The 45,008-nt window shown below is 56.2% G+C and carries 38 protein-coding genes, 1 tRNA gene, 1 other RNA gene and 1 pseudogene; 24 read left to right on the forward strand and 17 right to left on the reverse strand.

Translation table 11 applies throughout. The features are described from left to right. The coding region (locus RT613_RS18270) for a flagellin (RefSeq protein WP_313617670.1) at nucleotides 1–827 on the reverse strand (827 nt) is incomplete at its 3' end. A gap of 316 nt (nucleotides 828–1,143) precedes the next feature. Between RT613_RS18270 and RT613_RS18275 the strand changes: the two genes are divergently transcribed. Next, nucleotides 1,144–3,072, forward strand: a complete 1,929-nt coding sequence (locus tag RT613_RS18275; protein ID WP_313617671.1) for a glycosyl transferase — start codon at nucleotides 1,144–1,146, stop codon at nucleotides 3,070–3,072. 130 nt (nucleotides 3,073–3,202) lie between these two features. On the opposite strand, the gene glf is transcribed toward RT613_RS18275, so the two are convergent. The 4 genes from glf to RT613_RS18295 all read right to left on the reverse strand — a co-directional run bounded on the left by glf (nucleotide 3,203) and on the right by RT613_RS18295 (nucleotide 14,978). Next, nucleotides 3,203–4,387, reverse strand: coding sequence for a UDP-galactopyranose mutase (glf, locus tag RT613_RS18280; RefSeq protein WP_313617673.1), 1,185 nt, complete (start codon nucleotides 4,385–4,387; stop codon nucleotides 3,203–3,205). A gap of 191 nt (nucleotides 4,388–4,578) precedes the next feature. Then, nucleotides 4,579–11,124, reverse strand: coding sequence for a hypothetical protein (locus RT613_RS18285; protein WP_313617675.1), 6,546 nt, complete (start codon nucleotides 11,122–11,124; stop codon nucleotides 4,579–4,581). Nucleotides 11,125–11,457: 333 nt separating this feature from the next. Then, nucleotides 11,458–13,506: a glycosyl transferase gene (locus tag RT613_RS18290; RefSeq protein ID WP_313617677.1), complete on the reverse strand. Its 2,049-nt coding sequence runs from the start codon at nucleotides 13,504–13,506 to the stop codon at nucleotides 11,458–11,460. A gap of 197 nt (nucleotides 13,507–13,703) precedes the next feature. Further along, nucleotides 13,704–14,978, reverse strand: coding sequence for an MFS transporter (locus tag RT613_RS18295; protein ID WP_313617679.1), 1,275 nt, complete (start codon nucleotides 14,976–14,978; stop codon nucleotides 13,704–13,706). A gap of 96 nt (nucleotides 14,979–15,074) precedes the next feature. On the opposite strand from RT613_RS18295, the gene RT613_RS18300 reads away from it, so the two are divergent. After that, complete coding sequence (locus tag RT613_RS18300) at nucleotides 15,075–15,971, forward strand: LysR family transcriptional regulator (RefSeq protein WP_313617681.1); 897 nt, start codon at nucleotides 15,075–15,077, stop codon at nucleotides 15,969–15,971. A 16-nt stretch (nucleotides 15,972–15,987) separates the two neighbouring features. On the opposite strand, the gene RT613_RS18305 is transcribed toward RT613_RS18300, so the two are convergent. Further along, nucleotides 15,988–16,539: a helix-turn-helix domain-containing protein gene (locus tag RT613_RS18305; RefSeq protein WP_313617683.1), complete on the reverse strand. Its 552-nt coding sequence runs from the start codon at nucleotides 16,537–16,539 to the stop codon at nucleotides 15,988–15,990. 102 nt (nucleotides 16,540–16,641) lie between these two features. Between RT613_RS18305 and RT613_RS18310 the strand changes: the two genes are divergently transcribed. Beyond that, complete coding sequence (locus RT613_RS18310) at nucleotides 16,642–17,430, forward strand: SDR family oxidoreductase (protein WP_313617685.1); 789 nt, start codon at nucleotides 16,642–16,644, stop codon at nucleotides 17,428–17,430. Between the two features lie 72 nt (nucleotides 17,431–17,502). Here RT613_RS18310 and RT613_RS18315 read toward each other — a convergent pair whose 3' ends face one another. Next, on the reverse strand, nucleotides 17,503–18,111 hold the full coding sequence (locus tag RT613_RS18315) for a TetR/AcrR family transcriptional regulator (RefSeq protein ID WP_313617687.1): 609 nt from the start codon (nucleotides 18,109–18,111) through the stop codon (nucleotides 17,503–17,505). Between the two features lie 193 nt (nucleotides 18,112–18,304). On the opposite strand from RT613_RS18315, the gene RT613_RS18320 reads away from it, so the two are divergent. After that, nucleotides 18,305–19,048, forward strand: a complete 744-nt coding sequence (locus RT613_RS18320) for an SDR family oxidoreductase (protein ID WP_313617689.1) — start codon at nucleotides 18,305–18,307, stop codon at nucleotides 19,046–19,048. 77 nt (nucleotides 19,049–19,125) lie between these two features. On the opposite strand, the gene RT613_RS18325 is transcribed toward RT613_RS18320, so the two are convergent. Continuing rightward, a tRNA-Ser gene (locus tag RT613_RS18325) sits at nucleotides 19,126–19,215 on the reverse strand. Nucleotides 19,216–19,430: 215 nt separating this feature from the next. Between RT613_RS18325 and RT613_RS18330 the strand changes: the two genes are divergently transcribed. The 10 genes from RT613_RS18330 (at nucleotide 19,431) to deoA (ending at nucleotide 28,617) form a co-directional block, all read left to right on the forward strand. After that, a complete protein-coding gene (locus RT613_RS18330) occupies nucleotides 19,431–19,745 on the forward strand; it encodes a hypothetical protein (protein ID WP_313617691.1) in 315 nt (104 codons plus the stop codon). Between the two features lie 68 nt (nucleotides 19,746–19,813). Then, nucleotides 19,814–20,464, forward strand: coding sequence for a peptide-methionine (S)-S-oxide reductase MsrA (gene msrA / locus RT613_RS18335; protein WP_313617693.1), 651 nt, complete (start codon nucleotides 19,814–19,816; stop codon nucleotides 20,462–20,464). 209 nt (nucleotides 20,465–20,673) lie between these two features. Next, a complete protein-coding gene (locus RT613_RS18340; RefSeq protein ID WP_313617695.1) occupies nucleotides 20,674–21,666 on the forward strand; it encodes a BMP family ABC transporter substrate-binding protein in 993 nt (330 codons plus the stop codon). A gap of 70 nt (nucleotides 21,667–21,736) precedes the next feature. Then, entirely contained in the window at nucleotides 21,737–23,248 is a 1,512-nt protein-coding gene (locus RT613_RS18345; protein ID WP_313617697.1) for an ABC transporter ATP-binding protein, read from the forward strand. 7 nt (nucleotides 23,249–23,255) lie between these two features. Further along, the gene (locus tag RT613_RS18350) at nucleotides 23,256–24,359 is read left to right on the forward strand and encodes an ABC transporter permease (protein WP_313617699.1); all 1,104 of its coding nucleotides are present in this window, start codon (nucleotides 23,256–23,258) and stop codon (nucleotides 24,357–24,359) included. Between the two features lie 6 nt (nucleotides 24,360–24,365). Next, on the forward strand, nucleotides 24,366–25,337 hold the full coding sequence (locus tag RT613_RS18355; protein WP_313617701.1) for an ABC transporter permease: 972 nt from the start codon (nucleotides 24,366–24,368) through the stop codon (nucleotides 25,335–25,337). 2 nt (nucleotides 25,338–25,339) lie between these two features. Beyond that, nucleotides 25,340–25,729 (forward strand): cytidine deaminase, encoded by a 390-nt coding sequence (locus tag RT613_RS18360; protein WP_313617703.1) that lies wholly within the window; start codon nucleotides 25,340–25,342, stop codon nucleotides 25,727–25,729. Next, on the forward strand, nucleotides 25,729–26,529 hold the full coding sequence (locus RT613_RS18365) for a purine-nucleoside phosphorylase (protein ID WP_313617705.1): 801 nt from the start codon (nucleotides 25,729–25,731) through the stop codon (nucleotides 26,527–26,529). Before RT613_RS18360 ends, RT613_RS18365 begins: the two co-directional genes overlap by 1 nt. Nucleotide 26,530: 1 nt before the next feature. After that, nucleotides 26,531–27,304, forward strand: a complete 774-nt coding sequence (gene deoC / locus RT613_RS18370; protein ID WP_313617707.1) for a deoxyribose-phosphate aldolase — start codon at nucleotides 26,531–26,533, stop codon at nucleotides 27,302–27,304. Further along, on the forward strand, nucleotides 27,301–28,617 hold the full coding sequence (deoA, locus tag RT613_RS18375) for a thymidine phosphorylase (protein WP_313617709.1): 1,317 nt from the start codon (nucleotides 27,301–27,303) through the stop codon (nucleotides 28,615–28,617). Before deoC ends, deoA begins: the two co-directional genes overlap by 4 nt. Here the strand turns inward: deoA and RT613_RS18380 are convergent. The 4 genes from RT613_RS18380 to RT613_RS18395 form a co-directional block, all read right to left on the reverse strand. Further along, nucleotides 28,610–29,119 carry a TIGR02281 family clan AA aspartic protease gene (locus RT613_RS18380; RefSeq protein WP_313617710.1) on the reverse strand — a complete coding sequence of 170 codons (510 nt, stop codon included), beginning with the start codon at nucleotides 29,117–29,119 and terminating at the stop codon, nucleotides 28,610–28,612. The two genes, deoA and RT613_RS18380, sit on opposite strands and share 8 nt — an antisense overlap. A gap of 150 nt (nucleotides 29,120–29,269) precedes the next feature. Beyond that, complete coding sequence (gene upp, locus RT613_RS18385; protein ID WP_313617712.1) at nucleotides 29,270–29,899, reverse strand: uracil phosphoribosyltransferase; 630 nt, start codon at nucleotides 29,897–29,899, stop codon at nucleotides 29,270–29,272. Nucleotides 29,900–29,999: 100 nt separating this feature from the next. Continuing rightward, nucleotides 30,000–30,983, reverse strand: coding sequence for an adenosine deaminase (locus RT613_RS18390; protein WP_313617714.1), 984 nt, complete (start codon nucleotides 30,981–30,983; stop codon nucleotides 30,000–30,002). Then, nucleotides 30,980–32,200 carry a phosphopentomutase gene (locus tag RT613_RS18395; RefSeq protein ID WP_313617716.1) on the reverse strand — a complete coding sequence of 407 codons (1,221 nt, stop codon included), beginning with the start codon at nucleotides 32,198–32,200 and terminating at the stop codon, nucleotides 30,980–30,982. The genes RT613_RS18390 and RT613_RS18395 overlap by 4 nt, the downstream gene beginning before the upstream one ends. A gap of 259 nt (nucleotides 32,201–32,459) precedes the next feature. Between RT613_RS18395 and recF the strand changes: the two genes are divergently transcribed. Genes recF through RT613_RS18410 form a run of 3 tightly spaced genes read left to right on the forward strand, consistent with a single transcriptional unit; the run spans nucleotide 32,460 to nucleotide 34,857 of the window. Continuing rightward, entirely contained in the window at nucleotides 32,460–33,587 is a 1,128-nt protein-coding gene (gene recF / locus RT613_RS18400) for a DNA replication/repair protein RecF (protein ID WP_313617719.1), read from the forward strand. A gap of 30 nt (nucleotides 33,588–33,617) precedes the next feature. Then, entirely contained in the window at nucleotides 33,618–34,379 is a 762-nt protein-coding gene (locus tag RT613_RS18405; RefSeq protein ID WP_313617721.1) for a molybdopterin-synthase adenylyltransferase MoeB, read from the forward strand. 4 nt (nucleotides 34,380–34,383) lie between these two features. Further along, complete coding sequence (locus RT613_RS18410) at nucleotides 34,384–34,857, forward strand: GNAT family N-acetyltransferase (RefSeq protein ID WP_313617723.1); 474 nt, start codon at nucleotides 34,384–34,386, stop codon at nucleotides 34,855–34,857. A gap of 9 nt (nucleotides 34,858–34,866) precedes the next feature. Here the strand turns inward: RT613_RS18410 and RT613_RS18415 are convergent, their stop codons facing one another. Then, nucleotides 34,867–35,871, reverse strand: coding sequence for a D-glycerate dehydrogenase (locus RT613_RS18415; protein WP_313617725.1), 1,005 nt, complete (start codon nucleotides 35,869–35,871; stop codon nucleotides 34,867–34,869). Nucleotides 35,872–36,102: 231 nt separating this feature from the next. On the opposite strand from RT613_RS18415, the gene RT613_RS18420 reads away from it, so the two are divergent. Next, nucleotides 36,103–36,639 carry an SH3 domain-containing protein gene (locus tag RT613_RS18420; RefSeq protein WP_313617727.1) on the forward strand — a complete coding sequence of 179 codons (537 nt, stop codon included), beginning with the start codon at nucleotides 36,103–36,105 and terminating at the stop codon, nucleotides 36,637–36,639. Here the strand turns inward: RT613_RS18420 and RT613_RS18425 are convergent. Continuing rightward, entirely contained in the window at nucleotides 36,632–37,624 is a 993-nt protein-coding gene (locus tag RT613_RS18425) for an adenosine kinase (RefSeq protein WP_313617729.1), read from the reverse strand. The two genes, RT613_RS18420 and RT613_RS18425, sit on opposite strands and share 8 nt — an antisense overlap. Before the next feature lie 409 nt (nucleotides 37,625–38,033). Between RT613_RS18425 and RT613_RS18430 the strand changes: the two genes are divergently transcribed. Then, the gene (locus RT613_RS18430) at nucleotides 38,034–38,978 is read left to right on the forward strand and encodes an AEC family transporter (RefSeq protein ID WP_313617731.1); all 945 of its coding nucleotides are present in this window, start codon (nucleotides 38,034–38,036) and stop codon (nucleotides 38,976–38,978) included. 77 nt (nucleotides 38,979–39,055) lie between these two features. Here the strand turns inward: RT613_RS18430 and RT613_RS18435 are convergent, their stop codons facing one another. Next, complete coding sequence (locus RT613_RS18435) at nucleotides 39,056–39,625, reverse strand: cytochrome c family protein (protein ID WP_313617733.1); 570 nt, start codon at nucleotides 39,623–39,625, stop codon at nucleotides 39,056–39,058. Nucleotides 39,626–39,778: 153 nt separating this feature from the next. On the opposite strand from RT613_RS18435, the gene RT613_RS18440 reads away from it, so the two are divergent. Both RT613_RS18440 and RT613_RS18445 read left to right on the forward strand, forming a co-directional pair. Then, on the forward strand, nucleotides 39,779–40,534 hold the full coding sequence (locus RT613_RS18440) for a 3-deoxy-manno-octulosonate cytidylyltransferase (protein ID WP_313617734.1): 756 nt from the start codon (nucleotides 39,779–39,781) through the stop codon (nucleotides 40,532–40,534). A gap of 11 nt (nucleotides 40,535–40,545) precedes the next feature. After that, complete coding sequence (locus RT613_RS18445) at nucleotides 40,546–41,415, forward strand: prephenate dehydratase (RefSeq protein ID WP_313617736.1); 870 nt, start codon at nucleotides 40,546–40,548, stop codon at nucleotides 41,413–41,415. On the opposite strand, the gene nudC is transcribed toward RT613_RS18445, so the two are convergent. Further along, on the reverse strand, nucleotides 41,406–42,383 hold the full coding sequence (nudC, locus tag RT613_RS18450; RefSeq protein ID WP_409558850.1) for an NAD(+) diphosphatase: 978 nt from the start codon (nucleotides 42,381–42,383) through the stop codon (nucleotides 41,406–41,408). The genes RT613_RS18445 and nudC overlap by 10 nt on opposite strands. Further along, on the reverse strand, nucleotides 42,383–42,847 hold the full coding sequence (locus RT613_RS18455) for an HIT domain-containing protein (RefSeq protein ID WP_409558851.1): 465 nt from the start codon (nucleotides 42,845–42,847) through the stop codon (nucleotides 42,383–42,385). The genes nudC and RT613_RS18455 overlap by 1 nt, the downstream gene beginning before the upstream one ends. Nucleotides 42,848–42,878: 31 nt before the next feature. Here RT613_RS18455 and ffs point away from each other — a divergent pair. The 3 genes and pseudogenes from ffs to RT613_RS18470 form a co-directional block, all read left to right on the forward strand. Further along, an RNA gene (gene ffs, locus RT613_RS18460) (signal recognition particle sRNA small type) lies at nucleotides 42,879–42,975 on the forward strand. A 77-nt stretch (nucleotides 42,976–43,052) separates the two neighbouring features. After that, entirely contained in the window at nucleotides 43,053–44,921 is a 1,869-nt protein-coding gene (locus tag RT613_RS18465) for a DNA polymerase III subunit gamma/tau (RefSeq protein ID WP_313617740.1), read from the forward strand. 26 nt (nucleotides 44,922–44,947) lie between these two features. Then, nucleotides 44,948–45,008, forward strand: a pseudogene (locus RT613_RS18470) (YbaB/EbfC family nucleoid-associated protein); the annotation flags it as partial.

The following is a 45,008-nucleotide window of genomic DNA, read 5'->3' on the forward strand; positions in this document are numbered from 1 at the left end:
TTGAGGCGGGTGGACTCTTCGTTCATGTCGGCGTCAACCAGACGGCCGATACCGCTTTCGAGGGAGTCGCTCAGCTTGGAGATGAAGTCTTCCTGCAGATCGATACGCATGGAGATCGAACCGAGTTCAGCACCGGCGCTTGTCATTGATGTCAGAGCGTTTTCAACCATCGTCAGAGCGTCCGACAGATAGTTTGCCGAAGTGTTCGTGACGTCGAGTGTGATAACGGATGCCGTGCCACTGCCAACAGTACCGCTGTTGCCGAGAATACCGGATGTCGTAACCAAAGCGCCGGAAGTGTTGGTGCCGAACAGAACGTTGGCGTCTGTGCCAGTGCTCATTACGTATTCGGTCTTCTTGACAGATACGCCGCCATTGCTGTCACGAACGAAGCCGGAAACAACCGACTCGGTGCCAGAACCAGCAATCAGGTTCTTGCCGGAGAAGGAAGCAGATTCAGCAATCGACTTCAGCTGTTCCTGCAGCTGGGTGATTTCTTCCTGAACCTTTTTGCTGTCTACGGAGCCTTCTTGGGCCGTAACGAGCTTCTTCTTGATTTCCTTGACGACTTCGATAGCGGATTCCATACCGGAATAAGCTGTGTCGACCTTCGCGGCGCCAAGACCGATAGCATCTTCAACAGCGGAAAGTGCACCATTGTCAGAACGCATGGTTGTTGCGATCGACCAGTAAGCAGCGTTGTCAGAAGCCTGAGAAACGCGCTGGCCTGTAGAAATGTTGTTCTGGGTGTTTTCGAGGTTGCTGTTGATAGAACGCAGAGTCTGCAGAGCGGACATCGCGGAAACGTTGGTCAGAATGCTAGCCATAATAGAATTGTCCCTTGTTACAAAATACAGATTGGGGACATACCGGACTTAAATACTTACCGGTCCACAGCAGTTATACATCATGCTACTCGGTTTTTCTATTTACTCAGAAGAACCAAACCTGCTGTGTGTGGAAGTAATTTGGCAGCCAAATCTTGCCGAGTTATTAAAATTTGAACTAAATGCAGCCCACGCATTCTTTATGGTTATCAATTGGTAAACAGTTAATCACACCCGCCACAGGCAAGCTTCATGGTGGAAACTAGAGGGAATCGCCCGTCTATTTAAGAAGCATCGCTTCATCGGAGTCCTGAACGTGAATATCAATTCAAGTTTCCTCACCGCAAACCAAGAGTACCAGAAAGGCAACTATATCGGTGCCTTGCATGTGTTGAATGGATTGTTGGACACGCGGCAGGATACACGGACTTATGCGCTGCTGGGACGGACATTCCTCAAGCTGGATATGAAGGAAGAAGCGGCTTCCGCTTTTGCACTTGCCGGCAATGCCGGTGGCACGGATGCCGAGAGATATCTGCACAATGCGATGATGCTGCATTTCGAATGCGGCAATGAAGATGACGCTCTCGTGCTTGCCAAGAAATTCCTGAACAAGGCGCACAAGGATGCCGATGTTGCCTTTGTCATGGCATCCATTTTCATCAAGCGTGGCCAGAAGGACATTCTGGGTGCTTTGAGAAAGCCGCTGATTGAAAGCGGAAAGCCCGACCATCTGGCGCTGGCACTGCACCTGCTGGTCGATGCCCCGCATGATGAAGACAACTTCAAGACAATCCGCCGTACGCTCAAGCTGTTCCCGGACAATCAGGGTGTGCGTCTGCTGCATCTCATTCATTCGCGTGAATTTTGCGAATTTGAATCGATGCGCAAACACCAGCCGATCCTGGACGCCGAGATTGCCGGCGGCAACCTCGAGATCATCAAGGCAGGCAGCCCGTTCTACAGCCTGATGTGGTGTGGTGATGAAAAGCTGAACCAGATCGCAGCCATGGCAACCCGTGCCTATGCGCCCGGCACGCCGGAGCGTCGCCGTGCAAGACCGCACGCCTGGTCGAATGAAAAAATCCGTGTTGGTTATCTGTCCTACGATCTGTGGGATGCGCATGCGACCATGAAGCTTTTGCGCAACGTGCTTGAGCGTCATGACCGCGAGCGTTTCGAAATCACCCTGTTCTGCTACACGCCGGAAGACCATCTCGGTTACAATCAGACGGATCGTAGCGCCTGGGGCAACGTCGTACGTATCGTTGATATGAACGATCAGGAAGCCGCCGAAACCATTCGTGCGCACAACATCGACGTTCTGGTTGACCTCAAGGGCCACACCAAGGGCAACCGCACCCAGATCATGAACCAGGAAACCGCGCCGGTTCATGTGTCATGGCTCGGCTTCCCCGGCACATCGATCAATCTGGATATCGACTATATTATCGGCGACCGCTTCGTGCTGCCGGAATATTCCAAGCCGTATTTCTACGAAAAATTCTGCCGGCTGCCAGACACCTACCAGCCGAACGATCCGGTGCATCGCCCAGCACCACGTGGCGCAACACGCAAGGACTTCGGCCTGCCGGAAGATGCCTTCATCTTCGCGTCGTTCAACGCCAACCGTAAGATCACCGCGGAATATATCGAAATCTGGGGCAGCATTCTCGAGCGCTGCAAAAACAGCCTGCTGTGGATCATGGTCGACAATGACCGCGCCCGCACCAATATCCTAAAGGAAATGGACAGACGCGGCATTTCTGCCAAGCGCGTGCTGTTCTCGCCGAAGGTCAGCTATGAGGAGCACCTCAACCGTCTGAATCTGGCGGATGTCGGTCTTGATACGTTCCCGGTTAACGGTCACACCACCACCTCGGAACAGCTGTGGGCTGGTCTGCCGGTTCTGACCCGCGTTGGTACCAACTTCGCATCGCGCGTCAGTGAAAGCCTGCTTCACGCGATCGGTCTTCCGGAACTGGTGGCTGAGGACGATGCCGACTATCTGGAAAAGGCCGTCGAGCTTTATGAAAACCGTCAGAAGGCTGCGGAGTTCAAGCAGCGTCTGGACGACAATCGTTTTGTTGCCCCGCTGTTTGATGCCGAGCGTTTCTGCCTGCATCTGGAACGTGCCTATGAAATGATGGTGGAAGAGGCCAAGGCTGGCCGTACACCCGATCACTTCGACGTTCCGGCACTGCCAGCACGCGAAGGCAATTTCGCGCCTCAGCCAAAAGACTGAGGCGGTCAGTCAGAAACAAAAAACTGCCGGGGAGACCCGGCAGTTTTTTATGTCCGTTATCAAATGAAATGTCTGAAGGGACGGCGAGGTGGGCGGTCGCGCTACACTTGGCAATTCACCGCCTTACCGATCATACCTCCGGCGTGGCTGCCTCGAAGGGATTGCCGGACGCGAAGTATGGCACAACCACGCTATCAAAGGCTTTCAGTGCGGCACCGATTGCCTGATGCATGTCGAGATAACGATAGGTGCCGAGACGCCCTCCGAAATGAATGTTCTTTTCCAGCGCCGCCCGTTGTTTGTAGCGCAGGAACAGTTCCTTGTCGTTTCGGGTGTCGATCGGGTAATAGGGCTCGTCCTGGCGCTGCGCAAAACGTGAATATTCCCGCACGATCACGGTCTTTTCGCTCTGGTACTGCCGTTCCGGATTGAAATGACGAAACTCCAGAATACGGGTGTAAGGAATGTCCTCATCGGCATAATTCATTACCGCCGTGCCTTGGAAGTCACCGATGTTGAGCGTTTCCTGTTCGAAATCGATGGTGCGCCATCCCAGTTCGCCTTCGCTGTAATCGAAATATCGGTCGATCGGGCCGGTATAGATGATCGGCACGCCAGCGGGCAGTGAACCCTTCACTGCAAAGAAATCGGTATTCAAAAGCAACTGTATACGCGGATTGTCGAGCATGCGCTGGAAGATCGCCGTGTAACCATCGGTCGGCAAACCTTCATAGGGATCGTTGAAATAACGGTTGTCGAAATTGTAGCGCACGGGCAGGCGGGTAATGATGCTGGCCGGCAGGTCACGCGGGCTGGTTTGCCACTGCTTGGCGGTATATCCCTTGATGAAGGCATCGTAGAGTGGACGGCCAATCAGCGATATAGCCTTTTCCTCGAGGTTTTCCGGCTGACGATCACCCAACTCTGCTGCCTGCGCGCTAACAAGCGCCCTTGCTTCGGCAGGCGACATGCGTTTGCCAAAAAACTGGCAGATGGTGCCAAGATTGATCGGCATCGCATAAACCTGATCCTGATAGGTCGAATAAACGCGGTGTCGGTAGTCGGTAAATGATGTGAAGCGGTTGAGATAATTCCACACGTTCGCATTCGGCGTGTGGAAAAGATGTGCGCCGTATTTATGCACTTCAATGCCAGTTTCCTGGTCAAACTCGCTATAGGCGTTGCCACCGATGTGGCTGCGCCGGTCGATGATCAGAACATTCTTGCCAAATTCGTTGCTAGCCCGCTCGGCAATTGTGGCACCGTAAAATCCGGCGCCGACAATGATGAGGTCGACATTCTGAAAATCATGCATGGTATCTGCTTGCCTGTGTCAAAAGGTCATTCAGCCGTCGATAACCGTCAACACTGCGGTGTCTGGCAGTTTACCCGTGGCATGTCGAGCTTTTGTCAGGCTTGCGACGGGCATTTGTCGCGCCAAACAAAAGCCCCGCCCACCCGGTGATGGGTGAACGGGGCTTGTCTTTGATTGGTCAGCGATGCGGATCAGGCTTTGAAGCCGTACTGGATCGCGTGATAGGCAGACACAACCGCTGCCACCTGTCCGGCATCCAGCGCATCGATCTGCGTTGTGGTGATTGCCTGCAATTGGGCGGTCGACAGGCTGGAAATATCGCCAGTCGACAGGCCGGCAATGGCCGCCGTGCTGATCGCCGCAATATCGGCTGTCGAGAAGGTGGCGATGTCAGTTGTTTTCAGCGCTGCAATCTGTGCCGAGCTGAGACCAGCCACCTGTTGTGGTGTCAGCGCCTCAACCTGTGCCGTGTTGAGCGTGCCGATCTGCGCCGTTGTCAGGCCGATAATCGCCTTCGGGCTGATCGCCATGATCTGTTCGGTCGAGAACTGCGCGATGTTTGCCGTACCAAGGGCTGCCACCTGAATGGCGTTCAGGGCGGCGATCTGGTCGGTTTTCAGCGCACCGATCTGCGCCGATGTCACGGACGAAAGCTGCAGATAGGTCAGCACCGACATCTGTTCGGTGGTCAGGGCGGCGACATGTTCATTCGACAGTGAAGCAATTGTCGCTGTTGACAGGCCCGAAATCGCAGCCGAACTGATGGCGGCGATATCGCCCGTCGACAGAACCGAGATGCTTGCGCTGGAGAGCGCCGCAACCTGCGAAGCGGTCAGCGCGGCGATCTGGGTCGAAGACAAGGCGTCGATCTGTCCGGTAGACATCGCAACGATCTGAGATGCGGTCAGGCCGGAAATCGCAGCCGCACTCAACGACGCGACCTGTTCATTGGTCAGCGCAGCAATGGTGGAGGTGGACAGACCGGCAATCGCACCAGCGCTGATCGCGCCCATATCCGCCGTCGAGAATGTCGCGAGCTTTTCTTTCGAAATGGCACCCATCTGCGATGCCGTCAATGCGCTGATCTGTGTCGAAGACAGAGCCGCAACCTGATCGGAGGACAGAGCCGCGATATTGGCAGAGGTCAGGCCGGGTATGGCATTGGAGCTGATGGCTGCAATATCCGCCGTCGAAAACGCTGCCAGATGGTCGCTCGACAGGGCTTTGACCTGCGTCGAAGTCAGCGCATTGATCTGCGTCGAGGACAGGGCATCAATCTGTTCGGTGGTCAGGGTCGAGACCTGTGCCGAGCTCAGGGATGCAATCTGTGCCGTTGTCAGAGCGGCGATCTGATCATTTTTCAGCTTCGCGGTATTGGCGGTGGAAAGACCCGGTATGGCAGTTGAGCTGATGGCGGCAATATCTTCAGTCGAGAAGGTCGCCAGAGTATCGCTGGACAAGGCGCCGATTTGTGTCGATCCCATCGCTGCGATCTGCGTTGGTGTCAAGGCCTCGGCCTGCGCGGTGGAAAGCGCTGCAATCTGCGCCGTTGTCAGGCCCGGAATGGCACCCGTTCCCAGCGCAACAACCTGATCTGTGGAGAGAACCGCGATATTGGCGGTCGAAAGTGCCTTGATCTGCGTCGAGCTGAGCGCTGCCAGCTGACCGGAGGACAGCGTGCTGACCTGACTGCTGGTCAAGGCCGCGATCTGCGATGAATTCAATGCTGCAATCTGTGCCGATGTCAGTGCTGCAATTTGTTCGCTTGAAAGCACAGCCACGTTGCCAGTCGACAGACCGGGGATGGCTGTCGTGCTGATCGAGGCGATGTCGGCCGTTGAGAACGTCGCGATATCGTCTGGTGACAGTGAGTTGATCTGTGCCGAACTCATCACCGCAACGACGGTCGATGTCAGGGCCTCGGCCTGTGCGGTTGATAGCGAGGCAATCTGCGTCGTGGTCAGGCCCGGAATGGCAGATGAACTCAAGGCGGCAATCTGCGCAGGCGAAAGAACGGAGATGCCGTCCGTCGAAAGTGCCTTGATCTGCGTTGAGGTCAGCGCCCCGATCTGTGACGAAGACAGCGTTGTTAGCTGGCTGGTCGTCAGTGCGCCAACCTGCGTGGAGGTCATGGCCGCTACCTGCGCCGTCAGCAGCGCTTCAATCTGTTCGTTTGACAGTGAAGCGACATTGCCTGTCGAGAGACCTGCAATGGCCGAGGCATTGATCGCTGCAATGTCATCGGTTGAGAAAACCGCCAGCTTTTCTTTCGACAGAGCCGCAATCTGGCTGGAAGCAAGCGCTGCCACCTGCGTCGAGCTCAGTGCTTCGGCCTGAACGATTGAGAGCGCTGCAATCTGTGTTGTTGTCAGGCCTGGAATAGCCTTGGTGTTCAGCGAGGCGATCTGGTCCGCGGAGAGGCCCGCCAGCGTGTCGCTGGACAGCACCTTTACCTGCGCGGAGCCAAGTGCGTTGATCTGGGCGGTTGAAAGCGCCGACACCTGTGCAGCGGACAGGGCATTGATCTGCGTCGAACTGAGGGCTGCGACCTGAGCCGTTGTCAGTGCTGCCAATTGTTCGCTGTTCAGCTGGGCAACATGCGATGTTGACAGGCCGGCAATGGCGCTGGAGTTGATGGCCGCAATGTCTTCGGTTGAGAAAGTCGCGAGCTTCTCCGTGGTAAGAGCCGCCAGCTGCGCCGATCCGAGTGCAGCCACCTGCGCGGCCACCAGTGCTTCAGCCTGCTCGTTCGACAAGGCCGAAATCTGCCCGGTTGAAAGGCCCGGAATGGCCTTGGCGTTGAATGCCGCAATCTGGTCCGGGGTCAGCGACGAGATGCTGTCATTGGCGAGGGCTTTGACCTGCGTGGAGTTCAGCGCATTGATCTGCGCCGTGCTCAAGGCAGCCAGCTGGCGTGTCGACAGGGCCGCAACCTGTGTCGAACCGAGGGCCGCGATCTGGGCACTGGTCAAAGCCGACACATGTTCATCGGTCAGCGATGCCATGTTCGATGTCGTGATGCCGGTGATGGCGCCGGTATTGATGGCGGCAATATCCTCAGTCGAGAATGTGGCCAGTTTTTCCTTTGAAAGGGCTGCCAGCTGGTTCGAGCTGAGCGCGGCCACCTGTGCGGAGGTCAGGGCCTCGGCCTGGCCAGTTGAAAGAGCGGCAATCTGGGCCGTGGTGAGGCCTGCAATCGCCTTGGTGTTGAGCGCCTCGACCTGCGATGGCGTCAGGGACGCGATCCGGTCGGTCGACAACACAGCGACCTGGGCGGAGGTCAGCGCCGACAACTGGCTTGTCGAGAGCGAGCCGAATTGCGACGGGGTCAGCGCGGTTATCTGTGTCGTTTTCAGCGCCGCAATCTGTGTGCTGCTCAGCACGGAAACCTGTTCCGCGCTCAGCGCTGCAAGATTGCCGGTGGAAAGACCGGCCAGTGCCGTCGAACTGATCGAGGCAATATCGGCCGTTGAGAATGTTGCCAGATCTTCGGTGGATAGAACTGCAATTTGCGCCGAGCTGAGAGCCGCAACCTGAAGAGATGTCAACGCTTCAACCTGGACTGTCGAAAGCGTATCGACCTGAGCTGTCGAAAGGCCGGCAACCGTCTTGGTGTTCAACGCCGCGATCTGATCGGTGGAGAGCGCCGAAATCATGCTGTTCGACCAGCTCGCGATCTGGGTCGAGCTGAGCGCGCTGACCTGGGATGTCGATAGAGCCGCGATCTGATCCGTCGAAAGGGCTGTAATCTGCGCGGAAGTGAGCGCCGCAATCTGCGTTGTCTTGAGCGACGAAATCTGTTCCGAGCTCAAGGCTGCCATGTTGGCCGATGACAGGCCAGCCAAACCGGAGGTGCTGATGGCGGCAATATCTGCGGTCGAGAATGTTGCGAGATCCTCGGCAGACAGGGCTGCAATCTGCGCGGATGTCATGCTGCCGACCAGTGCCGATGTCAAAGCCTCAGCCTGAGCGGTTGAAAGCGATGCGATCTGCGTCGAGCTGAAGCCTGAAATGGCCTTGGTGTTCAGGGCGGCAATCTGGTCGGTCGACAAGGCACTGATTTTGTCAGTGGCCAGTGCCGCAAGCTGTGCAGAACCCAGCGCATTGATCTGTGCCGTGCCAAGCGCGAAAAGCTGGTCGGAGGACAGAGCCGCCATCTGGCTTGAGCTGAGGCCCGGCAGCGCCTTGGTAGTCAGTGCTGCGACCTGGTCTGTGCCAAGCGTGGTGATGGCTTCGGTTGACAGTGCCTTGATCTGTGTCGAGCTGAAGGACGCCACCTGAGAGGATGACAGGGCGGCAAGCTGACCTGTCGTCAACGCGGCCATCTGTTTTGTATTGAGTGCGGCAACCTGGCTGGTCTTCAGAGCAGCAATCTGCTCGGAACTCAGCGCGGTAATGCTGTCGGTGGAGAGGCCTGTAACCGCAGATGTGCTCAGCGCAGCAATTTCCGCTGTCGTGAATTTTGTCAGATATTCGCCCGGCAACACCGCAACCTGCACCGATGTCAGGTTTGCAATTTGTGCGGAATTGAGTGCCTCGGCCTGAGCCGCAGACAGGGCGACAATCTGTGCAGTTGTCAGACCCGAAATGGCCTTGGAATTAAGCGCTGTAACCTGGTCAGCCGTCAGAGCGGCAATGCTGTCGGTCGACAGCGCCTTGGTCTGCGCAGAGGTGAGTGCCGCGATCTGAGCGGTTGAAAGCGCTTCAACCTGATCGGAACCGAGTGCCGCGACCTGCGTCGATGTCAGTGCCGCGACCTGCGTTGTTTTCAACGCGGCAAGATGCTCAGAGCTGAGACTTGCAACGGCAGATGTCGACAGGCCTGAAATAGCTGATGTGCTGAGGGCGGCGATTTCCGCCGTGGTGAAGGTTGCCAGATATTCGCCGGTGAAAGCTGCGGCCTGTGCCGCGGTCAGCGCTGCAATCTGGGTGGATGTCAAGGCGGCGGCCTGCGCCGTCGACAGGGCCTGAATCTGGGTGCTTGTCAGGCCCGTCACGGATTTTGCGGCCAATGCCGTAACTTGGTCAGTGCCCAGCGCGGCAATGTTTTCTGTTGTCAGGGCCTTGAGCTGGGCAGAACTCAAGGCTGCAATCTGGGCGGTGGACAGTGCCTCGATCTGTTGCGCGGTCAGCGCTGCAATCTGTGTTGTTTTCAACACCGCAATCTGTGTCGTCTTCAGGGCTGCGGTATGGGCCGTGCTCAATGCTGCAAGTGCATCTGTCGACAGGCCAGAGATCGCAGAGGTGCTGAGTGCAGCGATTTCTGCCGTGGTGAATTTTGCCAGATATTCCCCTGACAGGGCAACCGTCTGCGCGCTGGTCAGAGATGCGATCTGCGCCACATTCAGTGCTTCAACCTGCGCCGTGGTCAGTGCCTTTATCTGGGTGGAAGACAGGCCCGCAATGGCTTTGGTGGCAAGGGCGGCGATTTGGTCGGTCGACAAGGCTCCCAGGCTTTCAGTGGTAATCGCCTTGACCTGTGCCGAGGTCAGCGATGCCACCTGCGCCGTGGTCAATGCGCCAAGCTGCGCTGAACTCAGGGCGGTGACTTGCGCCGTTGTCAATGACGCCACCTGCAAGGTGGTCATGGCAGCCGTTTGCGCGGTCGAAAGCGCATGCAACTGATCCGTCGTAAAACCCGGTGTGGCCTTGTAGCTGAGGGCTGCCAGCTGATCGGTGGACAGGGCAGCCACGCTTTGGGTGGACAGGGCACGGACCTGTGTCGAGGTAAGAGCCGCGATCTGTGTCGAGGACAAGGCAGAGACCTGGCTGGAGGTCAATGCGCCAACCTGCACAGCGCTGAGTGCCGTTACCTGGTTTTTCTTCAAGGCGGCCAGTTGATCGGTTGTCAGCGCGGCAATGTTGGCGGTCGACAGACCCAAAATGGCTGAGGTGCTGATGGCCGCGATGTCTGCGGTCGAGAACGTCGCCAACCCTTCCTTGGACAGTGCGGCCATCTGTGCCGATGTCAGCCCCGCAACCTGCGTAGAGGTCAAGGCTTCCGCTTGCGTGGTGGAGAAGGCTGCAATCTGCTCGACGGTCAGGCCCGGAATGGCCTTGGCGCTGAGTGCGGCGATCTGCGTGCCGGACAGCGCCTTGACGCTGTCGGTTGACAGAACCTTGATCTGCGCGGAGCTGAATGCCGCCACCTGCGTGGTAGAAAGCGCGGCGAGTTGAGTGGAATTGAGCGTTGCGATCTGCGTGGTTTTCAGAACGGCGATCTGATTTGTCTTAAGCGCTGCAACCTGTTCGGCACTCAAGGCCGCAATATTGCCGGTAGACAGGCTGGCAATGGCGGATGTGCTGAGAGAGGCAATTTCCGCCGGCGTGAACGTTGCAATGTCCTCGCTCGACAGGCTGGCAACCTGGCTGGCCGTCAGGGCGGCAATCTGTGTAGAGGTCAGGGCGCTGATCTGGATGGAGTCCAGCGCAACGATCTGCTGGGTGTTGAGCGCTGCGACCTGGGCGGTTGCAAGGCTTTCGATCTTGTCGGTGGACAGGATGGCCAACTGATCAAGCGTCAGGCCAACGATTGCCGCGGCCGAGATCGCCTTGACCTGTTCGTTCGAAAACACCGCAAGGTCTTCGGTTTCCAGCGCCGAAATCTGGGTCGAGGATAGCGCCTTGATCTGCGTAGTCGACAGGGCGGCAATATCATCTGTTTTTAAGGCTGCGATCTCGGCAGTCGAGAGCAACTTGATCTGGCTGACGGTCAGTGAAGAAATATTCGAAATCATAAACGAAGCCTTTTGATGTATCTCACCGCTAGAGGTGCTGCTCTTTCAGGCCACGAAAGAAAATCCCGCCACAGAAACCATCATGATCGTGATTTTGGCAGGCAATCATCCCCACCGTTCGTCCAGCCCGAAAAAGCATGCGATTTGACACCTGCACACTGCCGCGATTAATGCGCACACATGCTTGCCTGAGGCTGATCTGGGGTGGTCACTGAAACCCACGGTTTTATTTTACACTGGCATGGTTCCGGTGCTCTGATCATGTCTGCAAATGCAAATTACCGGCTGGCGTTTTGCGCCAACCGGCAAGTCATATTCATGCAATGACAGGTGTTATCGTGCCTGTGGTGCCGGCCACAAACGGCCATCGCGGATCAGCGGGCTGTAGTCGTCGCGTGATGCCAGCTTTTCCAGATAGCGGTTTTTGAGGCTTTCCTCGTCTTCGAACTCGACATGCTGCGACAGGATTTCGCTGCCAACTTCATAGTAGATATCAAGGTTGGTGAGTTCAGGCACTGGTGTTTCACCGCGCTCGCTCTCGCCCTGCATCTGCCAGAACAGGTCTTCCAGGCGACGGGCAAGCGCCGGCATGTCCCGCAACACACTTGCCTCGCGCTGTTCCTGTAATGATGCCCTGACGTCCGCAAGGCTCTTGCGATCATGGGCAAAGGCGATGGCGCGTGCGACGTAGTCATCCGGGGAAGTGCAGGCCAGTTGTGGCACACCAGCCGCATGAATGATGCTGGTGCAGAAACGGGCGGCAAAGGTTTTGCCTGGTATCGTCAGAACCGGCAGCCCCATGGTGATGGCATCGGCAGCAGTGGAGTGCGCGCCATAGGGGAATGTATCAAGGAACAGGTCTGCCAAACCGATACGGGCAAGGTGATCCGGATTGGCGGCCTTGGGCGCAAAGATCAGTCGCTCGGGATCGACATCCTTCTTTTGCGCCAACTCTCGTAAGCGCTGATTGACCGGTTCATCGCCCGTCAACAGCCACAACACGCTGCCCGGCGTTGCCGACAGGATTTCCATCCAGCGATCAAAGCAGCTTTCGGTAATTTTCTGCATGCCGTTGAACGAGGCAAAAACAAAGGCGTCCTGTGGCAGGCCGACAGACGCACGCTGAGGGCGCTCGGCGATAATGCGTTTGCGATCAACCGGCTGGTTACAGGCAATCCGCAGCACCTTTTCAGTGTAATAGATTTCGCTACCTGATGGCACGGTGTGCTCATCTGCAATGATGTAATTGTGAAAGGGGCTGCCCATCGTGCCGGGATAACCGCAGAAATTGACGATGACCGGTGCCGGGCGATAGGCAAAAATTTTGGTGCGCGCGTTTTTGGTATAACCGTTCACGTCGATAAGAATATCGATATCGTCGTCATGGATCAGCCGAGCGGCGTCTGCATCGGCCAGCAGGGTAATGTCGCGCCAGCAACCGGTTGCCGCCTTGATGCGGTTTTGTGTCGGGTCCTGCGGGCGATCATCACCGGAATAATAGGCAAAGATCTCGAAGCCGTTCTTGTCGTGCAGTTCCAGCACTTCGCACAGCGCAAACCCAACCGCATGTTCGCGCAGATCAGATGACACATAACCGATGCGCAACCGTTGCCCGGTGCCGGTCTTGTGTTTTGCCTGCTTGCGCACGAACCCTGTGGTATCCGGGCGACCAACCAGCGATTTGTGGTAACGATAGGCCTTGGCAAGCTGGAACAGGGGATCGTCCGAATAACAACCAAGTGTCAGCGGCGACATGGAATCGATCAGCTTATCCACAGGCACATGTTCTGATGGCTTCAGGGTTGGCCATTTGCACTGGCGCTGACGTAGGGATGACCAGTGTTGACCGGCCTCTGTCCTTTCTGGTTTCAACTCCATGGCCTGCCAAAGTGCCGTTTCGGCATCGTCCAGCAGACCGGCACCTTCCATCACACGGCCAATATGCTGCAGGCACATCAGGCGGTGGTTGATACGCTCGGCTGTAATGTCGTTGGTGGCTTCGGTAAATGTCCGCCACTGTTCAATGGCTTGCAGGATCAGGCCACAATCTTCAAGTGCGCGACCGAGATTGATATGCGCTGCGCCGAATTGCGGGTTGAACTTGACGCTGGCGCGCAGGGACTGGACCGCCCCGGCAATGTCGCCCATCTGGCTCTGCGTCACGGAATAATTGAAATAGGCAAGGTGCAACAATGGATTGCTGTCGTTGAAGGCAACCCATGTCTTGTAAAAATCGGCTGCTGCCTGGCGGTGGCCGGCAAGGTTCAATGTCTCGGTAATCTGAAACAATTCGAGCAGTGAAAGCTGACCGTGACGTGCCTTGTGTAGCGCGGTTGCAAGAGCTGCTGCACCATCGGATTCAGGGGCCGGATCGTTTGACATGATTACTCCACAACTGGCAGACAGGCCAAGGGGCTTGAGACAAGCTGATAAATCGTCAGCTTTCCTAGAGTCTCTAGCTTGCGTTGGACTGGACACGGCGCTTTGCCGCCAGTTGGCATCGTCAAATTATTCCAACAGGTTTTTGGACTTGGCGAAGATTTACACCTGGTGACCCTGCCCCCCCTTTCCGTGGCAGATCAGGGCTTTTTGACCGGGCGTGGCAGCGTCAATGCCAGCACTGTTCCCACCACCGCAAATCCGCCGGTCAATGCCGCAACGGCTGGCCAGCCGCCATGCTGCCAGAACCAGCCGGCAACCGAGCCGGTCACGCTGGCGCCGATGTAATAAAACAGCAGGTAAAGCGAGGCTGCGTGGCCCTTGTGAGAACCGGCAATTGGCCCTACCGCGCCACTTGCTACTGAATGGCCGATGAAATAGCCGGTCGCGACCAGTGCAATGCCAAGCGATATGACGACGAGTGAGGCAGACAGCGTCAGCAGCACCCCGGCCAACATGGTGATGAAGCCGGCAAGCAAAAGCGGCCGCCGCCCAAAACGGTCAGCCAGACCACCTGCCATTGACGAGGATACTATGCCCAGTGCGAAAGCAAGGAAGATCAGGCTGACTTGCGACTGGCTCAAGGCGTATGGCGTGGCAGACAGGCGAAAGGTCGTATAATTGAACAGTGCACTGAAAATGCTGGTCAGTGTGAAGCCCAGTGCATAGACCCTGAGCAGGCGGGTATTGCGCAAATGTGTCGCCCAGGCCTTCAGATGGAACCGCGGATTGAAACCCGGTTGGCGCACGAAATTGCGCGAGGGTGGCAACAGCCGCAGGAAGGCAACCGCCGCTGCCAGACACAACACGCCAAGCACAATCATGGCGACATGCCATGAGGCATAGTCGGTGACCAGGCCCATGCCGACGCGACCCATCATCGCGCCGAAAGCGGTGCCGCCAATATAAAGTCCCATGGCCTTGCCGAGATGGGCAGGGTCGATTTCTTCCGCAAGCCAGGCCATGGCAACTGCTGGCACACCGCCCAGCACCACACCTTCCAGTGCACGCGCCACAAGCAGCCCATGCCAGCTTGGAACCGCACCAGATACGATATTGAGCAGGGCTGCGAGCGACATGGACACAAACATCAGACCGCGCCTTCCCAGCGCCTGCGAGAAGGCGCCTGCCAGAACGATGGAAATGGCAAGCAGGCCTGTCGTCAATGACAGGGCCAGCGAACTCGTCGCTGGGCTGACACCAAAACTGCGTGAAAATTCCGGCAGCAGGGGTTGCACGCAGTAGATCAGCGAGAAGCTGGCAAAACCCAGAAAAAACAGCGCGTATCCGGCATTGCGATATTCGACTGTGCCTCGCCGCACCCAGGAGGGTTGTGGTGTAGCAATCTCAATAGGTGGATTGGTGGGGATTGTATCAACATCAACAACGCGTTGACGGACGGCAAGCTTAGACATGGCAGGCTTCTTTCTGTGTTGCCCTCATTCTCCACCGTGAAGCATCATGTGTCCAATATATGGAAATGTCGTTTGTCATATGTTACATAAATAGTCATGGAGCTCCGTCATATCCGTTATTTCCTGGCCGTTGCCGAAGAGGGTAATTTTACCCGCGCCGCCGCGCGGCTTGGCATTGGCCAACCGCCGCTCAGCCTGCAGATCAAGGATCTGGAGGCCGAAGTCGGGGCGCAGCTGTTTCATCGCGTTCCGCATGGTGCGGAACTGACTGAAGCAGGGCAGGCGTTTTGGGATGCGGTTCACATGATGCCTGGGCAGGCATCCGGCGCGATCCGCGCTGCCCAACGTGCTTCAAGAGGCGAAACCGGGCGATTACGCCTCGGCTTCACGGGGACTGCGGCCCTCAACCCCATCGTCTCGGCGACAATCAGGGCATTCCACCGCGCCTATCCGGATGTGGAACTGACGCTGGAGGAGGCCAATTCGGTGGCCCTGACCGTCGGCTTGATTGAAGGGCGTCTGGACGCTGCCATTTTGCGGCCCAACAGTGCAGACCCGCCGGAAATCCGTGAATATGTTCTCAAGCGAGAGCCGCTGGTCGCGGTGTTGCCCCAGTCCCATGTGGCTGTTGCCGAGGGGCGGGATGTCGACCTTGTGACACTTGCGACCACGCCGCTGATTGTGACGCCACGCGAGATCGGTGTCAGTCTGCATGAGGCGGCCATTGCTGCCTGTCGTGCGTCTGGATTTGAGCCGATCCTGGGGCAGTTTGCACCGCAGATCGCCTCGATCCTGTCGCTTGTATCGGCGGAACTTGGCTTTTCCCTCGTCCCGGCCTCAATGGCGCAGTTCAATGTTGTCGGCGTGTCGTTCCTGCCGCTTCGACACGAACAGCCAACCGTCGATCTGGCTGTTGCGCATCTCAAGACGAGGCCGTCGCAATCGGCACTGAATTTCACCAGGGTTGCCCGTATCGTCAGGCTGGAGACCTAAGAAAACGCGCCGTTTCTCAGGTTTCAAGCCTCTCCTTTATCCAGGCCTTGGTTTCTGACAGCAACTCTTCCGAAAGTGCTGGGTCATCGACCGCACGGGCGAGAATCATGCTTCCCACCATGGCAGCCCATGTGCCGATGGCGGCACGCCGGCGGTCCGATGTTACGCCTTGCGGCAATGCCCGGCTTATGCGGTCGATCTGTGCTTTCAATCCGGTACCGATCGCAGCACGCGCCAACTGGTCCTGATGCCGGGCTTCAGCGGCCAGCGCTGCGGTCGGACATCCCAGACCGGCATTATCGCGATGCTCCGATGAAAGATAGCTGTCCAAAAAGGCAGACAGGTTCCCGCCAGCCCCTGAATCCTTGTCGAGAATATAGGTCATCGTTCCAGCGACCAGTTCGTCTTTCGAGCTGAAGTGACCATAAAAACCGCCATGCGTGAGGCCTGCAGCCTTCATCACCTCCGATACCGAAACGCCGTCAAATCCCTTTTCCCGAAACAGTCTGGCAGCTGCTTCCAGGATGCGGCGACGGTTCTCCAGCATCTGTTCACGACTGACCTTCATCCCATTCTCCAATCCCATGTTGACTTTACATGATGATCATCATATTTAATTTAATCATGATGTCCATCATGAATAAGTAAAAACCATGGAGAAGATATAATCATGACTGATCTGCCCAAAGTCCTCATCACTGGCGCTTCTTCTGGTATTGGCGCTACCTATGCCGAACGTTTTGCAGCCCGTGGCCATCATCTGGTTCTCGTTGCGCGGCGAAAGGAGCGCATGGCTGAACTGGCCGCGGTTCTCTCGGAAAAGTTTGGCACGCAAACCGACATCATCGAAGCGGATCTTGCCGATACCGTTGGCATTGAGACTGTCGAAAATCGATTGCGCAGTGATGCCACCATTGGCATCCTGGTGAACAATGCTGGTACAACGATCCCCGGCCATTTTGTTGATCAGACGCCGGGCGACATTGCCAGTCTCATTGCGCTTAACACCACCTCCGTTGCGCGGTTGGCCAACGCGGTGGCACCCCGCTTTGCTCAGGCTGGCAGTGGTGCCATCATCAACATAGGCTCTGTGGTCGGCCTCGTGCCGGAATTCGGCCAGTCGATCTACGGCGCAACAAAGGCTTTTGTTCTTTATCTCTCTCAGGCGCTGGCCGCCGAGCTCGGGCCAAAAGGCATTTATGTCCAGGCAGTTTTGCCGGCTGCAACCCGCACGGACATTTGGGCATCGGCCGGTGTTGATCTGGCAAATCTGACAGGCCTGATGGAAGTGGGTGACATGGTCGATGCCGCGCTGGTCGGTTTTGACCGCAAGGAACCGGTGACGATCCCGCCCTTGCCGGAGGCCGAATTGTGGGATGCGTTCCAGCAGGCGCGTGTCGCACTGAGGCCCGGTTTCGGCAATGCGCTGCCCGCCGCCCGCTACCGCGCAACGCAATAATTCTGATATGAGGACACTTGAGGCATGGCTGTCAATGTGCGGCCATGCCCCGTCAAAATGGTGTGGGTGGTTTTAAGGAGTCTTTGTCGCCTTATATCTCATGCCATCGATCAGTAGCATCACCATCCGCTCGATGTGGGCGGGGCCATCATCGCCGGTGGCGACGGCAAGATTGCCGATGGCCCGCAGCAGGTCATAGGGCGCGATGTCGGTCCTGATTGCACCCGTTTCCACCGCTTTTCCCATCAGGCCTGACAGGGCCGGTTCAAACCGGCTTCGAAAATAGTCTGGCAGGGCGGAAAATGCGGCGTCGCCGGAATGCAGGGCGGCGGCCAGACCCTGTTTGGTGGCGAGAAAATGCGTATAGCGCATCAACCAGGCTGTCAGAGCCTCGAGCGGCGCAGATGTTTTTGAAAGCGTAGCAGCCTCTTCTGCACAGGCATCTACCTCACGCCGGAACACAGAGGCGACCAGATCGGAGCGGGTAGGGAACCGGCGATAGAGCGTACCAAGCCCAACGCCAGCTTCACTGGCAATCTCGCGAATAGGTGCATCGACACCTGAGCGGGCAAAGACGCGTTTTGCCGCTTCCAGCAGGGCTTCTTCATTGCGTTTTGCATCGGCACGCAGGCGCGGTTCGTCATTTTTAATGACTGAAGTTTCTTGAAATTCTTTGGCCATGCCATGTCCTTTTGAGGTAACGAGCCGAATTTGGCATCGTCACCCTTGATAAACGGATCATTGTTCCATATATGGATAATCGGAACATTGATCCATTTATATCCGAAAGGCGTTCCCATGTCATCATCGAGATCGGTGATGACTGGCGATCCGTTTGATTGCGGCCTTTCGCCAAATCTTAAGGGACATTGACATGAAAACCATTCTGATCACCGGCGCATCGTCCGGTTTCGGCCTTGAAACCGCGCGCACCTTTCTGGACCGTGGCTGGAAGGTAATTGCCACCATGCGTAACCCGCGCGAGGATATTCTTCCGGCTTCGGACGCTCTGCGTATCCTGCCTCTGGATGTCACTGATGCAGACAGCATCGCTCACGCCGTCTCAGAAGCCGGCCCGGTCGATGTGCTGGTCAACAATGCTGGCGGTGGTCTGTTGGGTGCGCTGGAAGGCACCGCGATGTCCGATATCCGAGAACTGTTTGAACTCAACACCTTCGGCACCATGGCTGTTACGCAGGCTATGCTGCCCACCCTTCGCACAAGGGGTGCCGGTGTCATCGTCAATATTTCGTCGGCCGTGACATACAAACCGCTGCCGCTGCTTTCGGTTTACACGGCGAGCAAAGCTGCGGTCGATTCGTTTTCTGAGAACCTCTCACTCGAAGTTGAACCCTTCGGCATTCGCGTTCACACCATTCATCCGGGCAGGTCACCTGAGACCGCGTTCGGTGCTGCCGCCAGGGCGCGTTCGCAGTCCGCGATCCCGGACGTCTACACCGGTTGGGCAAAGCAGATTTTCTCAGCATCACCGCAGAGCGCCGAGGTCACCACGGCAAGTGATGTCGCGGCAGCGGTCTGGCAGGTCGTCACCGATCCATCAACGCCCAACAGTATTCCGGCGGGTGCCGACGCAATCACGATGGCGACCATAAAATAAGGAGAGACGGTTTCCGCTCGGAGACCAACTGGTTACCGATTGATATATCGCGCCGTGAGGTATGAAAAACGGATAAGTGGCGGACAGGGTGGGATTCGAACCCACGGTACGCTTTCACGCACACACGCGTTCCAGGCGTGCGCCTTAAACCACTCGGCCACCTGTCCTTTTAAGAGATTGCATGTTTTGAAAAACTGCAAATCAACTGGAACGGCGCGATATATACCGATGAATCGCGAAGTATCAACCGCAATTTGACACTTTTTTTTATCGTCTTGCAAAAGCCTGTGTATAGCGCGATTGCAAAACGCCTTTTCGGCCTTTAATTCTGTGCTTCTGACGCGATAATTTTTTTCTGCACAGCCTTTGAGGATATACGGCATTGAAATCTTTGGCGAGATTCCTGAGTTTCGTGCTCCTGTGCGTTGCGATCGTCGCGGGCACGTTTGATTCTATCCGCTCTGTCGCGACTTCTTCTGTCGATATGACCAGCACGATCGATGCCTGGAAGGATATTTATCCGGCATCGCTGACCATGGCACAAAGCACTGTCACGCACTATATACACCCCGACGCTTGGGGATGGCTGGCGCTCTGGCTCAGCAGTCTACCTGCCTTTGCGCTGTTTCTGGCTCTGGCATTGCTGTTCTGGATGATTGGGTACCGCAAACCGCAGATCCGCAGCCGTTTCGGCTGACAGCCCCACTCCAAGCTCTGTGTGAAACTTCAAGCAACCGGATCAATGCGATCCGCTGGAGAAGAGTTATGTTCACGTTCGATAGCTACGCAACGAAAACAACAATGCCAACGGTTGATTCGGCTCTGCCAGGGCGCGATACGTTGATGCCGGTGCCAGACACCCATTTCGTTAACGGTCATCCGCTCAAGGGACCTTATCCGGATGGCCTGCAAGTGATTTATCTCGGAATGGGTTGTTTCTGGGGTGCCGAGCGTCTGTTCTGGAAAACACCTGGCGTATGGGTGACGGCGGTTGGTTATTCCGGTGGCATCACACCAAATCCGACCTATCAGGAAACAACCACCGGCCGGACCGGTCATGCCGAGGTTGTGAAGGTGGTCTATGATCCCGCGGTGGTGTCTCTTGCCAGCCTGTTGAAGCTGTTTTTCGAGGAGCATGATCCCACCCAGGGCATGCGTCAGGGCAATGATATTGGCACGACCTACCGTTCCGTGATCTATTCAACGTCGCAGGAACAGCTTGATGAAGCGCTGCATGCACGGGATATTTTCCAGCAGGCGCTAAGCGCTGCTGGCAAGCCGTCGCCGATCACAACCGAGATCGAACCTCTGGGAACGTTTTATTACGCAGAGGACTATCACCAGCAATATCTTGCTAAAAATCCCGGCGGATATTGCGGTCTTCGCGGCACTGGTGTGAGCTGCAACATAGGCTAGTTTTTCATCAAAATGCCCGGTGAAAAGCTCAAAAAACAGACGTTTACGAGTTTTTCCACCGGGTAAAAAAACCGGATGAATTTTTCGTGCAGGCATGCAAGGATAAAACAAGCATAGTCTCTAAAAAGGGCTGGCGGTTCCGCAGACATGCCTGTTAAGGGCTTGCGGGAGGACCTGATAAGATCAATTGCAACAACAGGGCTGCACGAATGAAAAAATCCGTTTTGACTCTCTTCGCCATGGCGGCGATGTCTGCATCTGCATTGGCAGCAGATATCAAGCCTGCGCTGGTGTATGGCACCGGTGGTAAATTCGACAAATCCTTCAACGAGGCTGCCGCTGCTGGCGCCGAGAAGTTCAAGGCCGATACCGGCATCGAATTCCGCGATTTCGAGCCAACCAGCGATACGCAGGGCGAGCAGGCCATCCGTAACTTCGCAAGCAAGGGCTTCAACCCGGTTGTTGCCGTTTCCTTTGCCTGGACTTCGGCCATGGAAAAGGTTGCTGCAGAATATCCGGACACCAAGTTCGTCATCGTTGATTCTGTCGTTGAGCTGCCGAACGTTCGCTCGGTTGTCTACAAGGAGGAAGAAGGTTCCTACCTCGTCGGCCTGCTGGCTGGCATGGCTTCCAAGACCGGCAAGGTTGGCTTCATCGGTGGTATGGACATTCCACTCATCCGCAAGTTCGGTTGTGGTTACGTTCAGGGCGCCAAGGCTGCCAACGACAAGATCGAAGTTTTCCAGAACATGACCGGCACCACCGGTGCTGCATGGAACGACCCGGTTCGTGGTGGTGAACTGACCAAGAATCAGATCGACCAGGGTGCGGACGTGATCTACGCGGCAGCAGGTGCAACCGGTCTCGGCGTTCTCCAGACCGCTGCCGACAACAGCAAGTTCTCGATCGGTGTGGATTCCAACCAGAACCACCTGCATCCAGGCTCCGTGCTGACTTCGATGGTCAAGCGCGTCGATCTGGCCGTCTACAATGCCTACAAGGACACCCAGGATGACAAGTTCACCGCTGGCGTTCAGGCGCTCGGTGTTGCCGAAGATGGCGTAAGCTATGCGCTCGACGACAACAACAAGGCGCTCATCACGCCTGAAATGGTTGCTGCCGTTGACAAGGCTAAGGCTGACATCATTGCCGGCACCGTAAAGGTCCACGACTATATGTCGGATAACTCCTGCCCGAAATGATATGATTTTGAGGGGCGTATGGCCTTGTGCCATACGCCCTTTCCATATCCAGACTTGGAGATTTTCCGATTTGAGCACGCAGCTTGCAATCGAACTTGTTGGCATCGATAAAAAATTCGGGGCCGTTCACGCCAATAAAAACATCAATCTTGCGGTTGCCAAAGGGTCCATTCACGGCATCATTGGCGAGAATGGTGCTGGCAAATCCACACTCATGTCGATCCTCTATGGATTTTATCAGGCCGATTCCGGCGAGATAAAGGTCAATGGAGCGCCGGTGTCCATCAAGGACAGCCAGGCGGCCATCAATGCAGGCATTGGCATGGTCCACCAGCACTTCATGCTGGTTGAAAATTTTACTGTTCTCGAGAATGTCATCTTGGGCGCCGAAGGCGGTGCCCTATTGGCGCAAGGCGTTAGCGGTGCCCGCACCGAACTGAAGCGTCTCGAAACGGATTATGGGCTTGAAGTTGACCCCGATGCAGTGATCGAAGAACTGCCGGTGGGCCTTCAGCAGCGCGTTGAAATCCTCAAGGCCATGTATCGCGGCGCCGAGGTTCTCATTCTCGATGAACCGACCGGTGTTTTGACACCAGCGGAAGCGGACCACCTGTTCCGGATCCTGGGCGTTCTACGTGATCAGGGAAAAACCGTCATTCTCATCACCCACAAGCTGCGTGAAATCATGGCCATTACCGATACGGTATCAGTCATGCGCCGCGGTGAAATGGTCGCCACCCGCAAAACTGCCGAAACCTCGGTGGAGGAATTGGCAGAGTTGATGGTTGGCCGTCGCGTTCTGCTGCGTGTGGAAAAGGGCGAGGCATCGCCTGCACAAACATTGCTCTCTGTTCGCAACCTGACTGTCAAGGACAGCCGCGGCGTGGATATGGTCAAGAATGTATCCTTCGACGTGCGTGCTGGCGAAATCGTTGGCATTGCCGGCGTTGCCGGTAACGGCCAGTCGGAATTGCTTGAAGCCATTGCCGGCATTCGCAGACCGCATTCGGGCGAAATCCTGTTTGATGGCAAGACCATCGACAAGGCCGATCCGGCTTTGCTGCGTGATCTGGGCCTTGCCCATATTCCCGAAGACCGCCATCATATGGGTCTGGTTCTGAAATTTGAGGAATATGAGAACTCGATCCTCGGGTACCACCGGGATGAGCGTTATGGCAAAGGTCCGTTTCTCGATCCGGAGGCAATCCGCAGGGATGCCGAGGAAAAGATTGCGAAATACGATATCCGCCCGCCCAATGCGCAGCTGAAGACCGCGAATTTTTCCGGTGGTAATCAGCAGAAAATCGTGGTGGCCCGAGAAATCGAACGTGATCCCAAGATGCTGATTATCGGCCAGCCGACACGTGGCGTCGACATCGGCGCAATCGAGTTCATTCACAAACGCATCATCGAGATGCGCGATGCTGGCAAGGCCATTCTGCTCGTTTCTGTGGAATTGGATGAAATACGCTCCCTCTCTGACCGGATCATCGTGATGTTCGACGGTCAGATCGTTGGAGAAAAGACGGCAGATGCCGAAGAACAAACACTAGGCCTGATGATGGCCGGCATCGCCGCATGAGGGCCTAATGAGCACTGCATCCGTACCACTTCCCAATTGGATCACTTACGGCCTCATGCCGTTTTTGAACATCGTCACGGCTTTTCTGATTTCCGGCCTCGTCGTCTGGTCGATCGGTGAAGACCCGTTTGAGGCTTTGAAGCTGCTCGTGCAGGGTGCGCTGGGCCGAGGCGATGCCATTGGCTTTACGCTGTTTTACGCGACAAGCTTCATTTTCACCGGGCTTGCCGTTGCCGTGGCATTCCATGCCGGCCTTTTCAACATCGGTGCTGAAGGTCAGGCCTATGTTGGCGGCCTCGGCGCTGCCATCGTTGCCATGTCTCTCGACCATTATGTGCCGTGGTACGTCACCATGCCATTTGCGGTAATCGGTGCTGCCATCTTTGGTGCGGCATGGGCGTTTATTCCTGCATGGCTGCAGGCCAAACGCGGCAGTCACGTGGTTATCACCACCATCATGTTCAACTTCATTGGCGCAGCGCTGATGGTTTACCTGCTGGTGAATGTGTTTATCGTTCCCGGCAAGATGGCTCCGGAAACGAGAACCTTTCTGCCGGGTGGACAATTGCCGAAGCTTGATTGGCTGATGGCGATCTTTGGCATGAAGCTCGGTCCGGCACCCTTCAACGTGTCGTTCCTGATTGCGCTGGTGATGTGTTTCCTCGTCTGGCTGCTGATCTGGCGCACCAAACTCGGTTATGAAATGCGCACGCTCGGCATCAGCCCCTCGGCTGCGGTCTATGCCGGTATTCCCTATGCCCGCACTGTCATCATCGCTATGCTGATATCAGGTGGTCTGGCCGGCATGATGGCACTGAACCCTGTCATGGGCGCATCCGGACGTTTGCAGGTGGAATTTGTCGGTGGTGCTGGTTTTGTCGGTATTGCCGTATCCTTGATGGGCAGAAGCCATCCGCTTGGCATTCTGTTTGCAGCAATTCTGTTTGGCATCCTCTACCAGGGCGGTGCTGACCTGTCGTTTGAAATGCCGAATATCACCCGCGAAATGATCGTTGTGATCCAGGGTCTGGTGATCCTGTTTGCCGGTGCGCTTGAATATATGTACCGCCCCGCGCTGGTGCGCATCTACCAGCAATTTACGAAAGGGTGAGAGACCATGGATTTTTTCGATATCGTCGTCAGTATTCTTGGCTCGACCGTTCGTTTGACAATCCCATTGTTGTTTACCGCACTTGCCGGGCTGTTTTCTGAACGCGCCGGTGTGTTCGACATTGGTCTTGAAGGCAAGATGTTGGCTGCGGCCTTTGCATCGGCCTGTGTGGCCTATGTCACGGCCAACCCATGGCTTGGTCTGCTGGCTGGTATTGCGGTTTCGATCTTCTTCTCGCTGACCCACGGTTTTGCTGTCATTACCAACCGTGGCAACCAGATCGTTTCTGGTGTGGCGCTCAACTTCATCGCCGCCGGTCTGACGGTGGTTCTGGGACAGGCCTGGTTCGGGCAGGGCGGTCGTACGCCACAACTGACTGGTGGTGGCCGTTTCACGCCGATCACCTTGCCTGGTGTCGATCTCGTCAGGGATATTCCCTTTATCGGGCCGCTTTATGCGAATGTCATTTCCGGCCACAATATCCTGACCTATCTTGCTTTCCTCGCCGTGCCACTGTCGTGGTGGGTGCTTTACCGCACACGGTTTGGTCTGCGTCTGCGTGCCGTGGGTGAAAATCCCGGCGCTGTTGATACGGCGGGGATTTCCGTCACATGGATGCGCTACCGTGCGGTCATCGTTGCCGGTTTCCTTTGCGGCTTTTCGGGCGCTTATCTGGCAATTGCGCAGTCGGCTGCGTTCATCGCCAACATGTCTGCCGGTAAGGGATATATCGCTCTTGCCGCGCTTATCTTCGCCAAATGGAAACCTGTGCCTGTGATGTTTGCATGTCTGCTGTTCGGTTTCCTCGATGCCGTTGCCAACTTCATGCAGGGAAAATCGGTCCCGCTGATCGGTGAAGTGCCGGTACAGATCTTCCAGGCACTGCCCTATATTCTGACCTGCATCCTGCTGGCCGGTTTTATTGGTGTTGCAAAACCTCCGAAAGCCGGTGGTGTTGCCTATTCGAAGGAACGCTGAACATGTCTCACGATCTTTTTGAAGCGGCACGTGATGCCATGTCGTTTGCCCATGCACCCTATTCGAAATTTCCTGTCGGCGCTGCCATCCGCGCTGAGGATGGGAAAGTCTACAAGGGCGCAAACATCGAAAACCTGTCCTTCCCTCAGGGCTGGTGCGCCGAACCAAGCGCCATCAGTGCCATGATCATGGGCGGTGCCAAGCAGATCAAGGAAATCGCCGTCATCGCGGAAAAACTGGCGCTTTGCCCGCCCTGTGGCGGCTGCCGTCAGAAGATTGCGGAATTCGCCAATGCGGATACCAAGGTCTATCTTTGCGACGAAACCGGCGTTCAGAAGGTCATGTCGATGGATGAACTGCTACCTTTCAGCTTCAAGACTGAGCTTCCGTAATGTCGCAAGCCATTTTTGACCTGCTGGTGGACCGCTTGCAAGGCATGATGCCACGTGTCGCCATCGTGCTTGGTTCTGGTCTCGGTTCACTGGTTGATGAACTGACGGACGCAGTACATATCCCGTTTTCCGAATTGCCGGATTTTCCGGCAAGTGGTGTGTCAGGACATGCCGGTGAACTGGTTGCCGGTTATCTCGGGCGTGAACCAGTTATCATGCTGTCTGGCCGTGTGCATTATTACGAAAAGGGTGATCCCGCCGCCATGCGGGTGCCGATTGAGGCGCTGGCAGGCCTTGGTGTGCAGTCCCTCATTCTGACCAACTCGGCCGGTTCGCTGCGTGAAGACATGCCGCCCGGTTCGGTGATGCAGATCGTCGATCACATCAACTATTCCGGCATGAACCCGCTGATTGGCGAAGAAAGTGATCGTCGTTTTGTTGGCATGACGAGTGCCTACGACGCCGAGCTTGCCGTGTCGATGCGCAATGCCGCCATACGGGCAGGCGTGCCGATGTTGAGCGGTGTGTATATGTGGTTTTCCGGACCGAGCTTTGAAACGCCGGCTGAAATCCGCATGGCGCGTATTCTCGGCGCAGATGCCGTTGGCATGTCGACGGTGCCCGAAGTTATTCTTGCCAGATTTTTTGGCATGCGTGTTGCGGCCGCATCCGTTATTACCAATTACGGTGCCGGCATGACGGGAGCTGAACTCAGCCACGAAGAAACCAAGGACATGGCACCCGTGGGGGGAAAGCGCCTTGCCGCTATCGTGCGCGAAATGATTTCAGGAGGAGATTAACATGGAACTCCAGAGTTCTCGCGAAGCTGCGGCTCTCGCATTGTCATTGCTCGACCTCACCAACCTGAATGATGACTGCACCCCTCAACAGATTGCCGCGCTGATCAATCGTGCGCAGACATCCTATGGCAATACGGCTGCGATCTGCATCTGGCCGCGGTTTGTCGCGCAGGCGCGCGCAGCCTTCGGCACGAACCACGGTATCAAGATCGCAACTGTCGTCAATTTTCCGTCCGGCGATCTCGATGTGGCAACGGTGGTTTCGGAAACCGAACGTGCGGTTGCCGATGGTGCCGACGAGATTGACCTGGTTATCCCGTACAAAAAACTGCTGGCCGGCGATGAGGCTGCCGTTTCGGAGATGGTTGCTGCGGTACGCAAGGCCTGCCCGGCTCCGGTTCTCCTGAAGGTCATTCTGGAAAGCGGGGAAATCAAGGACCGCGTCCTCATTCGCCGTGCGTCTGAAATTTCCATTGCCGAGGGCGCTGATTTCATCAAGACCTCCACCGGCAAGGTGCCGACAAATGCCACGCTTGAGGCGGCAGACATCATGTTGCAGGCTATCCGCGACAGCAGACAGAAGGTTGGTTTCAAACCATCTGGCGGCATTTCCAGCGTCGACGATGCAACGCTTTACCTGCGACTGGCAGAAACCATCATGCAGCCCAACTGGGCCATGCCTTCCACCTTCCGTTTTGGTGCCTCCAGCCTGCTGGACGACATTCTGAACGTGCTGGGTGGCGGCACATCGGCCAAAGTCTCAAACGGATATTGATCTTGCTGCCGCAGGAAACCATTCGCCGCAAACGTGATGGAGAAACCTTGGACGCTGCAGACATTGCAGCGTTCATTGATGGGCTGGCAAGAGACCGGATTTCGGAAGGGCAGGCGGCTGCCTTTGCCATGGCCGTTTATTTCAAGGGCATGAGCCGCGATGAAACGGTGGCACTAACCCTGGCGATGCGCGACAGTGGCGATGTGCTGGACTGGAGCGATATCGGCCTACCCATTGCTGACAAACATTCTACCGGCGGCGTTGGTGACAATGTCTCTCTGATGTTGGCTCCAATCGTTGCGGCCTGTGGTGTTGCCGTGCCGATGATATCAGGGCGTGGCCTAGGCCATACCGGCGGCACGCTGGACAAGCTCGAATCTATTCCCGGCTATGATATCGCCCCTGACGCCACGCTGTTTCGCAAGGTCCTTACCGAAGCCGGTTGTGCGATCATTGGCCAGACTGCCAATCTGGCACCTGCTGACCGCAGGCTTTATGCGATCAGGGATATTACCGCGACCGTTGAATCCGTACCACTGATCACGGCGTCTATCCTGTCGAAAAAACTGGCGGCGGGTCTGCAATCCCTCGTGCTTGACGTGAAGATCGGTAGCGGTGCTTTCATGCAGAGCCGGCAGGAGGCCGAAACACTCGCCCGCTCGCTGGTCGAGGTTGCCAATGGTGCTGGCGTCAAGACGACGGCGCTGATTACCGACATGAACCAGCCACTGGCCGATACGGCCGGCAACACGCTGGAAATCATCAATTGCCTTGATTTCCTGGCTGGCAAAAAGGCTGGCACACGGCTTGAGAAGGTGGTGATGGCCTTTGCAACCGAGATGTTGCTGCAGGCCGGTGTCGCCTCCGGTGTTGCCGACGCGCATGATCAGGCCATGCATGCTCTGTCGTCCGGCCGGGCACAGGAACATTTCGCACGCATGGTCAGCCTGCTGGGCGGGCCAGCCGATTTTATTGAGCGCCCGCACCATTACCTAACTGCCGCGCCTGCCGTCATGCCGGTGGTGGCAAAAGACAGTGGTTGGCTCACGGCCTGTGAAACGCGCAATATCGGCATGGCAGTGGTTGAATTGGGCGGCGGTCGTACTGTGGCAACCGACAGCATTGATCACCGTGTCGGATTGTCGGAAATCCTGCCACTGTCAACCCGTGTCGAGGCAGGGGACACTATTGCCCTTGTCCATGCGGCAAATGATGAACAGGCAAAACACATGGCGACAAAAGTGGCTGGGTTTTATTCGATCAGCGATGAGAAGCCGAAACTCGCTTCCGAAGTTATCGCGCGGATTATCTGATCAGTTTCAGCGAGCCGTTTTCGACCTTGAAGGATGACAGTTTGCGAAGGAAGGTCATGCCGATCAGCGTTTTGCTCAACGCGTCGTTTTTCATCACATAGGCTTCGACATCCCGCACACGGATATTGCCGATTTCCACCCGGTCGAGCTTGATATAGGCAGCCTTTGTCTGGCCGTTGGCCGTTGATACGGGGTATTTGAAATCGAGGCTGTTAACGCCGTAGCCGAGACGTCGCGCGGTTGCCTCATTGATGACAATGGCAGATGCCCCGGTGTCGATCAGCCCATCGACCGCTTTGCCGTTAAGCTTGAGCGTGGCATTGAAATGGCCGCGGGCATCCTGCTTCAACACTACCGAACCCGGTGTAATCGCAACGTCACGCACAGGTTCGGAGATGGTTGGTGTTTCCTGCGGTTGTTCAGTCAGCATCTTAACGATACCGGGAACCTGCGTCGCGCTGACGGAGAGACTGATCAGTAGAAATACGCTGCGCATAAACATCGGAAACATCCCGCTTTGACCGGACATGCATTTGTCCAGATATGTGGGGTGAATATAGGCCGTTATGCTTTGCAAGATGAAAACAAAACGGCCATTTGTCCTGTTTGATCAGGACAAATGGCCGTTCTGGTTAAAAGACAATGAAGACTTTTACTTGGTGCCGTACATGCGGTCGCCGGCATCGCCGAGACCTGGAACGATGTAGCCCTGCTCATTCAGGTGACTATCGATGGCTGCCGTGTAGATGGCGACATCCGGATGCGCTTCCTGGAAATTCTTGATGCCTTCAGGCGCTGCAAGCAGGCACAGGAAACGGATGTTTTTCGCACCACGTTCCTTCAGCTTTTCAACCGCTGCGATTGACGAATTGCCGGTTGCCAGCATCGGATCCACAACGATGACCAGACGGGCATCGAGGCTTTCCGGCGCCTTGAAGTAATATTCAACGGCTTCCAGTGTGTCGTGGTCGCGGTAAACGCCGATATGCGACACGCGCGCCGAAGGCACCAGTTCAAGCATGCCTTCCAGAAGACCGTTGCCGGCGCGCAAGATCGACGCGAAAACCAGTTTCTTGCCTTCCAGGACGGGGGCCTGAATTGTTTCCATAGGCGTGTCGATGGTTTCCATCGTCATTTCAAGATCACGCGTGACCTCGTAGCACAGCAGTGTCGAGATTTCTCTCAACAGGCGACGAAAGCCCGCTGTGGAGGTTTCCTTTTTGCGCATGATGGTGAGCTTGTGCTGTACCAGCGGATGCTTGATGACTGTAACGCCGTTCATGGAGAAATGACCTTCCCTCTGTTTGTTATCTTGCTCTTCTATGTCACCGACCCTTGCTTTCGCAAGGGTTTCAGAAGGTTTTACCCTGTCATGTGGCCTTTTACGCAGCACTCGCGTTCAGACGGGCAAGCATTGTGGCGCGGGTTGCCTCGTCCACGAAGGCAGCCTCAAGCGATGTACGGGTCAGTTCATCGATTTCCGGCTTCGAGAAACCAAAAGCATCGGCGGCAAGATCATATTCGCGTTGCAACGACGTATGGAAAAATGGCGGATCGTCAGAGCTGATGCAAACCCGAACACCGGCTTCCTTCAATTTGCGCAGCGGATGGCTTTCAAAATCCGGATAGACCTTGAGAGCAATGTTCGATCCGGGGCAGACCTCAAGCACGGTTCCGGTCTCCACCAGCCGCTCCACCAGCGCAGCATCCTCAATGGAGCGAACGCCATGGCCGATGCGCGATGGTTTGACCAGATCCAGCGCATCACTGACGCTGAATGCGCCGCAGACTTCACCGGCATGAATGGTCAAGCCCAACCCGGCATCACGGGCAATGTCAAAGGCGCGGGCATAATCGGCCACACGTCCCATGCGCTCTTCGCCGGCCATGTTGAAACCGGTGATCAACGGGTGTTTGACACGTGCGGCATATTCGGCAGCGGCAATAACTTTCTCCGGCCCGAAATGCCGTTCACCGGTGACGATGATACGCGCTTCGATGCCGGTTTTTGTTTTTGCCGCTTCAATACCAGCGACGACACCGGCCAGATAGGCGTCAGCACCAAGGCCGATACGGTCACCATGGTCTGGCGAGATGATCAGTTCGCTGTAGATGGTATCGACGGACGCCAGTTCTGCCAGATAGGTCTCGGTCAAAAGGGCATAGTCTTCCTCGGTGCGGAACACCGCCGCCACCGCATCATAACAGCGAATGAACTCGGCAAAATCGGACCAGACATAAGCGCCATTTTGCAGGAAAGAGCTGCTGTCGATCCCGTATTTTTCCGCCTGCTTTGCAACCAGTGTCGGTGGTGCTGCGCCTTCAAGGTGGCAGTGAATTTCTGCTTTCAATATTTTCGACGTCACATAAAGCTCCTGCCGTATTTTCCCGGCTCTATTCCCAGATGTGCAGCAACGCTTTCGCCAATGTCGGCAAAGGTGCTGCGAATTCCAATGCTGCGTGAACGGATGCCCGGACCAAACACCATGATCGGAACCCGCTCACGTGTGTGATCCGTTCCGCGCCAGGTTGGGTCGCAACCGTGATCGGCCGTAATAACGGCGATGTCGCCGGGGCGCATCTTGCGATGGATTTCCGGCAGTTGAAGATCAAACGCCTCAAGTGCTGCGGCATAACCCGGAACATCGCGTCTGTGGCCATAAAGCATATCGAAATCAACGAAATTGGTGAAAACCAGATCACCGTCTTCGGCTTCGTCGATGGTTTGCAGCGTTGCTTCCATCAAGGCATCATTGCCATTTGCCTTGATGACACGGCTGACGCCCTGATGGGCATAAATGTCACCGATCTTGCCAATGGCATGCACCTTCCGGTCTGCTGCGACGAGGCGGTCAAGCAGGGTCGGTTCCGGCGGCAGAACGGAAAAATCGCGACGATTGCCGGTACGCTGGAAACTGGCTGGAGTTTCACCCACAAAAGGACGTGCGATCACGCGGCCAATGTTCAGCGGATCAAGCAGCGTGCGTACCGTCTGGCAAAGGTTGATCAGGCGCTCCAGTCCGAAATGCTGTTCATGGGCCGCAATCTGAAAAACCGAGTCCGACGATGTGTAGCAGATCGGCTGACCTGTTTTGATGTGCTCCAGTCCAAACTGGGCAATCACTTCGGTGCCGGATGCGTGGCAATTGCCCAGAATGCCAGGAATGTTGCCTTCGCGACAGATTGCCTCGACAAGTCCGGATGAAAACGCATCACCTTCGGTCGGGAAATAACCCCAGTCGAACGACACCGGGGTGCCAGCAATTTCCCAATGGCCCGATGGCGTGTCTTTGCCATTGGAGACTTCGCTGGCGCTGCCATAAAGACCGAAAATGCGCGAGGGGATACGCATGCCTGCCGGAAATTCACCGGTTGCCTGGCGGGCAATATGCACGAGGCCAAGCGATGACATGTTGGGCAGATGCAGCGGGCCGTTGCGCAAACCATTCCTGTCGGCAGCTCCGGCCGCACAAAATTCGGCAATATGGCCAAGGGTGTTGGAGCCATCATCGCCATATCGTATCGCATCGACAGCTCCGCCAACGCCGAAGGAATCGAGAACGAGTAGGAATGCGCGTGCCATCAACCACCTGAATTATGCACCGGCATGTCAGCCGGCACGTGTCCTTAATAATGTCAGCAGGCGATGCGATTGAACCTCCGCGATCGCGTGCAAAAATAATCCCTCATATAAACACGAGAAATCGAACTGCGAAGTGAATTTCGTGAATCACACCATAGCCTGCACGTCAGGATTTATCTGCCCACATTTTTGGTGTGCTTTTGCCGGGTTTATTCATTCAAAACTTGCCATTGACGAATGTTCGTCCTAGCTCATGCACATGACGATGAAGGTGTTTCTCTCGCAGTTGAAATTGGCGGATTTTAGAAATTACGCCCATGCTGCCCTCGATATGGACGACCGCCATGTGGTGCTCACTGGCAATAACGGCTCCGGCAAGACCAACTTGCTGGAAGCGGTGTCGTTCCTGTCCCCCGGTCGGGGTCTGAGGCGCGCAACCCTGCCGGAAGTCACCAGAGTTGGGGCCGAGGATAACGGCTTTTCGATTTTCGCCAATGCCGAGGGCATGGAAGGTGAAGTGGCAATTGGCACCGGTCTGGAAAACACCGGTGAAAGCGTCACGCGTCGACTGAGGTTGAACGGCACCAACGTCAAGTCAGTCGATGAATTGACAGATCATTTGCGTGTCCTGTGGCTGACACCGGCGATGGATGGCCTGTTCAGCGGCCCCTCGGCGGATCGCCGACGTTTTCTCGACAGGTTGGTGCTGTCGATTGATCCTTCGCATGGCCGCCGCGCCAGCGATTTTGAAAAGGCCATGCGCAGCCGCAACCGGCTGTTGTCCGACGGTCGTTTCGATCCGGTATGGCTGGATGGTATTGAAACGCAGATGGCAGCGCTTGGCATTGCCATGGCCGCTGCCCGGCATGAAATCCTGGGGCTTCTGACCTCGCTGATTGCCGAGCGCAGTGAAAACACGGCGTTTCCAACGGCCAGCCTGCAACTTTCAGGTTTCATGGATGACGATCCGTTGCGACCGGCCGTGGAACAGGAAGAGATTTATCTGGCCATGTTGCGCGACAGCCGTCATAGAGATTCTGCTGCGGGACGCACTTTGGATGGCCCGCACCGGGTCGATCTGTTCGTGCGCCATCGGGAAAAGGACATGGATGCCGGGCGTTGTTCGACTGGTGAGCAGAAGGCCCTGTTGGTTGGGCTGGTGCTGGCCCATGCACAACTGACGGCCAATATGACCGGTCATGCACCGATACTGCTGCTGGATGAAATTGCAGCCCATCTGGATGAAGGACGGCGGGCGACGCTGTTTGATCTCATCCATGTGCTGGGTGGTCAGAGTTTCATGACCGGAACCGACGCCTCGATGTTTGAGGCACTGGGCGACCGTGCGCAGTTCTTCAATGTTTCAAATGGCAAGGTCTCGTCCTAATATCGTGCATTGCTTGCAGGGGTAACCGTGATGGAAATGCTGACCGACGAGGAGATCGAACGCTACAAACGGCATATTTTGTTGCCTGAGATCGGTGGCGTTGGCCAGCAGCGGCTCAAGCGCGCCAAGGTGCTGGTAATCGGCGCCGGCGGCCTTGGTGCACCGATCCTGCTTTATCTGGCAGCAGCCGGTGTCGGAACACTGGGCCTGATTGACGATGACACGGTGTCGCTTTCCAATCTCCAGCGGCAGGTCATCTATGACAGCGGTACGGTGGGCGAAATGAAAACCGTCGGGGCGGTGGATGCCATTGCCCGGCTTAATCCGCATGTCCGCACTGCCGTGTTTGAAGAGCGGTTTTCGCTTGAATGGGCACACCAGCATTTGTCGCGCTTTGATCTCATCGTTGATGGGTCGGATAATTTCGACACCCGTTACGCCGCAGCCGATGCCGCAGAACAGGCGAAAATTCCGCTGGTGACAGGTGCCGTCGGGCGCTTTGACGGATCAGTCACGGTGCTGAAACCCCATGAAACCGGACCGGATGATGTGGCCTATCCCCGCTACCGTGATCTCTTTCCAGAACCGCCACCGGCAGGCCTTGTTCCATCCTGCGCAGAAACCGGCATTGTTGGTGCCCTGACGGGGGTTATCGGCACCATCATGGCCATGGAGGTTCTGAAATTGGTGACGCAAACGGGCGAACCGCTTGTCGGCCGTTTGCTACTCTATGACGCCTTGTCGGCACGGTTTGAAACCGTACGGTACAAGCGACGCAAAAAAGAGCCCTGATGTGATGGATATCAGAAAAATCGATGATGGTTTTGACCGGTGGCAGGAGCTGTTGATGCTGATCTGCGACGCCTTTTCCTATATGGATGGCGTTATCGATCCTCCATCGTCAGCGCATGACCTGACGCTCGAAAATCTGCAACAAAAGGTCAGGGACGAGGCCTGCTATATCGCCTGTGACGAAAACGATGTTCTGCTGGGCTGCATTTTCTGCAAGGCGGAACCGGCAACGCTTTACATCGGCAAGCTGGCCGTCAGTCCGCTCGCCCAGGGCAAGGGAGTTGGAGTTGCCTTGTGTGGCCTGGCTGAACAATTGGCGCAGCAGCTGGGGCTGAAAGCACTGCGGCTGCAAACCCGCATCGAACTGGTTGGCAATCACGTTAAATTCGGGCGCTGGGGGTTCATCAAAACCGCCGAGCGTTCACATGCCGGATATCAGCGCATCACCTATATCGAAATGCAAAAGCAGGTCGCCTGAGGGCCGTCCTCAGTTTTTGCCCGGCAACACGCGGTTCGGCGGACGATGCCCGTCGAAATAGGTGCGAATGTTGATGATGACTTTCTCACCCATGTCCATGCGGCCTTCGATGGTGGCCGATCCCATATGCGGCAACAAGACGACCTTGCCTTCGCGGGCCAGCTTGATCAGCTTGGGATTAACCGCTGGCTCATTTTCATAGACATCGAGACCGGCACCGGCGATCTTGCCATCGCGCAGGCACTGGATCATCGCCGCCTCATCAATGATATCACCGCGTGCGGTGTTGACGATGTAGCTGGTCGGCTGCATCAGCGCCAGACGCCGTGCGGAAATCAGGTGGTAGGTGGCAGGCGTTGACGGGCAATTGATCGAAACGATGTCGACACGTGCCAGCATCTGGTCGAGGCTGTCCCAATAGGTTGCCTCAAGTTCCGCTTCCGTAGCCGGATTGACCCGATGGCGGTTGTGGTAATGAATGGAAAGCCCGAACGCTTTGGCGCGGCGGGCAACGGCAGTGCCGATGCGACCCATGCCGACAATGCCGATGCGTTTTCCTGAGATGCGTCGACCGAGCATCCAGGTTGGCGACCAGCCACCCCATTCATCGGCATTGTTGGCGAGAACACGTGTGCCTTCAACCAACCGGCGCGGTACGGCCAGCACCAGCGCCATGGTCATGTCAGCACTGTCTTCGGTCAATACATTGGGTGTGTTTGTAACGGTAATGCCTTTTTGTCCGGCGGCATCGACATCAATGTGATCGATGCCGTTGGAAAAACTGGCAATCAATTTGAGTTGAGGGCCGGCTTTTTCGATCATCGCCGCGGTAATGCGATCCGTCACGGTGGGTACCAGCACGTCGGCGCTCTGCATGGCGGCAACCAGCTCTGATTCGCTGCGCTGCGCATCATCAATGTTCAATTCGGCGTCGAAGAGCTCCCGCATTCGGGTTTCCACCATATCCGGCAGTTTCCGGGTGAGATAAACGGTGGGTCTCTTCTTGTTGCTCATGATGTGCCGATGCCTTGTTCAGAGGTCGTTAACCAGAAAGAGCGATAATTTCTTTCATTCACGCGTTTCTACCAGACCGTTCGAGGAAGACAACAGAACTCGTAAGGACACGTCCGGCCGAGTTTTGGTTTCGATGACCGATACACCGATCTGGAAGCAAACGCATTTTCGAGATGAGAAACCGGGAATCCTTCTGTGGCAAGGTCTCAGGTGAAGAAAATGGAGGCATGCATGCGTCGATCTGCATTTGTTTTTTGCATGGCTTTATCTTTGGCGCTGGTTGGCGGTTTGAGCGAGATGGCTCACGCGCAGGGTGCTGCCAAGGGTGCCAGCGGTTTGCCGCTTCCGCGTTTCGTCAGCCTGAAATCGAAGCGCGTCAACATGCGCATTGGCCCAAGCACCGATTATGCGGTGTCGTGGATGTATCTCAAAGCCGGCATGCCGGTGGAAATCGTGCAGGAATATGAAAACTGGCGCCGTATCCGCGATGCGGATGGCACGGAAGGCTGGGTCAATCAGGCACTTTTGTCGGGTGAACGCACAGCCGTTGCTGCACCATGGATGCGTGGCAAGGGCGAAAGCATCTATGTGAACATGCGCCGCGATCCACAGTCATCGGCAGCAATCATTGCCAAGCTTGAGCCTGGTGTGATGATCAAGATCGGCGAATGTAATGGTGATTGGTGCCGGGCCGAAGCTGGCCAGGCAAATGGTTGGGTGCCCCAGGGGGAAATCTGGGGCGCTTACCCTGGCGAAGCGTTTAAATAAGGCCAGCCTTGTCGGCTGCAGCTTTCAGCGAGCTCATGGGTCTTGGGCCGATCTGCTGGATAACAGTAGCGGCCGCAAGGCAACCAAGTTTACCGCAATCTTCCAGAGAACGGTCATTGGTGTAACCGAACAGGAAGCCTGATGCGAACAGGTCGCCTGCGCCTGTGGTGTCGACGACATCGTGAACGGCATAGGCGTCAACCTTGATGCGCTCGTCACCACGGACAATCACGGCACCTTCTTCGCTCATGGTCACCGCAGCGATCTTGCAATCGGCAGCGATCTTGGAGAGGGCGAGATCGAAGTCATCGGTTTCGTAGAGCGACAGCGCTTCCTGCTTGTTGGCAAACACAATGTCCACGGTCCCAGAGCGCATCAGGTCCAGAAACTCTTCGCGGTAACGGCCAACGCAGAAGCTGTCGGACAGTGTCATCGATACTTCGCGGCCGTTTTCATGGGCAATGCGGGCGCAGTCGCGAATGGCATCCTTGGCGCGTGGCGGATCCCACAGATAACCTTCGAAATAGGTCACCTTGGATTCTGCAACAATGTCGTTTTCCACATCCTGTGGACCGAGCTCAACGCAGGCGCCGAGATAGGTGTTCATGGAACGCTCGCCGTCTTCGGTGACAAAAATCATCGACCGTGCCGTTGGCGGGAAGGTACCTTCAGGCTTGGTTTCGAAATAGACGCCCTGGGCGCGGATATCGTGCTGGAAAATTTCACCGAGCTGATCTTCTGCAACCTTGCCGAAATAGGCGGCCTTGCCACCGAAATTGGCAATGCCCGCTGCCGTGTTGCCAGCGCTGCCGCCGGATGCTTCAAGGGCAGGGCCCATCAGCGAATAAAGAAGCTCGGCACGCTCGGCATCGATGAGGTTCATCGCGCCTTTGGTAATACCGTTATCATTGAGAAATTTGTCGTCACAACGTGAAATAATATCAACGATAGCGTTGCCGACGGTGAGAACGTCAAATTTTGCCATATATCCTGTCCGGAGAGAGTTCATCCGGGATTCCGTCATACCGATTTCTGCCCGCATGGAAAGAAAAAACCGCGCAGCATGTGATGTTTGGCCGATTTAAGAAAAATCCGCTTTCGTCATGGCGCTGTCATGTCTGGTGCTTATACGCATAGCTGTCACTTCATAGTTCTCGGTGTTAGAGAACGGTGTGAGGAAAGCATGATTGCTTTCAGACTTTCCGGCAATGCCACACCACGGATGTACTGGTGTTGGACATCAGTCGTGATGATGAAGCGGGGATCGATCCCCGCTTTTTTCGTTTATGGTTTTGTCGAACTGCTGGCTATTTGTAGGCCAAGAATTGTCCCTCTGCCGGATTTGCGTTACAGCTAAAAGTCTCCCGCCTCATATTCGCGAAAGCTCCCTCCCAATGTCCGCGATTGCACTGAATGTTGCCCCTATTTTTATTCTCATCCTGACCGGATGGTTGATCGTAAAAATGGGATGGTTCAAGGTGGATGTCGGCGATGTCCTGGGCGATTTTGTCTTCAAGATTGCCGTTCCGACACTGATCATCCGCACACTCGTCGAGGCCGATTTCCATGGCGCCTCGCCATTCAAATTATGGATCGCCTATTTCAGTGGCGTAGCGATCACCTGGGCCGTTGGCCATATGGTTGCGAAATATGTGTTCAAGCAGGATATTCGCATTGCGGTGATTGCTGGCATTTCCTCATCTTTTGCCAACAATATCTTCATCGGTTTGCCGCTGGTTGGCCGTTCGGTCGGTGATGAAGGGCTTGTGGCCCTCTCCATTCTCCTCGCCATACATCTGCCCGTCATGATGATTGCCGGCACGATCCTGATGGAAAATGCCACCCATAAGGCGGTTGGTGGCGAACGGCGCTCAACCGGCGCAATCCTCAAGCAGATCGGACGCAATCTCATTTCCAATCCGCTGATCATCGGTCTGATGATCGGCATGTCCGTGCATGCGATTGATGTGCCTGTGCCGGTGGTGTTGAAATCGGTCATTGACCAGATTGCCAGCATGGCAGGGCCTGCGGCGCTGATTTCACTTGGCATGGCGCTCAACAAATACAGCATTCGCGGCAATGTGCGCATTGCGGCGACCATGACAACCTTCAAACTTTTCCTGTTGCCGGGTTGTGTGTGGGTGGCCGGTCATGTGCTGGGGCTCAGCCCGCAATGGACCGCAGCACTGGTTCTGACCGCCTCTGTGCCGACCGGTATCAATGCCTGGCTGCTTGCCAACCGCTTTGGCACGGGTCACAGCCTTGCCGCATCGACGATCAGCATTTCGACGCTGTTGGGCGTGCTGTCGGTTTCGGTCTGGGCATGGCTGCTCGGCTGAGACACGAGGTTGTCTACGGTCATGAAAAAAGCCACCGCACATCAGTGTCGGTGGCTTTTTGATTTAACGTCGCAATATCAGTTGGTGGCTGGCGGAGCCGCCGGATCAGGCAGCGGAGCAGGGTTCGCCGACAGCGTCCGAAGATACGCGATCAGATCGGCACGTTCCGTTTCCTTTTTCACGCCTGCAAAGCCCATGGCTGTGCCGCTGATGTATTTCTTCGGACCTTCGAGGAAGTGATTGAGGTGATCGTAATCCCAATGGACGGAGCCGCCCTGAGCAAAGTCCTTGAGGGCAGCCGAGTAGCTGAAACCTTCATGCGCAGCGATTGGACGATTGACGAGATCGAAGAGATTGGGCCCAACCTTGTTGGCACCGCCACTCTCCGAGGTGTGACAGCTCTGACACTTCTTGAACACCACTTCGCCTTTTGCAGCATCGGCGCTTGCAAGAAGGGTCGCGATTGGCGTTGCAACTGCTGCTTCGCTTTCGCCGCCTGCACTGCCACTTTCTTCCGCCACGATGGCAAAGCCTTCCTTTTCAGGCGCAGCAGAATGGAAGATCCCCTCTGACGCTATCGAGACAGACATCAGGACGAAAACGGTGCCCAAAAGAGCCCCCACGCCCATGTTTACATATGAATTCATCTACAATCGCTCCCTCACAGCCGTTTGATAACAAAACGGGCCATCTTGAAATTGCATGAAAGCTATGGCTTTTGCATAGCCTGCGCAACTTGAATATGCTCCCCACACCGTGACGTTTTGACACTTTTCGGGCGGGATTTGAAGGGTCTCGAAATGAAGAATACGGATTTAGGCAAAGCTTTGGTGCTTATCCCGGCACGGCTTGCATCCACCAGACTGCCTGGAAAACCTTTGGCGGATATTTGCGGCAAGCCAATGATCGTTCAAGTGGCTTTGCGCGCCCGTGAAGCCGGTCTGGGACGCATTGTCGTAGCGGTTGATGATCGTCAGGTTTACGACGCCGTTGAAGCCGCCGGCTTTGAAGTGATGATGACACGTGACGATCATCAATCCGGATCGGACCGTATTTTCGAAGCGCTTGAAAAGGTTGACCCGAATCGCGAGGCAGAATTCGTGATCAATGTGCAGGGCGACCTGCCGACCATTGAGCCTGAGACCATTCTTGCCGCCATGCGTCCGCTGGAAAACCCGCAAGTGGATATTGCCACCCTGACGGTGGAGATTACCTCGGAAGAGGAAAAGACCAATCCACACGTGGTGAAGATTGTTGGCAGCCCGCTTTCAGACACCCGCCTTCGCGCTTTGTATTTTACCCGCGCCACCGCCCCCTATGGTCAGGGCCCGCTTTATCACCACATCGGTCTCTACGCTTACCGCCGCGCCGCACTCGAGCGTTTTGTGTCGCTGTCGCCATCGGTTCTGGAACGCCGCGAATCACTGGAGCAGTTGCGCGCGCTGGAAGATGGCATGCGCATTGACGCGGAAATCGTGAAGTCTGTTCCGCTTGGCGTCGATACGCCTGCTGATCTTGAAAAGGCCAGACGCATCCTGGCCGGAAAATCTCTTTGACGGATATGTCCATGACAGTGAAAACCAATCGCATAGCATTCCAGGGTGATTTCGGCGCAAATTCTGACATGGCCTGCCGGGACATGTTTCCGGACATGGAGCCACTGCCATGCCCGACATTCGAAGATGCCTTCAATGCAGTCGAGAGCGGTGAAGCCGACCTTGGCATGATCCCGATTGAAAACACCATTGCCGGTCGTGTTGCTGACATTCACCACCTGCTGCCGGAATCGCGACTGCATATCATCGGCGAATATTTCATGCCGATCCGTTTCCAGTTGATGGTGCTGCCAGGCGTGAAGCGCGATGAAATCCTCACTGTGCACAGCCATATTCATGCGCTGGGCCAGTGCCGTAAGATCATTCGCAACAATGGCTGGAAGCCGGTTGTGGCGGGGGACACCGCCGGTGCCGCCAAGCTGGTTTCCGAACTGGGCAACAGAACCATGGCAGCACTTGCGCCGCGTCTGGCTGCCAATCTCTATGGTCTCGATATCATTGCAGAAAACGTCGAGGACACGGAAAACAACGTCACACGTTTCGTGGTTCTGTCACGCGACGAAAAGTGGGAAGACCACAAGGACGAAGAAGGGGTCATCGTCACCACCTTTGTGTTCAATGTGCGCAACATTCCAGCCGCGCTTTACAAGGCGATGGGCGGTTTTGCCACCAACGGCATCAACATGACCAAGCTGGAAAGTTACCAGATTGGCGGCAAATTCGTGGCCACGCAGTTCTATGCGGATATTGAAGGGCATCCGGATGATGCCCCTGTTCGTCGTGCGCTGGAGGAATTGCGTTTCTTCTCGGAAAAAGTGCGCATCCTCGGCGTCTACAAGGGCCACCCGATGCGTGGCCGTTTGCAGAACGGTCAGCTCTGATCGTCAGCAGCACCCCATTCCAGCCAATCGCGCATCAGACGGTGCGCGATGGCACCTCTTGGCGGTGGTGAACGGCCGTCCGTACCGGTCATCGCCAGAAGTGCAGCTACCTCGTCGCGGGTAAACCAGCGGCAGTCCTCAAGCTCTGCCTCATCGCGGGTGATGTCGAACGAGGTCGCTTCGGCAAAACAGCCAATCATCAGCGTATGCGGCATCGGCCAAGGTTGGGAGGCGTGATAACGCACCCGTCCGATATCGATACCCGATTCTTCCGATGTCTCGCGGCGCACCGCATTTTCGATGGTTTCGCCGGGTTCTACGAAACCGGCCAGGCAGGAATACATGCCCGGTGCGAAATGAGCGCCACGGCCAAGCAGGCAGAGATCACGTTCAAGATCGATCGTCAGCATGATCACGACGGGATCAGTGCGCGGAAAGATCATGTGGCCACAGCTGCTGCACACCCGCTTGTAGCCGCCGATTTTCAGTTCCATGCGTGATGCACAGCGGCCGCAATACTTGTTGTCGTCATTCCATCGCAGCAGGCTGACCGCCTGGGCGGTTTCACCAAGAAGCTCTTCATCGAGAAGCTGGTCACGGTAGAGGGTACGGGCATCGACCGGTTTGAAATGGCCAGCCAGCTCTTCTTCCGTGGTGTTGAGCGGCACGGCAATACGCGGTTCGCCGTTCTGCTTGTAGCCAAGCAGGATGGCATTGTCGAAGTCGGGCTTCAGTTCTGCCAGCTCGTAAGCGGCAAACAAAGGGTCCAGCACCTGATCGTCATGTTTGAGAACCAGCTTGCCGGTGGTGAAGGCCAGAATATGGGTACCTTCGATGGCCAATGCCTGGGCAACGCAATCATCGTTGCGCTTCTCGGCCTGACGGTCGAGTGCATTTTGTGAAAAGGCGGTAAGGGCACTTGGTTCGGGATGCGGGGCGTCGGTATCGAAAATATTAGCCTGGATCATTAAAGAGCACCGGTCAGTCTTTTGATGAAATCGCGTTTATCTGTGTCGGCATATGGTTCGGCCGAACCAAAACCCCAGATGGGGCCTGGCCAGCAGGCATCGCCTTCGTTGCGGGCGATGATGTGAACATGGAGCTGGCTGACAATATTGCCAAGGGCACCAATGTTGATCTTGCGGGCCCTGGTGACGGTTTTCAGGGCTTCAGCGACCATATTGGTTTCAAATGTCAGCATGGCCTGATCAAGCGGCGTCAGCTCGAACATCTCGCTAAGACCGTTCCTTTGCGGCACCAGCACCAGCCAGGGCCACCTTTTATCATTCTGCAAACGCAGTTGGCAAAGGCCAAGCGTCGTTATCAGTTCGCTGTCGCGAGCGATCCGTTCATCCAGTTTGAATGTGGACAAGTGGTTCCTCCATAGGATGTTTTCATTGTGATAGCAGTTTTTTGAATGCTTGGCTTGCATTTGCTTACGATATTGCCGATATGTGCCTCCGGGAGGTTGGTGGTGGACGAGCCACTCGCCAACCGGGTCAGGTCCGGAAGGAAGCAGCCCTAACGAGCCCGGCACGGGTCGCCGTGCCAGCCTCCCACCTTTTTATCCTGTGCCTCAGCTTTTGCCGGGCAGCTATGCCCGTAAAACGGGCCAAAACGCAAAGCTGACGAGGGCAATGAGCGATAACGAGCCAAAAGCAGGAAACGATTCGCAGCCGGCAGCCGGTTATCGTGTTCTGGCGCGCAAATATCGCCCCAAGGATTTTTCGGACCTCATGGTCGGCCAGGAGCCGATGGTTCGCACGCTGACCAACGCGTTCGAAACCGGTCGTATCGCACAGGCCTATATGCTGACCGGCGTTCGCGGGGTCGGCAAAACCACCACCGCCCGTATTCTGGCGCGTGCGCTGAATTACAAGACACCGGAAATCGACCGCCCGACAATCGACTTGCGCCTTCCCGGCGAACATTGTCAGGCGATCATGGAAGGCCGCCATGTCGACGTGATCGAAATGGATGCGGCCTCGCATACCGGTATCGATGATATCAGAGAAATCATCGAACAGGTGCGCTACCGTCCGGTATCGGCGCGCTACAAGGTTTACATCATCGACGAAGTTCACATGCTGTCGACGCAGGCCTTCAACGGCCTGTTGAAGACGCTTGAAGAGCCGCCAGAGCATGTAAAGTTCATTTTTGCGACCACCGAAATCCGTAAGGTTCCGATCACGGTGCTGTCGCGCTGCCAGCGCTTCGATCTGCGCCGCATCAGTGCTGCGGATCTGGTTGGCCTGTTTACCACCATTGCCGGCAAGGAAGGCATAGATGCCGAAGCCGAGGCTTTGTCGATGATTGCACGTGCGGCCGAAGGCTCGGCACGTGACGGCCTGTCTCTGCTCGATCAGGCCATTGCCCACGGTGGCGGCCGTGTTGAGGCCGAAGCCGTGCGTGGCATGCTTGGTCTTGCTGACCGCGCCCGCATCGTTGACCTGTTCAGCCATGTGGTGAAGGGTGATGTCGCGGCCGCTTTGTCGGAATTTGGTAGCCAGTATGAAGCCGGTGCAAACCCTGTCGTTGTGTTGAACGACCTTGCGGATTTCACGCATTTGGTCACGCGACTGAAATATATTCCCGATGCGGCCGACGATCCGTCGCTGTCGGAAATCGAGCGCGTCCGTGGCAGTGAATTTGCGCAGGGTGTCGCCGTTTCGGCATTGTCGCGGATCTGGCAGATGCTGCTGAAGGGCATTCCCGAAACGGAAAATTCGTCCCGCCCGGCCGGTGCCGCTGAGATGGTGCTCATTCGTTTGGCCCATGCCGCCCATCTTCCGTCGCCGGAAGATGCCGCCCGCCGTTTGCAGGACATGGCAGCAGGCGAGGGTGCCGGTTCTCCAATGCCGTCGGGTGGTGGTGGCAATGGTGGCGCCCGTGCATCCTACTCGTCCGTTCAGGCGGTTGCTGCAGCGCCTTCCATGGCGGCACAGCGACAGGCATCGCCTGCCCCGACAGCCATGTTGCGCGCCGTGCCCGATAGCCGACCGCAGGACATGCAGGTGCCGGTTCAGAAAACCGAGGAGCGCCCTGAGCCGCGCGTAGCGGTTAATTCCATTCAGGACATTGCCGATCTGTGCGGCAAGAATCGTGACCCAGTCATGAAGGCAAAGGTGCGCAACTTCGTGCATCTCGTCCGTCTGGAACCGGGTAAGCTCGACCTGCGTCTTGGCGAAGGTGCGCCAGGCACTCTACCGGGTGAACTGGGCGTCAAGCTCAAGGAATGGACAGGCATTCACTGGATTGTCAGTCTCAGCAAGGAACAGGGGCAGCCGACACTTGTTGAGGCAGAGGGCAATGCGCGGACTGCGCGTTTGCTGGATGCCCGGCAGGACCCGGATATCATGGCGATCTTTTCACAATTTCCCGGCGCCAAGATCACCGACGTTCGTATTCGTGCCCCTCTGGTGGACGATAATGAAAATGTGGCACCGCCGGCAGTCGCGGAATCCAGCGAAGGCGATATTCTGCCTGGTGACGATATAGAATTCTGAAAGAAGAAAATTCAAGGAGTTACGACATGCGCGACATCATGGGCATGATGGGCAAGGTCAAGGAAATGCAGGCCAAGATGGAGAAGG

It is taken from the genome of Agrobacterium sp. (assembly GCF_032092815.1).
Lineage (GTDB): Bacteria > Pseudomonadota > Alphaproteobacteria > Rhizobiales > Rhizobiaceae > Agrobacterium.

Excerpts from the sequence above, each read along its gene's own strand:
- glf (WP_313617673.1), bottom strand. The coding sequence starts at position 4,387 with ATGCATGATTTTCAGAATGTCGACCTCATCATTGTCGGCGCCGGATTT.
- RT613_RS18285 (WP_313617675.1), bottom strand. The coding sequence starts at position 11,124 with ATGATTTCGAATATTTCTTCACTGACCGTCAGCCAGATCAAGTTGCTC.
- RT613_RS18290 (WP_313617677.1), bottom strand. The coding sequence starts at position 13,506 with ATGTCAAACGATCCGGCCCCTGAATCCGATGGTGCAGCAGCTCTTGCA.
- RT613_RS18295 (WP_313617679.1), bottom strand. The coding sequence starts at position 14,978 with ATGTCTAAGCTTGCCGTCCGTCAACGCGTTGTTGATGTTGATACAATC.
- RT613_RS18300 (WP_313617681.1), top strand. The coding sequence starts at position 15,075 with ATGGAGCTCCGTCATATCCGTTATTTCCTGGCCGTTGCCGAAGAGGGT.
- RT613_RS18305 (WP_313617683.1), bottom strand. The coding sequence starts at position 16,539 with ATGAAGGTCAGTCGTGAACAGATGCTGGAGAACCGTCGCCGCATCCTG.
- RT613_RS18310 (WP_313617685.1), top strand. The coding sequence starts at position 16,642 with ATGACTGATCTGCCCAAAGTCCTCATCACTGGCGCTTCTTCTGGTATT.
- RT613_RS18315 (WP_313617687.1), bottom strand. The coding sequence starts at position 18,111 with ATGGCCAAAGAATTTCAAGAAACTTCAGTCATTAAAAATGACGAACCG.
- RT613_RS18320 (WP_313617689.1), top strand. The coding sequence starts at position 18,305 with ATGAAAACCATTCTGATCACCGGCGCATCGTCCGGTTTCGGCCTTGAA.
- msrA (WP_313617693.1), top strand. The coding sequence starts at position 19,814 with ATGTTCACGTTCGATAGCTACGCAACGAAAACAACAATGCCAACGGTT.
- RT613_RS18340 (WP_313617695.1), top strand. The coding sequence starts at position 20,674 with ATGAAAAAATCCGTTTTGACTCTCTTCGCCATGGCGGCGATGTCTGCA.
- RT613_RS18350 (WP_313617699.1), top strand. The coding sequence starts at position 23,256 with ATGAGCACTGCATCCGTACCACTTCCCAATTGGATCACTTACGGCCTC.
- RT613_RS18355 (WP_313617701.1), top strand. The coding sequence starts at position 24,366 with ATGGATTTTTTCGATATCGTCGTCAGTATTCTTGGCTCGACCGTTCGT.
- RT613_RS18360 (WP_313617703.1), top strand. The coding sequence starts at position 25,340 with ATGTCTCACGATCTTTTTGAAGCGGCACGTGATGCCATGTCGTTTGCC.
- RT613_RS18365 (WP_313617705.1), top strand. The coding sequence starts at position 25,729 with ATGTCGCAAGCCATTTTTGACCTGCTGGTGGACCGCTTGCAAGGCATG.
- deoC (WP_313617707.1), top strand. The coding sequence starts at position 26,531 with ATGGAACTCCAGAGTTCTCGCGAAGCTGCGGCTCTCGCATTGTCATTG.
- RT613_RS18380 (WP_313617710.1), bottom strand. The coding sequence starts at position 29,119 with ATGTTTATGCGCAGCGTATTTCTACTGATCAGTCTCTCCGTCAGCGCG.
- upp (WP_313617712.1), bottom strand. The coding sequence starts at position 29,899 with ATGAACGGCGTTACAGTCATCAAGCATCCGCTGGTACAGCACAAGCTC.
- RT613_RS18395 (WP_313617716.1), bottom strand. The coding sequence starts at position 32,200 with ATGGCACGCGCATTCCTACTCGTTCTCGATTCCTTCGGCGTTGGCGGA.
- recF (WP_313617719.1), top strand. The coding sequence starts at position 32,460 with ATGACGATGAAGGTGTTTCTCTCGCAGTTGAAATTGGCGGATTTTAGA.
- RT613_RS18405 (WP_313617721.1), top strand. The coding sequence starts at position 33,618 with ATGGAAATGCTGACCGACGAGGAGATCGAACGCTACAAACGGCATATT.
- RT613_RS18410 (WP_313617723.1), top strand. The coding sequence starts at position 34,384 with ATGGATATCAGAAAAATCGATGATGGTTTTGACCGGTGGCAGGAGCTG.
- RT613_RS18415 (WP_313617725.1), bottom strand. The coding sequence starts at position 35,871 with ATGAGCAACAAGAAGAGACCCACCGTTTATCTCACCCGGAAACTGCCG.
- RT613_RS18420 (WP_313617727.1), top strand. The coding sequence starts at position 36,103 with ATGCGTCGATCTGCATTTGTTTTTTGCATGGCTTTATCTTTGGCGCTG.
- RT613_RS18425 (WP_313617729.1), bottom strand. The coding sequence starts at position 37,624 with ATGGCAAAATTTGACGTTCTCACCGTCGGCAACGCTATCGTTGATATT.
- RT613_RS18430 (WP_313617731.1), top strand. The coding sequence starts at position 38,034 with ATGTCCGCGATTGCACTGAATGTTGCCCCTATTTTTATTCTCATCCTG.
- RT613_RS18435 (WP_313617733.1), bottom strand. The coding sequence starts at position 39,625 with ATGAATTCATATGTAAACATGGGCGTGGGGGCTCTTTTGGGCACCGTT.
- RT613_RS18440 (WP_313617734.1), top strand. The coding sequence starts at position 39,779 with ATGAAGAATACGGATTTAGGCAAAGCTTTGGTGCTTATCCCGGCACGG.
- RT613_RS18445 (WP_313617736.1), top strand. The coding sequence starts at position 40,546 with ATGACAGTGAAAACCAATCGCATAGCATTCCAGGGTGATTTCGGCGCA.
- nudC (WP_409558850.1), bottom strand. The coding sequence starts at position 42,383 with ATGATCCAGGCTAATATTTTCGATACCGACGCCCCGCATCCCGAACCA.
- RT613_RS18455 (WP_409558851.1), bottom strand. The coding sequence starts at position 42,847 with ATGCAAGCCAAGCATTCAAAAAACTGCTATCACAATGAAAACATCCTA.
- RT613_RS18465 (WP_313617740.1), top strand. The coding sequence starts at position 43,053 with ATGAGCGATAACGAGCCAAAAGCAGGAAACGATTCGCAGCCGGCAGCC.